Origin of the sequence: Streptomyces sp. BK79, from assembly GCF_044142145.1 — a bacterium.
GTDB lineage: Bacteria > Actinomycetota > Actinomycetes > Streptomycetales > Streptomycetaceae > Streptomyces.
The window spans coordinates 56,874-113,210 of record NZ_JBHVOC010000011.1 but is presented as its reverse complement, the minus strand read 5'-3'; the positions used below and the strand labels follow the sequence as shown (position 1 = coordinate 113,210).

The window sequence follows — 56,337 nt, the reverse complement described above, 5'->3', positions numbered from 1 at the left end:
GCAGCTGGGCGAGCGTTCCGGGCTCCGTCAGGGGCCCCTCGACACCGGCGGCCTCGGTGTCCAGCAGCCGCGCCGCCACGGCGACCCCGGCGGCGGCCGGGCCGTCGGCCGACCCGTCGCCGTGCAGTCCCAGGACGTACGCGGGCGCGTCCTGCGGGTCGCCGGCCACGTCGACGAGCCGTACGACGAGGTCGTCGCGGTGGAACACCGTGACGGCCAGGACCGGGTTGTCCGGGGCGCCGGCCGCGGCGGCGTCCTGGCGGGCCAGGAGCCGGGCCAGCTCCGGCCCGGCACCGCCGCGCACCGGGTAGAGCAGCGCGACACGCCGCCCGGCCGCGTCCCCGCGGCCGGGGGACGCGACGTGGTGGACGGCCGGCATGGCGGCCCGGGTGAAGAACCGCCGGGCGTCCCGGGGGTCGCCGAGGTCCCGCTCCCGTTCCAGATACGGGTTGAGGGCCTCCTCGACGGCCCGCACCGCGGGCTGCCGGGCGACATGACGCAACGCGGTCTGCAGGTCGCCCTGCACCTCCACGGCGCGCACCACCCGGTTGCCGTGCAGGAAGACCGAGGTGCGCAGCAGCCGCCCGGACTCGTCGACCCGGGCGTCGGGCGGCGCGTAGCCGGCCAGCAGCCGCGCCACCTCCTCCTCGCTGCCGGACCGCACGGTGAAGGTCAGGGCGTGCCGTACGACGTTGCTCCCGATCCGGGGAGCGGCCGCCGGCGGCTCGGCGGCCGCGGCCGGCCCGGACCGCTCGCCCGCCGTCTCCCGCAGCACGCTGTAGCGCAGGGAGTGGGTGTCGCGCACGTAGTCCTGCAGGGGCTCGACGGTGTCCAGGTGCTCTTCGCTGTTGACCCAGGTCAGGAAGGGCTCCGCGCTCTCCCACTCACTGGTGAGGAGCCACTGGGTGGGATTGTCCAGGGACTGGCAGAGCTGGTCGCTGAGGTGTCCCGGAACGGCGGCGACCCGGTCCCGGATGCCGTCGTAGGCGTTCAGGAACTCCAGCTGCTTTCCGTCGTGGATGTCCAGCATCAGGACGACCCGCACGCGGGATCCGTCGAACGCGGATACCGACACGCCGCCCGCGTCCGCGGCCACGGCGGATGCCGCCGCGGCGTCTGTGGTCAGGGCATCCGCCGACGCGGCATCCGTCGCTACGACGGGAGAGACCGTCATCCGGCCCACCTCTTCTCCGGGGAACTTGGGGACTTCCTCGTGGACTGGGGGCGATCGTCGCGGCGTGCGCCATTGCTCCGGCGTGGTGCGGCGGTCGCAGTAAGCACGATCGTGGGCCGTGCCCGCGGGGACCGCGATCCAGGAGGGTTAAGCGGGTGAAGCCTGCGTCGTCGCGGGCCTCATCGGGCCGCAGGGGGCATGCATGAAGACCCCCGGCGCACTCCTGTCGCGGGGCGAGTCACACGACGACGGTCCGAGGACGGGGCGCGACGCGTCTGCCAACCGGAGCACGACGTCCGCCACGGCGAAGGACCGCGTCCGTCACCAACGGAAGACGACGTCCGTCACGACACGGGACGCACGTCCGTCACAACGGAGGACGAACCATGAACGAAAGAGCCGACCGGCCCGGCGGGGCCGCCCCCGGGGGCGGAGTCCACCGGGTCCCGGTCCTCATCGTCGGCGGATCCCTGGTGGGTCTGTCGACCTCGGTCTTCCTGGGGCGGCTGGGTATCCGGCACACCCTGGTGGAGCGCCACGCCGGCACCTCCATCCACCCCCGCGGGCGCGGCAACAACGTCCGCACGATGGAGATCTTCCGCGTGTCCGGCACCGAGCCGGACATCAGGAAGGCCGCCGCCACCCTGTCCGAGAACCACGGCATCTTCCAGACGCCCACCCTGGTAGGCGACGCGGGGGAGTGGCTGTTCAAGGAGATGGACGCGGGGGGCGGACTGGCCCGCTTCAGCCCCAGCGCCTGGTGCCTGTGCTCCCAGAACGACCTGGAGCCGGAACTCCTCACCCACGCCACCGACCTCGGCGGCGACCTGCGCTTCGGCACCGAACTGCTCTCCTTCGACGCCGACGCCGAGGGCGTCACCGCGATCGTGAAGAGCCGGGAGACCGGCGAGCACACCACCATCCGCGCGGACTACCTGGTCGCCGCCGACGGCCCCCGCAGCCCCGTGCGCGAGCAGCTCGGCATCGGCCAGAGCGGCCCCGGCGACCTCTTCCACAACGTCAGCATCACCTTCCGCTCCCGGCGCCTCGCCGGCGTCGTGGGCGACCGCCGCTTCATCGTCTGCTACCTGACGAGCGAGGACGCCGACGGCGCCCTGCTGCCCGTCGACAACCGCGAGAACTGGGTCTTCCACGCCCCCTGGCACCCCGAACAGGGCGAAACCGTCGAGGACTTCACCGACGAGCGCTGCGCCGACCACATCCGCCGCGCCATCGGCGACCCCGACCTCGACGTCGAGATCACCGGCAAGGCCCCCTGGCACGCCGCCCAGCGCGTGGCCCGCAGCTACCGCTCCGGCCGCGTCCTGCTGGCCGGCGACTCGGCCCACGAGATGTCCCCCACGGGCGCCTTCGGCTCCAACACCGGCATCCAGGACGCCCACAACCTCGCCTGGAAGCTGGCCGCGGTCCTGGAGGGCTGGGCGGGCGAGGGCCTCCTCGACACCTACGACGCGGAACGCCGCCCGGTCGCCGAGGCCACCAGCGCCCGCGCCGCGGGCCGCTCGGTCGAACACAGCCACCCGGGCTTCGCCCCGCCACCCGGAATGACGGCGGACGGCCCCGCCGGGGGCCCGGGCGGAGCTCCCGGCGGAAGCCCGCGCGGCGGCCCTGCCGGTGCTGCCGGCGGTGGCCCTGCGGGCGGTCCTCCCGGGGGCCTCGCAGGCGGACCGGCCGGCGGCCCCGCGGGCGGTCCTCCCTCAGGCCCCGGCGGCGCTCCCGGCGGACCTCCCTCGGGCCCCGGCGGCCCCGGCGGCGGCCCGCAGCGCGGCATCCTCAACGTCGCCCTCGGCTACCGCTATCCCCAGGGCGCGGTGGTCGGAGCCGACCCCGCGACCCCGGTGGTCCCGGAGAACCTCGACCTCACCGGCGCCCCCGGCAGCCGGGCCCCCCACCTCTGGCTCCACAGGAGCGAGGACGGGGACGCCCGCATCTCCACGCTGGACCTCTACGAGGACTCCCTGGTCCTGCTCAGCGACGCGGCCCAGCCCACCGGCTGGCACGAGGCGGCGACCCACCTGGCGTCCGACCTCCGGGTCCCGCTGAAGTCGTACCGCCTGGGCGCCACCCCGGAGGCCGACCTCACCCCGGCCGACGAGGACACCGACTGGGCGAGAGCCCACGGGGTGACCCGCGGCGGCGCCGTCCTGGTCCGCCCCGACGGCTTCGTGGCCTGGCGCTCCCCGGGCCCGGCCCCGGACCCGGAGTCGATGCTGCGCCAGGTAGTCAAAACGGTCCTGTCCCTGACCTGACCTGACCGCAGCTTCCCCTCCTCCCCCCAAACGTGGACCACTCCCCGCTTACCTGCTAGCGTCTCGCTCGCAACCAAACCGGGGAGTGGTCCCCGTTACGGGCGAAGGGATGGGGCGGGCATGGCGGACACGGCACTGGTGCTGGGCGGCGGCGGCCTGACGGCCTACGCGTGGGAGGTCGGCGTACTGGCGGGCCTGGCCCGCGCCGGCCTCGACCTCGCCGAAGCCGACGTCCTCGCGGGCACGTCGGCCGGCGCCCTCCTCGCCCTGGACCTGGCCAGAGGATCGGCCCCGGCCGACCTCTACACGGAGCAGGTCAACCGCGAACGGCCGATGCTGGAGGTGGACTTCACCTTCGCCATGACGCTCAAGTACCTGTGGGCGGCCATGGGTACACGCGACCCGAAGACGATGACCAGGCGCATCGGCCGCCTCGCCCTCTCCGTCCGCGACGTCCCGGAGTCGGAGGTCCTCGCGACCATCGGCGCCCAACTGCCCGTACGGGACTGGCCGGAACGGCACGTCCGCATGTTCGCGGTCGACACCCGTACCGGCGAGCCGACCGCCTTCACCGCCGACAGCGGCGTGGACCTGCCGCACGCCATGTCGGCCACCTGCGCGCTGCCGCCCCTGTTCCCGCCCGTCACCATCGGCGAGGCCCGCTGGATGGACGGAGGCGTACGCAGCACAACCAACGCGGACCTGGTCGACGACTGCGCCCGGGTGGTCGTCCTCGCCCCCGTCCCGAAGGGCGCGGGCCCGGCCCCCACCGCGGCGGCCCAGGTGGCCGCCCTCACCGCGAACGGCACCCGAGCCACTCTCCTGAGCCCCGACCGAGCCGCCCGCCGCGCCTTCGGGCGCAACCCCCTCGACGCCGCCCGCATCCCGCCCGCGGCCCGCGAGGGCCTACGCCAGGGCACGGAAGAGGCAGCCCGGGTCCGCACCGCCTGGCACGCCTGACCGCCCGCCCCTGCTGTAGGTGCTCGAACTGCCTCAGACCGCCGGTTCCACGGTGCCCTCGGTCGGCGACTGCTGAGCTTGCGTGCCGAAGGGATTGTCGATGACATACCGCCAACGGCCGTCCGGACCCCGCCGGGCGATGTCCGTGGCAGTCCCCTCGACGTGCACGGTCTCTCCCTCCCGGCCGGTTCCGTCAATGACCCAGTCGACGATCAGCAGCGCCAGATCTCCGCTGCGGTACACATGCCGGGGACGGACCGCGATGGGAACTCCCAGTCCCTGCAGCCGGCCGTTCGCGGCATGGAGGTCCGGACCGGTCGCCGGTGTTCCCGGCTGCGGGACCAGCACTGCCGCGTCCTCGTAGACCTGCGCCAACGCGGCGGCGTCACCACTGTTGAACCGCTCGGCGAACACCGCGGGCACCTCTTCGGGCCGATCGGCCAAGGTTCGCATGATCGACGGACGTCCTTCCGGGCCGGGAGAATCGAAGTGCCCCACACGCTAGGAGGCGATCCCGTGACTCACCGAACGGTTGGTCACCCGGCAGGGCTCCCCGACGACCCGCGCGCGCAGGTCACCGCACCCACCCCCGAGTGCCCGGTGGAGATCACGCTGGCGGCCCTGCACGGCCGCTGGACGACGCTGGTGGTACGCGAACTGCTACGCGGCGACCGTTCCTACAGCGAACTGCGCGCGGCCCTGCCCATGCTGTCGGACAAGGTGCTGTCCGACCGCTTGGCACAACTGAGCGAGGCCGGAGTCACCGAACGAGACCGCCGCCCGGCCTGGCCGCCCCGAGTGCGCTACACCCTCACCCCGAGCGGCCACCGCCTCGGCCCCGTCCTCCAGGCCCTGTGGGACTGGGGAGCAGAGCCCTGAGACCGGCCACCCTCCAACCCACAAACCCCCGCACACAAGCAAAGACCCCGTCCCCAGCGAACTCGCTGATGGCGGGGTCTTCGGACACCTCATACAAGGTGCCCCCGGCAGGATTCGAACCTGCGCACACGGCTCCGGAGGCCGGAGGAGCTGACGGCGCCGCAAGCATCTGACCTGCACCGGAAGCGCGTCCCCTGCCGCCGACACCAAGATCATTACGCCCCCATTACGCAGGTGCCCTGTCAGCCCCGGGTGGCGCCCCGTAAGGTCGGACCCATGATCTCGGGCAGCGACGGCGTACCGGAAGACGGCGACGAGACGGCCTTCACGGCAGAGGCCACGTCCTCCATCCTCCGCGACGCCTGCCACGCCGCCGGCCTCGACCCGACGGGCGCCGAACTCCTCCGCCTTGGCTCGAACGCCGTGTACCGACTGTCCTCGGACCCGATCATCGTCCGCATCGCCCAGGACCGTACCGCCCTCCCCGAGATGAAACGCGCGGTCAGCGTCGCCCGCTGGCTGGAGGCGTCGGACTTTCCGGCCAACCGAGTGCCGCGAGGCGTCACCCAACCCACGACTGTCGGAGAGCGGATCGTCACCTTCTGGGAGAGCGTCCAGGAGCAGGTGGAGTACGCCACACTGGGCGAACTCGCCGACTTGCTGAAACGCCTGCACTGGCTGGAGGAGCCCGAACACCTCGGTCTGCCGTACTTCGACCCACACGCCAAGCTGGCCGCGTCCCTGACGGCCCTGGACGGCATCGCTGACCGAGACAGGGAGTTCCTGGAGGAGCGTGCGACCGAGGTGGGCAAGGCGTACGACCGCTTGGACTTCGTCCTCCCCTTCGGCCTGATTCACGGTGACGCGAACATCGGGAACGTCCTCCGCCACCGCGACGGACACGCCGTACTGATCGACCTCGACGGCTTCGCCCTGGCCCCGCGAGAGTGGGACCTGATCCTCACCGCGATGTACTACGACCACTACGGCTGGCACTCGCAGGAGGAGTACCGAACCTTCGTCCACCGCTACGGCTTCGACCTCATGAACTGGCCCGGCTACGACACCCTCGCCGACTTCCGCGAGCTCATGATGGTGGCCTGGGTCGGCCACCAGGCCGCGACAAGCGAGCGCTTCGCCGCCGAGTTCGAGAAGCGCATGCGGTCCCTGAGAACAGGCGAAGGACGCGACACATGGGGCGCCTTCTGAGCGCGCGGGCTGCGCACCCGATGAACGACTCAGCGAGCGGCCGACCGACGGGCCTCCGCAGCCACCCATAGCCGATGCTCGCGAGCCTGCTCCGCGAAGACCCGAGAGGCCGCGTTGTCCCCGGCGGCGAAGAGGTTCGAGCGGAACTCAGCCAGGTAGCTCACGCACCGCGCGGATTTCAGGTGCTCGCCGAGATCCAACGCGTCCAGGGCAACCCTGCACGCCTCCTCGACGTCGCCGGCACGGAGATGCGCGTCGGCCAGCACCATCGTGGCGAAGAAGTCACTCCGTACGTGGCTGCCGCTCATCGCGTTCTCCGCGTGGGCAACGGCCCGTCGGGCGCTGTTGACATCACGGAAGCAGTGCGCGGCCTCAGCCGCCAACTCCGCCTCATCGAAGTAGGTGATCCATTCCGGCTCCTCCTCGTCGTTCCGGCTCGCCAATGCACGCATGGCGGCCGTCAACGCGGCTTCACAGGCGCGTACGTCTCCGGTACGAGCGAGCGCGCGCGCTTCCATCGCGTGGAACTGAGCGCGGAGGGTCGGGGTCGCCACCTGAGCAATGCCCATCAGAGCAGCGCGGGCGAGCGTGGCCGCTTCGGTGTACCGACCGAGGAACGTCGCCTGGTGGCTCATGGCAGAGAGGATGCTTCCGGCAAGCCGCCGGTCGTTGGCGTCCTGGGCGAGCCGGAGGGCCTGGAGGAAGTAGCGCTGCGCGAGACCGTGATGGCAGGCGTCGTACGACATCCAACCGGCCAGGAGAATGGCCTCGGCGACGGTCGAATACAGGGCCCGTCCGACGGCGTCGCTGTAGCTGCCGCGCAGCAGCGGGACGACATCGTTGCTGAGGTACTGGATCACGGACCGCCGAGCATGGTCCCCGCCGAACCGGTCATCGAGCTGGGCGAACATGTCGGCAGTGGTCTTCACTGCGGCCACGTCCCCCAGCCCCACGCGCAACGCCCCCGGCCGCCCGGACCGGGGAGCCGGCTCCGGGGCCACCAGCCACCGCAGGGAAGCTTCGTTCCACGCTGGTTCGGCGGCCTCCGACTGAATCAGGGGCTCATAACGGTTGAGGTCCGCGCTCCACAGCCGCTCCACCGTGCTGATAGCCGCGTCCGGACTGTCCGGGTAGCCGGCGTCCAGGAGCGCAGCGTCTTCGGTGCCGCCACTGGCCAACCCGATCTCCTGGGCGGAGACGCCGTACACGTCGCCGATCAGCGCCCCATAGAACCCGTCCGGCGTGCTGTGCCCGTTCTCCCAGCTGGCGATACGCCGCTTGACGCTCTCGTCCGACGGCAACTGATGCCCGCGCTTCGTCGCTGCCCGACGTAGCTCACGCACCAGACGCGGCTGACTCCAGCCGCGTTCCGCTCGGAACTGTCGTAACCGCTCGTGGACGGGCTCCATGGGAGACGTGGCCCTTCCCTCCTCGTACCGTGCAAGGGGAGTGGTGCGAAGTTCTCTCTCATCCGAACTTACGCGTTTTGCTGCTCCCGTTGGCAGTGGTGAACACAAATCACCATCGCCATCGGAGCTGACAGGGGATGACGCGACACGCGAATGACCGTCATCCCCCGTCACCTCTCGTCATCTGCCCAGGTGAGCGCCGTGCCCGGGAGTCTGTTGGCACTGCGGCAGAGGGGCCGCGGGCTAGCTGAACCGAGGTGAGATGACGTGCAGACGATGACCAGGAGAGGCATCGAATGGCTGTCGGCGGCAGCCAGTGACCCGGTGATGTGCCGAGCACGGTGGGCGGATGACCCGCGTCACCCGGTCATGCTTCCCACGGGGCGCCTCTTCGACGTGGTGTCAGTCGAACAACGCCTCGGTTTGGAAACCTTCGACCAACTCTCCCGTCATGACCTGCCCCACGGCCCGGTCATGATCGACCACAAGGCACGGAGGGTGGGCTTCTTCCTGACCTCCAACAGTTGGTACTGGTTCGCCTACTTCATCAGGCGCGAAGCCAAGAGGCCGGTCGACTACAGGTACCTGAGCGGCGACTCGGTGGTCGTGGTGCCCGGCCCGATGCCCCTGAGCGGCGACCGCTACGAGTGGCTCCGAGCACCGATCCGACGCCCGGAAGCGAACCCGTGCCGCCCGATCGCCCTCGCGACCGTGCTGGGGGCCTCGGCCGAACTGCTGGCCCGTGTCGACCGCTACGGAGAGAAGTTCGGATCCCCGGCCGACGCGGTGGCCGCCTACCCGGAGGAGCCGGTCCCCGGTGCCTGACCCTTCCCACCACCTCGACGCCGCGCACTGGTCGCCACTGGACACGGACGACTGGTACGCGGCACGGAACGCGACCACAGCCCTCCGAGACGCTCTCGTCCGGGCAGGCATGGAACGCGACTTCCCTTACCTGCGCGCCGACCTGAACGCCTTCGGCCACGGCCTGGTCGAGCTGGGCCGCGTCTCGCCGGCCACGGCGGAGCACCTGGCCGAGTTGTTGAGACTGGCCCTGGCAAGCGCGGCCGTGCCGCACCCGTCCACTGAAGCTGACCACGAACCGGGGGAGTGACCTGATGACGGACCGGCATGGAGTCATCGCCCCTCGCGCCGAGAACCTGACAGTTGGCGTGAACTATGTCCGGGGCTGGGCAGAGGCCCGACGCGGCGCCGAAAGCCTTGCCGAGCAGCTTGCAGCGTTCGACCTGGAGACCGACTTTCCGGGCCTCGCCGCAGACGTGAACGTGTGGGGCGACGGCCTGGTACGACTGGGCGCGGTTCGCCCTGATGCGGCGCTACTGCTGGCACAGCTCATTGACGCCGGCACGGCGGTACAGGAGCGTGAGACGCGCCCGCATCTCAGCGTCCGGAACTGATCGTCTCGGAGCCTTCTTCTCTGTGACTGAGCGGCCTGTGGTCTGCTGCCCGTCCGGGACCGGCGCCCCAGCGCCGCAGCCCGGACGGGCAGCAGACCACAACGCCGTTGCAGCCATCAGCTTGGGAAGCTGCGGGCATTTGGTGCCGTTCCGGGCCCTGAGCTGGGCGAAGAGTGAGGGAGCGGCCTCGTCGGGTGTGGCTGCTTTCACCGTGGTTCCCCGCTGTTCCCCGTTCGTTCTGGTGCGCTAGTGGTGCGCACCGGGATCATCCGTAGGCCGGCCCGCTCTGTCAGGGGGCGATTGTCCCAGCGGACAGGACGGCTCATCGCTGAATCAGCCAGATCAGCCAACCGATGATCGCCGCCCCTACTGCCGAGGAGGCACCGCCGACGGCGTTTCGAAAGATGAGCCGGAGCAGGGGGCTCAACCGTCGAGACTGCCGCTTCGGCGGCTGAGAGGTGGTGCGCTGCTCGGTGGCAGGCTTAGGGTCGTTGCGGTCGGCGCTCATCGTTCTCTCCTGAATGTGGCGTCGCGTGATCAGGGACCTGCCCGCGGCGGTGCCGGCAAGCTCAGGCCGCTGGTGAGTCCCTGATTTCACTGTTGAGCCTACGAATTGGAGCTCTCGAGAAGTACAGGTAAGCCGCTCGGATCCGATGTAATTTCCAGAGGTGATTAGCGAACCGGGCACGATCGACGATCTGGTCGCCGATGCTGCGGCGGCAGGTCACCAAGTGACCAAGCGCCTCGTCCATGACTGGGTGGCCAGGGGGCTGCTGGCTCAACCCCAGCGTCGGCGGACGGGACAACGCGGCTCAGAGAAGGCGCTGCATACCGGTGCTCAACGGACGCTGTTCCTTGACCTGTTGCGCAGGAGGCAGCCGTCATCCGTCCGGCCGCTGGCTGAATTCGTCCTTGTGTGTTGGCTGTTCCTCGGTGATGACGATGTGGTGAGTACGCGACAGGCTCTACGTGCTCTCCGCACGTACGTCGGTGACCCTCGCGGTAGCCGAGCGTGGGCGAAGAGTAGGGCTAGTCAGTTCGTGCATCCGCTGTGCGACCCGAGACTCGGAACCGCTTGTAGCCGCCGCGAACTCCTGAAGGCTTTCACCGCAGCCTTCTACACGGGCACCTACAACCGAGAAGACCTAATTGCGAAGTGCGCCCCTCAGTTCGAAGACAAGAGCGCATTCCGGGACGTGCTCCGGTCAATCAAGCGCGGACCAATCCCAGGGCAGCCTGAATCGCTCCTGATGCACCTTGATGTCGTCCTCCAGGCAGGGAGGGCAGTTCAGGACGGGGTCGTCGATCAAGATGTGCTGGAGGAAGTCAGGGTCCAGTACATGAAGATTCGCAGGGCCGATGCGGAGTGGCCGAGGCGGAGCGACCTGGAAAGCGCCATGTCCGAGCTGCTCGTGGGCCTTGGTGTTGTCGTCCTCGCCCGATCAGGCGGGCTGTCGCCTGTCCCCATCACCGACGGCATCCCGGCACCTCCACCGAAGAGACAAAACGACCCCTCATCCCTGCTGCCGAAATGCCATTCCGATGTCTGACCAGCGAATACGTACCCGCCATTCCCGGGAGAGACAAGGGCTTCTGACTCTCCCAGCGCAGAGCACTATTGTGGCGTCGTGCTCCGTGAGATCTTTTTGGGGGCGGCCCTGAGTAACGGCACGCGATGATCCTGTGCATCTGAGAGCGCTGGCTTACTGATTGAAGAGCAACTTGTACTGGTCAATTGCTCGCGCGTGGTCGTCGGCTTGATAGTAGCTCTGGGCTCTTGAGGCCCGGCTGACTGCGGAGTCGAGTTTGGAGATGGCGTCGGTCTTCTTGGACTCGGACGAGTAGGCGTTGAAGCGGGAACCCAATCCCGTCGGATCATTCATCGCTGCGAGCTCGATGTCGCGGAGGTGCTTTAGGTATCGATGGATGTCGATGGGTAGTACCCAATTCGTCTCACCGTCCGCATACTTTGCTGCTCGCATTTCGAGGTAGCAGGATGATACGGGAACGTTGCGCTTATACTTCCACGTCTTCGCGAGGCGAGCTAGTTTCTTGGCTCCGCCAGAGTGCTTCTTGTTGGCCTCATTGACGTATGTATTGTGATCTTTAGGGTGAGATTTCATCCAATCGCCAGTCTTGGGGTCAGGGATCCAGTAGCCGCCTCCAATCGCGTCGAAAGCTGGGACAACCTCTACCGTCTCTTTCCCTTTGGCGAACTCGCAGACAACCGCGGGCCGACTGACGCGCACTGTGGTGTCGGGGTATCTGTCCTTGAGGGCGTCGCGGACATTGTTAAGTGCTGTTGTTGAAGTCGGGCGCGTCCCTTTGAGGCTGACGATGTAGTCCACGTCGCTGTAGAACCAAACGCCAGTGCCATGCTTTAGGGAGCCGGTTTCGAACATCTCTTTCACGCCGAGTCGTAGGTCCAGTCGAGTCTGGATGCTCCAGCGGTGAGCGCGAGCTGCATCAAAATAGGTACTGGAAGGAGTGTACTTTGAAATCAAACCATTAAGGTAGGAAAGCGTGGTCTCTGGCATTCGTCTGTCTTTTCTGTGATTCGTGGGTGCATTCTTTCAATTTTTGGCAGTGCTCGCCGTGATCCTACGTGTCTAATCTGCATGGCCGTGCCGTGCGGCTTGTGCGACCTTGTCGGCGACACTGGATCGCATTGCAGCCTCGTTCTTCTCATGGAGAGCATCGTCGAGCCAGTCTGGAACGTATGGATTGCTCTGTCGCAGGAGTAGAATCTTGTCCTGCACTGCACGCAATTCTTCCTCTGTGACGATGTGTGAACCGTCCATGCCGCTTGCCCACATGTCGTTCACCTTGCGCTCAACTGATTCCTTGGTCTTCGCTGCTTCGAAGTTGGCTCTAATCTGCTCCCCGACTTCTTTGAATGGGGCCAGGGAGGGGATGACGAGGGAGACGAAGATTTCTCCGGCGGATAGGTCGACGAGTTTCCCGATTATTAGGATGCTCGCCGCCATGACTACGCACGCTCCCACGAGCACCCATCCCCAAATGAGGTGCATCGTGGCTCCCCAACCGAAACTGGACCCCTGGCAGATAAGAACATCAAACGGGCGATGGGTCATTCCTGTATCGGTGTACCAGTCCTTATCGCGGCTTCCCTTGTAGCGTGCTGCGGCCTTTGAGATGACGTGTTGGGGAGGCCGATCGGCGTGTAGGCCGTTCCACGGCAGCTGAAAAATCTCAGTGTCGAACTTCTCTTGGGTGGCCGATGCGCGCGTTCGATACCACTTTTCGACGCTCCCAACGACGAACGAGAGGACAAGTAGAAAAATTCCGCCGCCGCCTCCGATCAGGGTCCTTAAACCGGGCTGGCTGAGCGCTACGACAGCGCTGGCGACCGCCAGTACGAAGACTGTGGCGACGCGGAGGGCGAACACAACTTTGGCATCGGTGTAGAGGCGAGCGAACGCGGAAACCATGCGTCGTCTGTCTGTTGTGTTCTGGGCGTCCCAGATCTTAGGGGAGGTCGGCGTCGCCGTCACTGTGAGTCTCCGCTTGTGTGGGCAACAGACACTGCGATTGAGCAGTGCTAGATAGCTCTGTTGTCGCAGGTGCGTGGATACGACGGCTACGCCGACCACATGTTGTGCTTGCCATGGAGCGAGGTTACGCAGGATCGCGAAGAGTGTCGCCTGAGTTGAACGGGTTTTCCGAGGGATTTTCAGGCCCTGTGAGACCACAGTGACGCATGAGGTTGGTGAGGTGCTTGCTGGACGGATCCGGGGTCGTTGAACCAGGTCGGGGATGCTGCAGATGGTCATCCCGGCCCCCACCGTCACGACCGAGGTTGTCTCCGTCGACGGCAAGTCCTTCGGTGTGGTCAAGGTGGAGCCACTGCCTGGCGGCCTCGTCAAGCCGACGGGGCGCCGCCCATCGATTGAGAGCGGCGCCCCACGTGGGACAGGTTCGAGCCTCATCCCTATCAGGTCGATCACTGCGGCTCAGCATCCTGGATCAGTCGGCTTTTTCCTGGAGCGTTCAGTCGCCACGGTCCGGTGTCGGCTGCCGTTGTTCGCCCCTGTTGATGTCAGTCGCTGATGTCAGACATCAGTGCCTCTCTAGACAGGGTCCCGGTTGCCTAGGCCCATGCCTTCGGGGCTCGCTAATCCTTCGTGACCACAAGCGACTGGTGCTCCCCGTGGCCGAACCGGGCGGTGATCGTTACGGCAGTAGCCGTGTCCTCCACGGCTGACGCATCAATCTCCCAGTGTTGCTGGGAGTGGCCAGCGATGCGGTACGGCAGTGGGGGCCCTCCATCAGGGAAACGATTGTTGGCGCCGACGAGAAGCGCTCGCTCTGAGGTGATGAAGAGAGAGGCAAGCTCTGTCTCCTCTCGTCCCGTATTACTGACGGAGATTAGAACGGCTCGCGCCGTCTCATGGGCGCTGCCCCTCGCGAGGTGCTCGGTGAAGATCGCGCTCAACTTCACGTTGGGTCTGGATCTATCGATTTCACGCTTGGCAAGGCGCGCTTGAGACATGCTGATCGCGACCGCCGCGATCGAGACAATGAGACTGGCAATGGATAAAACGAGGGAAGTCATCCCCGGCCCCCTCCGACAAGGTCATCCCACATCGTCGCAGGCCAGGTAGGCCGATGAAGGTGGTTTGTCGAAGTTCTCAACTCTCTCCGATCGCCCACCTCAACACACCATTCGCCCCAGCTCCCATCCCGTCCGCCGTCGACCCGCACACCGTGGAGCGGGCGTGGTTCATGGCGTCCAGGTGGAGCGCGCCACTGTACGAACGACCTGGACGCCATGGGCCGCGTCTGCTCGGCTCTGCCTGGGGCGACGGCGGACGGGATGGGAGCCCACCACGCACGTCCCTACGGACCCGCGGTCGGCGACGGCGCCCCCCTCCCACCCGGTGCCGGCCGATCCCCCGCCGGAGGCATCGTCATTGACGGGTGGCCGCGTGCTCGTTGGGTGCTCGACCGCTTGGCCCTGGCCCTATCCATATGTGGGCGGGCGGAGCGCAGCCGGGTGCTTGATGAAGTAGAGAAAGTCTGAACCCAACGCTGCTCCTGGGGCTGCCGTTACAGCCGGAACGCAAGCTCCAAGTCATGCCCCGGAAGGTGGAACTCCTCCAGGGCAAGCGGCTTGTCAGCGGCCGTGAGCGTCACCCGCAAGACATGCAGCAGGGGTACTCCGTCGGCAAGTCGGAGCGCCTGGGCCTGGTCCGGCAGGGGCATGCGTGTGCGGACGTACTCCGTGAAGTGCAGCTCGTGGCCCAGCTCGGCCAAGGTGTTGTAGAGCTGCGGAGCCGGCGGCGGGGGCGTCTCCTCGTACTTGGTGCCGAGGAGTACCGAGAACGGCACGTAGGTGCGGTGAAGTTGGCGTAGGCGTCCCTGGTCCGCGGTCTGCAACGCGTCGTACGTGAACAGTGGCTCCCCCGGCGGGATGCGCAGCAGGTCGGCGAGCGCGAGTGGGGCGTCAGTGCGGGTTGCCGTGGGCTGCTCGGCGTCGGTCCAGCGGATGCCGTCGGCCTCGGTGTACTGACCGTCGGGCGAGCGGCGAACGCCCCGGGGGTAGGTGAAGCTGGGGCGGTTGTGGGGGGAGCGGGCGAACGTGCCCCGGCCCATGATGGCCTCGACCAGGCCGGATGCCCGTAGCTCGGTGAGTCCTTGACGGACTGTGGGGCGTGTCACGCCGAACTGCTTGGCCAACGCCTCCTCCGACGGGAGCGGCTGGCCGGCGGGGAAGGTGCCGTCAAGGATGCCTTCGCGCAGGTAGTCGGCAATCTGCCGGTACTTCGGCTGCGTGTTCTTCGGCGGCATGCCCTGTCCTCCGTGGCCTCGGCCTCTGTGGCGTGTGCGTTGTCGTGAACGCCCTGCCCACGAACGTGGACAGCTTCTCCCATCCCCAACCCGGTTGACAACCCGTACTACGGGTCGCCAATCTGGACCCACGCCGCCCGTACTACGGGTGGTCTAGCAGTCCGTAGGGCCGTCCTGCGGCTGCTCGTCATCCAGATGTGAGGAGTCCAGAACTGTGGCAACCCTTCCGATCGACACCGCGAAGTACACGGGGATCATCTGCGCCGTGCCCCCGGCTCCGCGGCTCGTGAACCGTGAGTCCGGGCAGGTGCGGGTCGACCGCGACACCGGCAAGACGCTGTACCAGGTGGGTCTGTGCCTGATGGCCGGCACCTCGGCGGACGTGGTGAACGTGAGCGTCCCCGGTGAGCCGTCCGGCGTGCAGGTCGGCACCCCCGTCACCGTGCGGGACCTGGTCGCCGTTCCCTGGGAGAACGAGGGACGGCACGGCATCGCCTACCGCGCCGCCGAGATCCGTCCCCTCCACGCGGCTTCCGCCGCCAAGGGGGCCGGGCAGTGATGATCCTGGCGTCCTCCGACCCGTCGGCCGGGGCTGCCTGGCCGGGACGGGTCCTCGTGGTCGCCGCCGTCGTCGCGTCGGGCCTGCTGATCGTGGGCTCGACGCTGCGCCGGAGGTCCCCGGCGGCCTGGTGGCTGTTACTCGGTTACCCGGCGTCCGCCTTCCGCGTCGCCCGCACCTGGCGGGCGCTGATGGCCGGGTGCGGACTGGCCGTGAGCCGTCGCCCCGCGCTGACCGTGGTGTCCGGGCTCGTCGGAAACGGCGCTCCGCCGCCCCAACCGCGCGTCCCCCGGCACGGTTTCATCCGGCCCACGGCGGCCGGCTTCGAACTCGTGGCGCGGCTGCTGCCGGGGCAACTGCCCGACGACTTCGTGAAGGCGGCCCCCGCCATGGCGGAGGACTGGCAGGTCCACGCGGTCCGCGTTGCCTCCCTACGGCCCGGCGTCGTACGGATCGCCGCCCTGTACGCCGATCCACTCGCCGCACCTCGGGCGCCCCGTACCCGGGGGCCGGGGCGACTGCTGCGGGTCGTCGTCGGGACGCTGGAAACCGGGGCGTCCTGGGTCATCGACCTACGCCGTATCCCGCACTGGCTGATCGTCGGCGCCACGCGCTCCGGCAAGTCCACGCTGATCCACGCCCTCGTCGCCGGACTCGCCCCGCAACCGGTCGCCCTCGTCGGCATCGACTGCAAGGGCGGCATGGAACTGTCCCTCTACGGCCCCCGCCTCTCCGCCCTCGCGACTGACCGGGCACAGGCGGTACGGCTGCTGTCCGCGCTGGTGGACCTCACCCTTGCCCGCATGACGGTCTGCCGCACCGCCGGGGTCCGCAACATATGGGGCCTCGCCGAGAGGGAACGGCCAGTCCCGGTCGTCGTCATCGTGGACGAGATCGCGGAACTCTTCCTCGTCGCCGGACGCCATGAGAAGGACGAAGCCCATGCGGCCGGCACCGCCCTGATCCGGCTCGCCCAACTCGGCGCGGCCCTCGGCGTCTTCCTCGTCGTCGCCGGGCAGCGCGTCGGCTCCGACCTGGGGCCCGGCGTCACCGCGCTCCGAGCCCAACTCGGCGGCCGGGTCTGCCACCGCGTCGCCGACCCCGGCACTGCGGAAATGACCCTCGGTGACCTCAATCCGGACGCCCTCAAGGCCGCTCAAGCCATCACCCCCGAACAGGCCGGCACCGCCGTGCTCGCCTCTGGCGACGGTTGGGAGCGCGGCCGGTCCCACCTGGTCACCGAGGCGGACGCCGAAGCCGTCGCCACCGCCCACGCGCACCTGACCCCCGCACTGCCGGAACTGTCCGCCGCCCTGGTCTGACAAGGAGCGTCACCGTGCTGGTCACCACCTCGGCCGTGCTGCTGCTCGGCCTCGCGATCTGGTTCCTCCTGCGCATCCGCTACCTGCGCTGGCTGGACGTGCTGCTCTGCGGCGCCTTCGGCTTCCTGCTCTCCCGCACCGTCGCCGCGCCGCTGGTCTCGCTCCTGCTCTCCGGGGTGAACGGCCTGCTCGGACAGATGCGCTTCTGAGCCCTCCACAGCGCGCCGCGACGTGCCCCGACGAACGACCCGAACGAAAGGCATCCGGCCGTGTCCGACTACACCATCCGCTCCGGTGACCGTGCCGCCTTCCTGGCCGGCCTGCGGGAGCTGACCGACTTCCTGACCGCCAACCCGACCGTCCTCGTGCCGCGCCGCCCGTCCTTCGCCGTCCTGGTCGACGCGGACGACTCCGACGCCCGCCGGGCCGGGGTGGAGTCCGCTGCCTCCGCGCTCGGCGTCCCGGTCGCCGACCTCGGCATGGGCTACTTCGACGCCCGCCGGGAGTTCGGCCCCATCTCGTACCTGGTCATCGGCGTTCCGCCCCAGGGCCGGCAGTGACCACCCGTTCCGCGGGCTCCCGACGGGGCGCGAAGTCGCCAAACCCGACCCCGCCAGGAGCCCACTCCCTCGCCACATGAGCAGTGAAAGGAGCACTCACACTGTGTCCACCGCCCACCGTCCGCGCAAATCCCACGCGCCGGACTGCGACCTCCGGGCGCCCGACGACCACCCGGCCACCTGCGCCGGCCACGAACAGGTCGTCCTGGTCGCCCTCGACGCCGCCGAACGCCGCCTCTGCCCCGGCCACGCCGCAGCGGTCTGGCTGACGGACCCGACGTACCGGTTCAGCGCCAAGACCCGACCGGAGACCATCGCCGCCGTCATGGGGTACGCCTTCGGCCCCGGGAACGGAGGGCGCCGATGAACGCGCCGCCGCCGCTCCCGCCCGCCGTGGCCGCGCTGCTGGACCGTGCGGCCCGGCCTGACTTCCCCGACTGGCGCCGTACCGTCATCCGCCTCGGCGGCTGCACCAACCCGGTCCACCTCGTCGGCTCCGCCGTCCTGGTCGATACGGCGACAGGGGAAGCCCTGACCGATGTCGACGGCTCCGACCCGAACGGCAGGCGTCTGCTGACCGCCTGCGGCAACCGCCGTGCCTCGGTCTGCCCCGCCTGCTCCCGCGTCTACCAGGCGGACACCTACCAACTCGTACGCGCCGGCCTCGTCGGCGGCAAGGCGGTACCGGATGCGGTGAGCGAGCACCCCCGAGTGTTCGCCACCCTCACCGCTCCCGGCTTCGGGCCGGTCCACACCCGCCGGGAGCAGTCGGGCCGCGTACGCCCGTGCCGTCCCCGCCGGGATGCGAAGAACTGCCCGCATGGCGTGCCCCTCGGCTGCTCCGAGCGGCACGCGCCGGATGACCCCCGCCTCGGCGAACCACTCTGCCCCCGCTGCTACGACTACGCCGGGGCCGTGCTCTGGCAGTCCTGCGCCGGCCTGCTCTGGCACCGCTTCGGCATCGAGCTACGGCGGGAGATCGCCCGCAGGGCCGGGCTGTCCCGTGCCGAGCTGGCGGACGTTGCCCGGCTCTCGTACGCGAAGGTCGCCGAGTACCAGCGGCGCGGCCTGGTCCACTTCCATGCCGTGGTCCGCCTCGACGGCCCGGACGGGCCGGACTCGCCACCGCCCTCCTGGGCGAGCGCCGCCCTGCTCGCCGATGCCGTCCCCGCGGCCGTCGCACGGGTCCACTTCCAGGCGCCCGGCTCGGCGGTCGTCGGGACGCGTGTGCTGCGCTTCGGCACTCAGGTCGACGTACGCCCGGTCGCCGCCTCACCTGCGGGGGAGCGGCCTGCGTCGGGCGCGGTGGCCGGGTACATCGCCAAGTACGCCACCAAGGGCGCCGAGACGGCCGGCGCGGTCGACGGACGTATCCGGTCCGCACGGGAAATGGTCCTTCTGCCGGTGCGGGCGCACGTGCTGCGCATGATCGGTACGTGCTGGTGGCTCGGCGGCCTCCCCGCCTTCGCGGGCCTCGGCCTGCGCCGCTGGGCGCACATGCTCGGCTACGGCGGCCACTTCTCCACCAAGTCCCGCCGCTACTCGACCACCCTCGGCGAACTCCGCCGTGCCCGCGCCGAGCACCGCGCCCAGGAGCAACGCGCCGCCTTGGGCCTGGCGGGCCATCCCGTGGCCTACGTCGGCCAGTGGCGGTACGCCGGACGCGGCTACTCCCCGGAAGCCGCCCTCCTCGCGGCCTCGGTACGGGAGGACGGTGTTCCCCATGGCGCGTGACCGGACCGGCATCGAGCTGCTCACCGTGCGCCAAGTGCTGGAGGAACTGGGCGGCGTCTCCCGCCGCACCTTCTACCGCTGGCGTGAACTCCACCTTGCCCCCGCCTGCATCCGGCTCCCGAACGGTGAACTCCGGGTCCGGCGTGACGCCCTCGACGCGTGGGTGGAGGAGCGGACGGAGCACACGGGCGGTGGTGTCCGGTGAAGTCGTACAAGGTCGTCATCTGGAAGCTGAGCGTCAACCGGTCCGCCAAGAAGCCGACCCACCTCGTGCGCTGGTCGGTCGACGGCCAGCCCTTCCACGAGTCGCACAGGACCAAGGCTCTCGCCGACCGCTTCCGCGCAAAGCTCCTGCGCGCCACCGACAAGGGCGAAGCCTTCGACACCGTGACCGGACTGCCCGACTCCCTCCGGGGCGGCAAGGTCGCGCTCAGCTTCGCAGAGCTGGCGGTGAAGTACGTGGATGCCCGGTGGGCGGAGGCGTCGGCGAAGCAGCGCGACAGCATGACCGATGCGCTCTCCACCGTCCTGGCGGTCCCCGTCAAGGCCGTGCGCGGACGGCCGGCGCCCACGGTCCTGCGCCGCGCGGCGCGGTCGTACCTGCTGCCTCCTCCTCGCCGGGAGAGGGAGCGGCCCAAGGAGATCGCCGCCGCACTGACGTGGCTGTCCAAGGCGTCCCTCCCCGTGGCCGAACTGTCGGAGGGGAGCCGCGCCCAGGACCTGGTGGACGCCCTGACCCGTCGCCTCGACGGCAAGCCGGCCGCGACACAGACCTACCGGCGTCGTCGGGCGGTGGTCTTCAACGTGTTGCAGTACGCGGTCGAGCTGGGTGCCCTGAATGCCAACCCGCTCTCCCAGGTGCGCAGGAAGCGGGGCAAGCGGGCTGTGCAGGAAGTCGACCGGCGGGTGGTGGTCAACCCCCGGCAGGCACGGGAGCTGCTGACCGCGCTCACCTACGTCGGCGGCTACGACAGGGCGAGCGGACGACGGCTGCGGGCGTTCTTCGGATGCCTGTACTACGCGGCCATGCGGCCCGGTGAAGCGCTGGGTCTGCGCCGGTCGGACTGCACGCTCCCGGAGAAGGGGTGGGGTCGTATCGAGCTGGCCGAGACCCGGCCCACGGCTGGCAAGGCGTGGACGGACTCCGGGGAGGCTCACGACCGTCGGGGCCTCAAGCAACGGGAAGCGGGCGAAGTACGGATGGTCCCCATCCCGCCCCCACTCGTCCGCCTGCTCCTCGACCACGTCAAGGAGTTCGGCACGGCGGAAGACGGCCGTCTGTTCTCCAGTGAGCGGGGCAACGTCATCGCCGCGTCCTCGTACTCCCGCGTGTGGAAGCAAGCGCGGGAACTGGCTCTCCTGCCGCATCAGGTCACGTCAGTCATGGCGGCCCGGCCCTACGACCTCCGGCACGCCGGAGTGTCCCAGTGGCTCAACTCCGGTGTCCCCGCACCGGAGGTGGCAGCGCGGGCCGGGCACTCGGTGGACGTGCTCCTCAAGATCTACGCCAAGTGCATCGACGGTCAGGAGGCGGAGATGAACGACCGGATCATGCAAGGGCTGGGGGAGGACGACGGCATGCCGTGAGAGGCGTACACGCCTCGCTCGGAGGCCCTGGGGCGGACGCGCTCCGGGGCCTTCTTCGTGTCCATGTGAGCAGTCCGGAAACGGCGCCCCACCTGCGCGAACGACGCTCAAGATCATTACGTCGTCATTACGTGATCACTGGCAAACGGCTGCTTTCGGTGGCACCCGCCTGCACATACGCGAAGACCCCGACTCCAGCGAACTAGCTGGTGGCGGGGTCTTTAGGCACTTCCTGCGAAGTGCCCCCGGCAGGATTCGAACCTGCGCACACGGCTCCGGAGGCCGTTGCTCTATCCCCTGAGCTACGGGGGCGTGTCGGTCGCGGTGGGTGTTGCTCGCGGCGACGGGTAGAACACTACCAGCTCCCCCGGGGTGGTCATGAACGGGTTTTCGCGGGTCGGGCCCCCTCCCCGGCGTCAGTCGTGACGGTGTTGTCCCCCGCGCGGGGTGGAAGTGGGGAAAACCCGGACGCGGTGGCCGGCCCGGACCTACTCTCGAGTGGTGCCTAGGGCGTCTGGCCGAGTTCTTGTTGTGGACGACAACAAGGTCATCCGGCAGTTGATCAGGGTCAATCTCGAGCTGGAGGGCTTCGAGGTCGTGACCGCGGCCGATGGTGCCGAGTGTCTGGAAGTCGTCCATCAGGTGCGGCCCGACGCGGTCACGCTGGACGTGGTCATGCCTCGGCTGGACGGGCTGAGGACGGCTGCCCGGCTGCGTGCCGATCCGCTGACGCGGGACCTTCCGATCGCCATCGTCAGCGCCTCCACGCAGTACGAGGTCGATGCCGGGGCGGATGCCGATGTCGACGCGTTCCTCTCGAAGCCGTTCGAGCCGGCTGAGCTGGTGGGCCTCGTGCGGCGGTTGGTCGAGGGGAGGAGCGCCGGCGCCGGGGTGGGGGCCGGTTCCGGTTGTTCTGGTTCCGTGGTGTCGCCTTCGCCTTCGCCGCCGGCTTCGCGTTCGGGTTCCGGTGTCGGCGGGGAGAGTGAGTCGTCGGCTCAGGCCTGACGCCCCCGGCCGCGCGCCCCGTCCACATCCCGGGACTGCCGTAAACCGGGTCGCCTACCCGCCCCCTTCCTCCCCTACGCTTGACCCGTGACCCCCGTAGAGCTCTCCCGTACCGTGCTGCACGCGGTGCGTCGTGCCGTCGACGCGGGGGAGCTGCGCGTGAGCGTCCCGGCGCGGGCCGTGGTCACGCCGCCGGGGCCCGGCGGGTGCGGGGACTACGCCACCAACATCGCCCTCCAGCTCGCCCGGCCGGCCGGGCAGCCGCCGTACCGGGTCGCCGAGGTGCTGCGGCCGTACCTCGCCGGTGCCGACGGCATCACCGACGTCGTGCTCACCGGGCCCGGGTTCCTGAACATCAGCCTCGATGAAGGTGCCGCACGCGACGGCGTCGTCGCCGAGATTCTGCGGCGGGGGGAGCGGTACGGGCACGCCGACGGGTCCTACGTGCCCGGCGGGCCCGGCGGGTCCGACAGCCGTGCCGTGCGGCTGCACACGCCGCGCGACGTCCGTGCCGTCGTCGTCGCCGACGCCGTCGCCCGTGTGCTGCGCTCGCAGGGCGCCGTCGTGCGGGTGACCGCCGAGGGGCTCGACCCCGCGTGGGCCAGCCTCCTCGGCGTGCGTGTCGACGCCGTCGGTCCGGCCCCCGCCGAGCCGGTCGTCGACGTACGGCCCGTTCCCGCGCCCGCGGACCCGCTGCCGCTCGGCCGGGACGCCGGGCGCTGGGCGCTGCTGCACCCCGCCGCGCACGACCGGCCCCGGATCGGCGAGGAGCACCTCGTCCAGCGCGAGAGCAACCCCCTCTTCCGCGTGCGGTACGCCCACGCCCGTACGCGCGCCCTCACCCGCAACGCCGCGGACCTCGGGTTCGGCGCCCACCCCGGCCCCGTCGCCCGCCAGGACCTCCTCGCCGTGCTCGCCGACCATCCCCGCGTGCTCGCCGCCACCGCGGCCCACCGGGCCCCCGACCGGCTCGCCCGGCATCTCGTCACCGTCGCCGACGCCGCGCTGCCCTTCCTGCCCGCCGTGCTGCCCCGCGGTGGGGAGAAACCCTCGGCCGCCCACCGCGCCCGGCTCGCGCTCGCCGAAGCCGCCGGGACGGTGCTGGCCGGCGGCCTGTCCCTGCTCGGTATCGACGCACCCGACCACCTCTGAGAGAGCACCGAAGACGCCATGAGCCGTTCCGCACACCCCGCCGGGCCCCGTCACGCCGACGTCCTCCCCGAGGGGCACTACTCCGCGCCGCCCGCCGACCTCAACGCCCTCGACCCCAAGGTGTGGGCCCAGACCGTCGAGCGGGACGAGGACGGTGTGGTCACCGTCGGCGGGATCACCGTCACGCGGCTCGCCGAGGAGTACGGCACCCCCGCCTATGTCCTCGACGAGGCCGACTTCCGCAGCCGGGCGCGCGCCTGGCGCACCGCCTTCGGAGCCGACGCCGACGTCTTCTACGCGGGCAAGGCATTCCTGTCGCGGGCCGTCGTGCGGTGGCTGGACGAGGAGGGGCTGAACCTCGACGTGTGCTCGGGGGGCGAACTGGCCACCGCGCTGTCCGCCGGGATGCCCGCCGACCGCATCGCCTTCCACGGCAACAACAAGTCGCCCGAGGAGATCGAGCGGGCCGTGCGGGCCGGGGTCGGGCGGATCGTGCTCGACTCGTTCCAGGAGATCGCGCGGGTCGCCCACATCGCGCAGTCCCTCGGGGTCCGGCAGCGGGTGCAGATCCGTATCACCGTCGGCGTCGAGGCGCACACGCACGAGTTCATCGCCACCGCCCACGAGGACCAGAAGTTCGGGATCCCGCTGGCCGGGGGACAGGCGGCGGAGGCCGTGCGGCGGGCGCTGCGGCTCGACGGGCTGGAACTGATCGGGATCCACTCGCACATCGGGTCGCAGATCTTCGACATGTCCGGGTTCGAGGTCGCCGCGCACCGGGTGGTCGGGCTGCTCAAGGACATCCGGGACGAGCACGGGGTCGAGCTGCCCGAGATCGACCTCGGGGGCGGGCTCGGGATCGCGTACACGAGTGACGACGACCCCCGGGAGCCGCACGAGATCGCCAAGGCGCTCACCGAGATCGTCACGCGGGAGTGCGAGGGCGCGAAGCTGCGCACGCCGCGCATCTCCGTCGAGCCGGGACGCGCCGTCGTCGGGCCGACCGCCTTCACGCTCTACGAGGTCGGCACGGTCAAGCCCCTCGACGGGCTGCGGACGTACGTCTCCGTGGACGGCGGCATGTCGGACAACATCCGCACCGCGCTGTACGACGCCGAGTACAGCGTCGCCCTCGTCTCCCGCGCCTCCGACGCGGAGTCGATGCTGGTGCGGGTCGTCGGCAAGCACTGCGAGAGCGGTGACATCGTGGTCAAGGACGCCTTCCTGCCGGGGGACCTGGCACCCGGTGACCTCATCGCCGTCCCCGCGACCGGGGCGTACTGCCGGTCCATGGCCAGCAACTACAACCACGTGCTGCGTCCGCCCGTCGTCGCCGTGCGGGACGGCGAGGCACGGGTCATCGTGCGCAGGGAGACCGAGGAGGACCTGCTGCGTCTCGACGTGGGGTGAGTGGTCCAGGTCACGCTTGTACCGCCGGGGCGGAAGATCTTCCGTCGACCGCCCCTGCGAAAATGAAATAAACGTCTCATGATGCGGACGAATGGCAGGAAATCCCGTCCGGTGCGTGAGACTGGTCGAACCGTAGACGGTAAGAGGAAACGAGGTCGGATGATGCGTACGCGTCCGCTGAAGGTGGCGCTGCTGGGCTGTGGAGTGGTCGGCTCAGAGGTGGCGCGCATCATGACGACGCACGCCGACGACCTCGCCGCCCGGATCGGAGCCCCCGTGGAGCTGGCGGGCGTCGCCGTACGGCGGCCCGGCAAGGTGCGCGAGGGCATCGACCCCGACCTCGTCACCACCGACGCCACCGCCCTCGTCAAGCGCGGGGACATCGACGTCGTCGTCGAGGTCATCGGCGGCATCGAGCCCGCCCGGACCCTCATCACCACCGCCTTCGAGCACGGCGCCTCCGTCGTCTCCGCCAACAAGGCGCTCCTCGCGCAGGACGGCGCCGCCCTGCACGCCGCCGCCGACGCCAACGGCAAGGACCTCTACTACGAGGCCGCCGTCGCCGGCGCCATCCCGCTGATCCGGCCGCTGCGCGAGTCCCTCGCCGGCGACAAGGTCAACCGCGTGCTCGGCATCGTCAACGGCACGACCAACTTCATCCTCGACGCCATGGACACCACCGGCGCCGGGTACCAGGAAGCGCTCGACGAGGCCACCGCCCTCGGATACGCCGAGGCCGACCCGACCGCCGACGTCGAGGGCTTCGACGCCGCCGCCAAGGCCGCCATCCTCGCCGGGATCGCCTTCCACACCCGCGTGCGTCTCGACGACGTCTACCGCGAGGGCATGACCGAGGTCACCGCCGCCGACTTCGCCTCTGCGAAGGAGATGGGCTGCACCATCAAACTCCTCGCGATCTGCGAGCGGGCCGCGGACGGGGCGTCGGTCACCGCGCGGGTGCATCCCGCGATGATCCCGCTCAGCCACCCGCTGGCGAACGTGCGCGGTGCCTACAACGCCGTCTTCGTGGAGTCGGACGCCGCCGGGCAGCTCATGTTCTACGGCCCCGGCGCCGGCGGTTCGCCGACCGCGTCCGCCGTCCTCGGCGACCTGGTCGCCGTCTGCCGCAACCGGCTGGGCGGGGCCACCGGGCCCGGCGAGTCCGCCTACGCCGCGCTGCCCGTCTCGCCGATGGGCGACGTCGTCACCCGCTACCACATCAGCCTCGACGTGGCCGACAAACCGGGCGTCCTCGCCCAGGTCGCGACCGTGTTCGCGGAGCACGGGGTCTCCATCGACACCGTGCGCCAGTCCGGCAAGGACGGCGAGGCCTCCCTCGTCGTCGTCACCCACCGCGCGTCCGACGCCGCCCTCGGCGGTACGGTCGAGGCGCTGCGCAAGCTCGACACCGTGCGGGGTGTCGCCAGCATCATGCGGGTTGAAGGAGAGTAACCAGCAATGACCCACCAGTGGCGCGGAATCATCGAGGAGTACCGGGACCGGCTGCCCGTCTCCGACAGCACGCCCGTCGTGACGCTCCGCGAGGGCGGCACGCCGCTCGTGCCCGCGCAGGTGCTCTCCGAGCGCACGGGCTGCGAGGTCCACCTCAAGGTGGAGGGCGCGAACCCGACCGGGTCCTTCAAGGACCGCGGCATGACCATGGCCATCAGCAAGGCCAAGGAGGAGGGCGCGCAGGCCGTCATCTGCGCCTCCACGGGCAACACGTCCGCCTCCGCCGCCGCCTACGGCGTCCGGGCCGGGATGGTCTCCGCCGTCCTCGTGCCGCAGGGCAAGATCGCGCTCGGCAAGATGGGCCAGGCCCTCGTGCACGGCGCGAAGATCCTCCAGGTCGACGGCAACTTCGACGACTGCCTCACCCTGGCCCGCGCGCTCAGCGACAACTACCCCGTGGCGCTGGTCAATTCGGTCAACCCGGTGCGCATCGAGGGGCAGAAGACCGCCGCCTTCGAGATCGTGGACATGCTCGGCGACGCGCCGGACATCCACGTCCTGCCGGTGGGCAACGCGGGCAACATCACCGCGTACTGGAAGGGCTACAAGGAGTACGCCGCCGACTCGGTCAGCACGAGGACGCCGCGCATGTGGGGCTTCCAGGCCTCCGGCAGCGCCCCGATCGTGCGCGGCGAGGTCGTCAAGGACCCGTCGACCATCGCCACCGCCATCCGCATCGGCAACCCCGCCTCGTGGGACTTCGCGCTCGCCGCGCGGGACGAGTCGGGCGGCGCCATCGACGAGGTGACGGACCGTGAGATCCTGCGCGCCTACCGGCTGTTGGCCTCCCAGGAGGGCGTCTTCGTGGAGCCCGCGTCCGCCGCGTCGGTGGCCGGTCTGCTGAAGGCCGCCGAGCAGGGCAAGGTCGACCCGGGCCAGCGGATCGTGTGCACCGTCACCGGCAACGGCCTCAAGGACCCCGACTGGGCCGTCGCCGGCGCCCCGCAGCCGGTCACCGTGCCGGTCGACGCGGCGACGGCGGCCGAGCGGCTCGGGCTGGTCTGAGCGCCGCCGCCCGAACGCGACCGGCGTAAGAGGGCGTAAGCGACGCCCGTCCGGGAAAGTCACTTACGGGGGGTGCACAGGGGGCTTACGACACGCATCGTGCGCCTCCTGTGCGCCCTATGTCGCCACGGAACCTTCCTTCGATAGGCTGTACCGAACCCGCCCGCCGCATATGCCGCGGCGCCGCGCCGTCCCCGCGGCCGGCGGTGGCCGGCCGTTCGGCAGGCAGCGGCGAAGCCCCGGGGTTCCGGCTTCACCCCGTACGTCATCGAATGTCATTCGACAGTCACGCAGCTCAAGGAGAGTCATCGAGCGATGGCCGGTCCAGCGTTCCGCGCCGCCGCCGTCAGGGTGCGCGTCCCCGCCACCAGCGCCAACCTCGGCCCGGGCTTCGACGCCCTCGGCCTCGCGCTGGGCTTGTACGACGACGTCGTCGTCCGGGTGGCCGACTCCGGGCTGCACATCGACATCGCGGGTGAGGGCAGCGAGACCCTGCCGCGCGACGAGAAGCACCTCCTCGTGCGCTCCCTGCGCACCGCGTTCGACCTGCTGGGCGGGCAGCCGCGCGGCCTGGAGATCGTCTGCGCCAACCGCATCCCGCACGGCCGCGGACTCGGCTCCTCCTCCGCCGCCATCTGCGCCGGCATCGTCGCCGCGCGCGCGGTGACCATAGGCGGCGAGGCCCGCCTCGACGACGAGGCGCTGCTCGACCTCGCCACCGAGATCGAGGGCCACCCCGACAACGTGGCGGCCTGTCTGCTGGGCGGCTTCACCCTGTCCTGGATGGAGTCCGGCGCCGCCCGGGCGATCAGGATGGAGCCCGCCGATTCCATCGTTCCGGTGGTTTTCGTGCCCGGGAAGCCGGTACTGACCCAGACCGCGCGCGGACTGCTCCCGCGCTCCGTCCCGCATGTCGACGCCGCCGCCAACGCCGGCCGTGCCGCGCTGCTCGTCGAGGCCCTGACCCGGCGCCCCGAGCTGCTGCTGCCGGCCACCGAGGACCGACTGCACCAGGAGTACCGCGCGCCGGCCATGCCGGAGAGCGCCGCCCTGGTGGAGCGGCTGCGCGCCGACGGCATTCCCGCGGTGATCTCCGGCGCGGGGCCCACGGTGATGGCACTGGCCGACGCCGGCACGGCCGACAAGGTCGAGGCGCTGGCCGGCACGGACTGGGCGGCCAACCGGCTGAGCCTGGACGAGCAGGGCGCGAGCGTGCTGCCTCTGGCGACCGTCGGCGACATCTAGACGCACGGTTGCCGGATTTCGAGAGGGGGAATGTTTGTTGGATCCGGTAGTGTTAATCTCAAGTCTGCACCCGACCCCACCATGGCGAGGTGCCTCGTGTCCCCGTCCGGGACAGACATTCTTCCGGGAGCCCCCCAAGTCGCATTGTGTGGTGGACGTCGTACGTGATCAGTACGGCCGACACGGACACTGAGCGGCCCGCCGGGCACGCTTCGGAACCGGTGCGACCACGCCGCGTGACACAGACACTGGGTGCCACGGCCAGGGGGCGCGCCATCACCAGATATCTCTTCCGCCGTTCAGGCGGACCACCGCCCCGGCACGGTTCACACAGCAAGGACCGAAGCCGGACAGCACAACCGGTCGCCGAGCCAGACAGGCCGACGTCCGCTCCAGGGAAGGACCCTTCGTGAGCGACACCACCGATCTGATGGGCGCACGTGTCGAGGAGACCGCTGCCGCGCCCTCCACGGACGCCTCCGCGCCTGCCACCGGTGCCGGCTCCCGGCGGCGCCGCGGTACCGGCCTCGAGGGCATGGTGCTGGCCGAGCTGCAGCAGGTCGCGTCCGGCCTCGGCATCAGGGGCACCGCGCGGATGCGCAAGAGCCAGCTGATCGAGGTCATCAAGGAAGCGCAGGCCGCGGGCGGAGCCCCCGCCAAGGCCGCGCCCGCCGCCGCGGACACCGCCGGCGAGACCAAGCCGAAGCGCCGCAGCACCTCCCGCGCCCGTACGGGCGACGAGGCCCCCGCCGAGAAGGCGGAGAAGGCCGGAGGCAAGGCCGGCAAGAAGGCCGACAAGGCCGCCGACCAGCAGCAGATCGAGATCCCCGGACAGCCGTCTCCCAAGGTCTCGCCCACGGCCGACCAGGCCGGTGCCGCCGGTGACGAGGCCCCCGCCGAGCGTCGTCGCCGCCGGGCCACCGCCGACGCGGGCAGCCCGTCCGCCGCCGCCACCGAGACGGTGGCCGTCGAGACGAGGAGCGAGCCGAAGGACGGGTCCTCGGCCCAGCAGCAGTCGCAGGGCCACCAGGGCGACGCCCGTTCCGACGGCGAGGGCGGCGAGGGCCGCCGTCGCGACCGCCGGGAGCGCGGCGACCGCGACCGCGACCGCGACCGCGACCGCGGCGGCGACCGGGACCGCGGCGACCGCGGACGCGACCGCGACCGCCGGGGCAAGGGCGACGACCAGCAGCAGGGCGGCCAGCGCCAGCAGCAGGGCGGCGGACGCCAGGACCGTCAGCAGCAGCAACAGCAGGACGACGACGACTTCGAGGGCGGCCGTCGCGGCCGTCGCGGCCGCTACCGTGACCGCCGGGGCCGCCGCGGGCGCGACGAGATCCAGCAGGAGCCGCAGATCAACGAGGACGACGTCCTCATCCCGGTCGCCGGCATCCTCGACATCCTCGACAACTACGCGTTCATCCGCACCTCCGGCTACCTGCCGGGCCCGAACGACGTGTACGTCTCCCTCGCCCAGGTCCGCAAGAACGGCCTGCGCAAGGGCGACCACCTCACCGGTGCCGTGCGCCAGCCCAAGGAGGGCGAGCGCCGCGAGAAGTTCAACGCGCTGGTCCGCCTGGACTCCGTCAACGGCATGGCGCCCGAACACGGCCGCGGACGCCCGGAGTTCAACAAGCTGACGCCGCTGTACCCGCAGGACCGACTGCGTCTGGAGACGGACCCCGGCGTCCTCACCACCCGCATCATCGACCTCGTCGCGCCGATCGGTAAGGGCCAGCGCGGTCTGATCGTGGCCCCGCCGAAGACCGGCAAGACCATGATCATGCAGGCGATCGCCAACGCGATCACGCACAACAACCCCGAGTGCCACCTGATGGTCGTCCTGGTCGACGAGCGTCCGGAAGAGGTCACCGACATGCAGCGGTCGGTGAAGGGCGAGGTCATCTCCTCGACCTTCGACCGCCCGGCCGAGGACCACACCACGGTCGCGGAGCTGGCCATCGAGCGCGCCAAGCGCCTGGTGGAGCTGGGTCACGACGTGGTCGTGCTGCTCGACTCGATCACGCGTCTGGGCCGTGCGTACAACCTCGCCGCCCCGGCCTCCGGCCGCATCCTGTCCGGTGGTGTCGACTCGACCGCCCTGTACCCGCCGAAGCGCTTCTTCGGTGCGGCCCGCAACATCGAGGACGGCGGCTCGCTGACCATCCTCGCCACCGCCCTGGTGGACACCGGGTCCCGCATGGACGAGGTCATCTTCGAGGAGTTCAAGGGCACCGGCAACGCCGAGCTGAAGCTCGACCGGAAGCTCGCCGACAAGCGCATCTTCCCGGCGGTGGACGTCGACGCGTCCGGCACCCGTAAGGAAGAGATCCTGCTCGGCAGCGACGAGCTGGCCATCACCTGGAAGCTGCGCCGCGTGCTGCACGCGCTCGACCAGCAGCAGGCGATCGAGCTGCTTCTCGACAAGATGAAGCAGACGAAGTCGAACGCCGAGTTCCTGATGCAGATCCAGAAGACGACCCCCACCCCGGGCAACGGCGACTGAGTCGTCGCGGGCCGTCCAAGGCGCAGTCCGAAGTCCCGTTCCGTCACACAGGTGACGGGGCGGGACTTCTGGCTTGTAGGATCAGCGCACCGCAGTGGGGGGGAACGTATTTTCGGATACGCCCACGGGGCGATCTGTGCTGCCTTCACGGGCCCGCGCCCGCCGTGCTCTTCTCTCCTGCTCGCGTTCACATCGACAGGAGACGTGAGTGACATCCACCCCTCGAAGAGCCCGGCTGGCTCTTCCCGCGGCCACCGCCGCACTCGCCCTGTCGGGCGCGGTCCTCGCGGCCGCCCCCGCCCAGGCGTCGGACACGACCCCGGTCCCGCCCCGGCCGACGGTCACCGAGCAGCCCGCCGCCGCCTCCCAGGCCGAGCTGCTGGAGCGCGTCAAGGGCTCCGGGGCCGCGGCCAAGGGCGACACCGCCGGCGCGCCCGCGCAGCCGAAGCCCACGCCGAGCGCCGAGGCCCCGTCCACCACCGTCGACCCGAAGATCATCGGCGGCAAGGACGCGACCATCTCCGAGGCGCCGTGGATGGTGCAGCTGCACTACCGCGACCGCAAGGGCACCGAGACCACCGAGGACGACGAGGGCTACTTCTGCGGCGGCACCCTGGTCGCCCCGGCGAAGGTCCTGACCGCCGCGCACTGCGTGTACGGCCTGGACTGGGCGAAGAACGGCGCCGTCGTCGCCGGCACGGCCAAGCTCCCGGAGGACGGCGACCTGCACGGCGGCCGGGTCGCCGGCGTGTGGCGCCAGTGGGTCAACCCCACCTACCGGCCCAGCAGCATCTCGGGCGGCGACCTCGCGGTGCTGACGCTGACCGAGGCGCTGCCGTACAAGACGCTCCAGCCGACGTCGAGCAGCGACACCGTCTCGTACGCCAACGGCACCCCGGCGACGGTCTACGGCTGGGGCCGCACCAGCTCCACCAGCGAGGACATCTCGCCGACGCTGAAGAAGGCGACCGTGCCGATGCGCTCGGACGCCGCCTGCACCTCGTACTGGGGCTCCGACTTCGTGGCCGGCCAGATGGCCTGCGCCGGCAATCCGGCCTCCGGCCAGGACGCCGGCACGGTCTCCCCGTGCAACGGCGACTCCGGCGGCCCGCTCGTGGTCAACGGCCGCATCGCCGGTGTCGTGTCCTGGGGCGTCAACGACTGCGTCGCCTCCGGTGCCTACGCCGTGTACGCCAAGACCCGCACCTACGCCGGTGACATCAACGCCCGCGTCGACGACACCGACCTCGACTTCGACGGTCTGGCGGACCTCTTCGCCCGCACGCCCGGCGGCACGGCCTACGAGTACTACTCGTTCGGCAACCGGGCGCCCTACCTGGGCGACCGCCTGGAACTGGGCGACTGGGGCGGGGTGAACCTGGTGCGCCAGGCCGACCTGGACCGCGACTTCTACCAGGACTACCTGTTCCGCACCACGGACGGTGTGCTGTACACCTTCGCCTTCAACGGTTCCGACCGCTACGAGGAGATCCGCGTCGGCGGCGGCTGGAACGCGATGAAGGACCTCCGCGTGCCGGGCGACCTGTCCGGCGACGCCCTGCCCGACCTGGTCGCCAAGGACAAGTACGGCGTCCTGTGGCTCTACCCCGGCAAGGGCAACGGCCTGTTCGGCACCCGCGCCCGGATCGGCGGCGGCTGGTCCGCGTACACGATCACGGGCAAGGGCGACTACAACCGCGACGGCAAGTCCGACCTGCTGGCGCGGGACGGCTCCGGCGTGCTGTGGCTGTACCCGGGCACCGGGAAGGCCGCGCCGGCGTTCGGCACCCGCGGCAAGGTCGGCGGCGGCTGGTCGGCGTACAACGCCCTCGCCACCGCCGGTGACCTCACCGGCGACGGCCGGACCGACCTGCTGGCCCGGGACACCTCCGGGGTGCTGTGGCTCTACAAGGGCACCGGCAAGACGGGCTCGGCGACGTTCCAGGCCCGGACCAGGGTCGGCGGCGGCTGGGGGGCGTTCAACCTCTTCGGCTGATCCCACCGGAACCGCCGGCCGACCGCGTGCCAGGGCCGCCTCCCTCGGGGGGCGGCCCTTCGCGTTGCGATCCTCACCACACGCACCGGTCATGCCACCGCCGCCGGGTACCCGGGCGGGTCCTCGCATACTTCCAGGTCAGCGAGGTGCGCCTGGCCGTGCCGGGCACGGTGCGTGACCATTTCCCCACCCGGTCGCCACAGACCGTTGTGCAACCCTGTCCCGAGTTCCGCCGTCCCCGTAACGGAGGGACGATGGGGAGGTACCGGTGGAGAACCGCCGGAGCCGACACCGACCCGACCCTGAGCGCAGGGGGTAAGCGACCGGACGACCGACCGAGGAGCACATGTCCGCCCAGAGCACGCCGGAACCCGCGATACCCGGTCCCGGGGAGTCCCGCACCGCCGGCTCCCGCCGGGGCAAAGGGCGCCGCCGCAAGCCCCGCGCCGGACGGCGCAAGGCACTGCTCGTCGCGGCCTGGAGCGCCGCGGGCATCGTGGTCCTGGGCGGCACCGGGGCGGGCGTCCTCTACTTCAAGCTCAACGGCAACCTCACGAGCCTCGACATCGACCAGGCCCTCGGCACCGACCGGCCCGACAAGGCCGACGACGGCTCCCAGAACATCCTGGTCCTCGGCTCGGACACCCGCTCGGGCGGCAACCAGGACCTCGGCGGCGGCACCGACGACGGCACCGCCCGCTCCGACACCGCGATGGTCGTGCACGTCCACAAGGGCCACAAGAAGGCCAGCGTGGTCTCCATCCCGCGCGACACCCTCATCGACCGCCCCGAGTGCACCGACACCGATGGCGCCGAGCACCCCGCCGCCGACGACGTGATGTTCAACTCCGCCTACTCCACCGGCGGCGCCGCCTGCGCCGTCAAGACCGTCGAGTCCCTCAGCGGCCTGCGCATGGACCACTACCTGGAGGTCGACTTCAGCGGCTTCCAGAAGCTCATCGACGACCTCGGCGGCGTGGACATCACCACCACCGAGGCCATCAAGGACCCGGACAGCCACCTGGACCTCCCGGCCGGCACCCACACCCTCGACGGCGAGCAGGCCCTCGGCCTGGTCCGCACCCGCCACGGCGTCGGCGACGGCTCCGACCTCGGCCGCATCCAGCTCCAGCAGGCCTTCGTCAAGGCCCTGGTCGAGCAGGTCAAGGACATCGGCCTGCTCGGCAACCCCAAGAAGCTGTACGACGTCGCCGACACCGCCACCCGGACCGTGACCACCGACTCCGGCCTGGGCTCGGTGAACTCGCTGATGTCGTTCGCCGGCGGCCTGAAGAACATCGGCCCGGCCGGCCTGGACATGGTCACCATGCCGGTCGTCTACGACCCGGCGGACCCCAACCGGGTCCTGCTGGAGGAGGCCAAGGCCGAGCAGGTGTGGACGGCGCTGAAGCAGGACCGGGCGATCCCGGCGAACGCCACCGAGGGGACGGCCGCGGGCGGCGCCGGCGGCGTCGTGAACGCCTCGGAATAGATGACGGCAACCCCCGGTTTGGGGAGAGGACGCCAGTCCTGGCAGACTGGTACGTCGGCCCCGGTTCACGCTCCCGCATCCCGCGGCGGCGACCCGGCGCCCTCCCGAACCTAGGAGACACCTTGAAGCGCGACATCCACCCCGAGTACGTCGAGACGCAGGTCAGCTGCACCTGTGGCGCGTCGTTCACCACCCGCAGCACCATCGACAGCGGCACCATCCGCGCCGAGGTCTGCTCCGAGTGCCACCCGTTCTACACGGGCAAGCAGAAGATCCTCGACACCGGTGGCCGTGTGGCCCGCTTCGAGGCCCGCTTCGGCAAGGCTGCCGCCGGCTCCAAGAAGTAGCGAGCCACCGATCGCCGGTCCACGGCCGCTCCCCCCAGCCGGGGAGCGCCGGGACCGGCGTTTTTGGTCGCCCGCCTTCCCTTTCCCACGCAGTAGCAGGAGCCCAAGATGTTCGAGGCCGTCGAGGAACTCGTCGCCGAGCACGCCGACCTGGAGAAGAAGCTCGCCGACCCGTCGGTCCACTCCGACCAGGCCAACGCGCGCAAGCTGAACAAGCGCTACGCCGAGCTCACCCCGATCGTCGCCACGTTCCGCTCCTGGAAGCAGACGGGCGACGACATGGAGACGGCGCGCGAGTTCGCCGCCGACGACCCGGACTTCGCCGCCGAGGTCAAGGAGCTGGACAAGCAGCGCGAGCAGCTCACCGAGAAGCTCCGCCTCCTGCTCGTCCCGCGCGACCCCAGCGACGACAAGGACGTCATCCTCGAGATCAAGGCGGGCGCGGGCGGCGACGAGTCGGCCCTGTTCGCCGGCGACCTGCTGCGCATGTACCTGCGCTACGCCGAGCGGGTCGGCTGGAAGACCGAGATCATCGACGCCACCGAGTCCGAGCTGGGCGGCTACAAGGACGTCCAGGTCGCCGTGAAGACCAAGGGCGGCCAGGGCGCCACCGAGCCCGGACAGGGCGTCTGGGCCCGGCTGAAGTACGAGGGCGGTGTGCACCGCGTGCAGCGCGTGCCCGCGACCGAGTCCCAGGGCCGGATCCACACCTCCGCGGCCGGCGTGCTGGTCACGCCCGAGGCCGAGGAGGTCGACGTCGAGATCAACATGAACGATCTGCGGATCGACGTGTACCGCTCCTCCGGCCCCGGCGGCCAGTCCGTCAACACCACCGACTCCGCCGTGCGCATCACGCACATCCCGACCGGAGTCGTCGCCTCCTGCCAGAACGAGAAGAGCCAGCTGCAGAACAAGGAGCAGGCGATGCGTATCCTGCGCTCCAGGCTGCTCGCGGCGGCGCAGGAGGAGGCGGAGAGGGAGGCCGCGGACGCCCGGCGCAGCCAGGTCCGCACCGTCGACCGCTCCGAGAAGATCCGTACGTACAACTTCCCGGAGAACCGCATCTCGGACCACCGCGTCGGCTTCAAGGCGTACAACCTGGACCAGGTCCTGGACGGCGACCTCGACTCGGTGATCCAGGCCTGCGTCGACGCGGACTCGGCGGCCAAGCTCGCCGCCGCGTAGACCCCGCCGCCGCGCAAGCACCGCCGCACCACCCGCACCGGACCACAGCTCAGCCCCGGAGGACCAGCGTGAACCTGCTGCTCATGGAGGTGGCCCAGGCCACCCAGCGGCTGGCCGACGCCGGCGTGCCCTCGCCGCGCACCGACGCGGAGGAACTCGCCGCGTACCTGCACGGCGTGAAGCGGGGCGAGTTGCACACCGTGCCGGACGCGGACTTCGACGCCCGGTACTGGGAGGTCGTCGCCCGCCGGGAGGCGCGCGAACCGCTCCAGCACATCACCGGACGCGCCTACTTCCGCTACCTGGAGCTCCAGGTCGGCCCGGGCGTCTTCGTGCCCCGCCCCGAGACCGAGTCGGTCGTCGGGTGGGCCATAGACGCGGTACGCGCCATGGACGTCGTCGAGCCCTGCATCGTCGACCTGTGCACCGGCTCGGGCGCCATCGCGCTCGCGCTCGCGCAGGAGGTGCCGCGCTCGCGCGTGTACGCCGTGGAGCTGTCCGAGGACGCCCTCAAGTGGACCCGCAAGAACATGGAGGGGTCCAGGGTCGAGCTGCGCCAGGGCGACGCCCTGACGGCCTTCCCGGACCTCGACGGCCAGGTCGACCTGGTCGTCTCCAACCCGCCGTACATCCCGCTCACCGAGTGGGAGTACGTCGCCCCCGAGGCCCGCGACCACGATCCGCAGATGGCCCTGTTCTCCGGCGAGGACGGCCTCGACCTGATCCGCGGCCTGGAACGCACCGCCCACCGCCTGCTGCGCCCCGGCGGGGTCGTCGTCGTGGAGCACGCCGACACCCAGGGCGGGCAGGTGCCGTGGATCTTCACCGAGGAGCGGGGGTGGGCCGACGCGGCCGACCACCCCGACCTCAACAACCGCCCGCGGTTCGCGACCGCCCGCAAGGCGATGCCGTGATGACCGCTTCGACTCCAACCCCGCAGTACGTGTACGAGGAGGCCCGCTAAATGGCACGGCGATACGACACCAACGACGCGACCGACCGAGTGACCGGTCTGCGCGAGGCCGCGTCCGCCGTCCGCCGTGGCGAGCTCGTGGTGCTGCCGACGGACACGGTGTACGGCATCGGCGCCGACGCGTTCTCCGCGGAGGCCGTCGCCGACCTGCTGGACGCCAAGGGCCGGGGCCGCAACATGCCCACGCCCGTCCTCATCGGCTCGCCGAACACCCTGCACGGCCTGGTCACCGACTTCTCCGAGCTGGCCTGGGAGCTGGTCGACGCCTTCTGGCCGGGCGCGCTGACGCTGGTCGCCAAGCACCAGCCGTCCCTCCAGTGGGACCTCGGCGACACCCGCGGCACGGTCGCCGTCCGCATGCCGCTGCACCCGGTCGCCATCGAGCTGCTCACCGAGTTCGGCCCGATGGCCGTCTCCTCCGCCAACCTCACCGGCCACCCGGCGCCCGAGGACTGCGACGCCGCCCAGCAGATGCTCGGCGACTCCGTTTCCGTCTACCTCGACGGCGGCCCCACCCCCGGCAACGTCCCGTCGTCCATCGTCGACGTCACCCGCGAGGTGCCCGTGCTGCTGCGCGCGGGCGCGCTGTCGGCCGAGGAACTGCGCAAGGTGGTACCCGACCTCGAGGTGGCGAATTGACGGCCCCTGGGACGGGGCGTGGCATAGGCGACGGGGAACGTGCCGCGGAGATCACGACCACGTTCGTCGGACTTCCGCGCGACAGCTTCCGCATCCTCCACGTCAGCACCGGCAACGTCTGCCGCTCGCCCATCACCGAGCGGCTGACCCGGCATTTCGTGAGGGAGCGCCTCGGCGTGCTCGGCGGCGGCCTCATCGTGGAGAGCGCGGGCACCTGGGGCCACGAGGGCGCGCCCATGGAGACCAACGCGGAGACGGTCCTCGCCGACTTCGGCGCGGACGCGGCCGGTTTCACCGGGCGCGAGCTGCTGGACGAGCACGTGATCCGCGCGGACCTGGTGCTGACGGCGACGCGGGACCACCGCGCGCAGGTCATCTCCATGGGCCACTCGGCCGGACTGCGCACCTTCACCCTCAAGGAGTTCACCCGCCTGGTGAACGCCATCGACCCCGCGACGCTGCCTCCCCTGGAGGACGGCGTGGTCACCCGTGCCCGCGCCCTGGTCCGCGCGGCCGCCGCTCTACGCGGGTGGCTCCTGGCGCCGACGGCGGAGGCGGACGAGGTCTACGACCCGTACGGGGCGCCGCTGCCGTTCTTCCGGTCGATCGGCGACGAGATACACCAGGCGCTGGATCCCGTGGTGACAGCACTGACGGGCGTGGCCGCGCGCGCCTGACGCGGAGGAGCGGCGGTCGGAGTACCGGTGGTGGGACAATTCGGGCGTCCTGGGCGTGCCGGGCCTACATTGGTCGTACGTCACCGTCGACGCACGCCCGGAGCGCCCCATGTCGGTCACCCACCCCGTCCTCGAGACCGATGACAGCCCGCTCGGGCCCCTGCTGCGCCAGGACCCCGAGCTGGCCGAGATCCTGCTCGCCGAGGGCCGTCGGCAGTCGACCACCCTCCAGCTGATCGCCGCCGAGAACTTCACGTCCCCCGCCGTGCTGGCCGCCCTCGGCTCCCCGCTGGCCAACAAGTACGCCGAGGGCTACCCCGGTGCCCGGCACCACGGCGGCTGCGAGATCGTCGACGTCGCCGAGCGGCTCGCCGTGGAGCGCGCCCGGGCCCTCTTCGGCGCCGAGCACGCCAACGTGCAGTCCCACTCCGGCTCCTCCGCCGTACTGGCCGCCTACGCCGCCCTGCTGCGCCCCGGCGACACCGTCCTCGCCCTCGGCCTGCCCCACGGCGGTCACCTCACGCACGGCTCGCCGGCGAACTTCTCCGGCCGCTGGTTCGACTTCGTCGGCTACGGGGTGGACGCGGAGACCGGGCTGGTCGACCACGACCAGGTGCGGACCCTGGCCCGCGCCCACCGGCCCAAGGCGATCGTGTGCGGCTCGATCGCCTACCCCCGCCACATCGACTACGCCGCCTTCCGCGAGGTCGCCGACGAGGTGGGCGCCTACCTCATCGCGGACGCCGCCCACCCGATCGGGCTGGTCGCCGGGGGAGTGGCGCCCAGTCCGGTGCCGTACGCCGACATCGTCTGCGCCACCACGCACAAGGTGCTGCGCGGGCCGCGCGGCGGGATGCTCCTGTGCGGGGGCGAGCTGGCCGAGCGGGTGGACCGGGCGGTGTTCCCCTTCACCCAGGGCGGCGCGCAGATGCACACCATCGCCGCCAAGGCGGTCGCCTTCGGTGAGGCGGCGACCCCCGCGTTCGCCGCGTACGCCCGTCAGGTGGTCGTCAACGCGCGCGTCCTCGCCGCCCAGCTGGCCGCCGAGGGCCTGGCCGTCACCACCGGCGGCACCGACACCCACCTGCTGACCGTCGACCCCGCCCCGCTCGGTGTCGACGGGAGGACCGCGCGGGGCAGGCTCGCGGCGGCCGGGATCGTCCTGGACTGCTGTGCGCTTCCCCACGCCGACGCCCGGGGACTGCGCCTGGGCACGGCGGCGCTGACCACGCAGGGCATGGGGGAGCGCGAGATGCGGGCGGTCGCGACCCTGCTCGCCGAGGTGCTCCGGGGCGGGACGGACCCCGCCGCGGCGCGGGACGACGTACGGGATCTGGTCGCCCAGTTCCCGCCGTATCCGGACTGAGCCGGGGCAGGCGCGCGCATGTGCACGGCCGCACGTGCAACCATCGTCGCTACCCGGAAGTCCTCAACCATATGCGCGCATCGCTAGGGTGGTGGGCTGGGAATGGCCAGCGAGACCTGTGGGGAAGCCCGTGCGTGAATACCTGCTGACGCTCTGCGTCACGGCCGCGGTGACGTATCTGCTGACAGGGCCGGTACGGAAGTTCGCGATCGTGGCGGGGGCGATGCCGGAGATCCGGGCACGTGACGTGCACCGGGAGCCCACTCCGCGCCTCGGCGGGATCGCCATGTTCTTCGGACTGTGCGCCGGCCTCCTGGTCGCCGACCACCTCACCAACCTGAGTGAGGTCTTCGAGAAGTCCAACGAACCGCGGGCCCTGCTCTCCGGGGCGGCCCTGATCTGGCTGATCGGCGTCCTGGACGACAAGTTCGAGATCGACGCCCTGATCAAGCTGGGCGGGCAGATGATCGCCGCCGGCGTGATGGTGGTGCAGGGTCTGACCATCCTGTGGATCCCGGTGCCCTGGGTGGGCACGGTGGCGCTCACGCAGTGGCAGGGCACCCTGCTGACCGTGGCGCTGGTCGTCATCACCATCAACGCGGTCAACTTCGTGGACGGCCTGGACGGGCTCGCGGCCGGCATGGTGTGCATCGCGGCGGCGGCGTTCTTCATGTACGCCTACCGCGTCTGGTACTCGTACGGCATCGAGGCGGCGGCGCCCGCCTCGCTGTTCGCGGTCATCCTGATGGGCATGTGCCTGGGCTTCCTGCCGCACAACATGCACCCCGCCCGGATCTTCATGGGCGACTCCGGCTCGATGCTGATCGGGCTCGTGCTGGCGGCCGGCGCGATCTCGGTCACCGGGCAGGTCGACCCGGACGTGATGAACCTCTTCTCCGGGTCCGAGCGCAACACCGTGCACCAGATGGTGCCCGTCTACATCCCGCTGCTGATGCCGCTGACCATCATCGCCATCCCGGCCGCCGACCTGATCCTCGCGATCGTGCGGCGCACCTGGCGCGGCCAGTCGCCGTTCGCCGCGGACCGGGGGCACCTGCACCACCGGTTGCTGGAGGTGGGCCACTCGCACAGCCGCGCGGTGCTGATCATGTACTTCTGGTCGGCCCTGATCGCCTTCGGCGCACTCGCCTACTCCGTCAACTCGGCGTCGATGTGGATCGTGCTGGGCGTCGTCTTCCTGAGCGCGGTCGGCCTGGTCCTGCTCCTGCTGCCGCGCTTCACCCCCCGCGCCCCGCGCTGGGCCGAGCGCTTCGTGCCGCCCCGCTACCGCCGCCGGACCGCGGCCGCCGAGGCGGGCGACGGGTCCGCCGAGAGCGCCGACGCGGCGGGCGAGGCCGGGGAAGCCGACGAGCGCGTGCCGGTCGCCGCGGGCGTCCCGGGTGTCAACGGGGCCACCGCCATCGGTCACCGCTCGCGCGCAAGGTAAGAATCTGACTAGAGCATTGCCAAGTCGTGGGGGAAGGAACTGCCCCATTACCAGACAAATGGGCGCAGTAATTGCACAAACGCGCAGTGTCACTCTCATGTGTGACAGTAAGCACACCCGCAGGTAAAGGTCTCATCAAATAGTTTGTGATACGGTTCACGAGAACCCCCGGGTAGAGCCTAAGGACCGTAGTGCGACGGTCTCTTGGCCGTCAGGACACCGTTCGGCCCGGGACTACGCTCGTCCATGACGACACCCTGCCCCCTGTGAAAAGCGGAGTTGCCGCCATGCCGTCCAATGACGTCCGGACCTTGCTTCAGGCTGCCGTGCCCACGGCTGCCGTCGGCGCAGTAGCCGCCGTCGTCAGCGCCGTGGTCGCCGGCGGCAAGGGGGCCCTCGGAGCCGTCGTCGCGACCGTGCTGGCGATGCTCTTCATGGGGATCGGTCTCTACGTCCTGCAGCGCACCGCCAAGACGCTTCCGCACCTTTTCCAGGCGATGGGCCTGATGCTCTACGCGGCCCAGATCCTGCTGCTGTTCGTCTTCCTGGCCACGTTCAAGAACACGACGCTGTTCAACCCCCGGTCCTTCGCCATCACTCTGGTCGTCGCCACGCTCACGTGGATCGCCGCGCAGACGCGGGCGCACATGAAGGCCAAGATTCTCTACGTGGAGCCCGAGTCGAGCGACAAGTCCGAAAAGACGGGCCGCTCGTCGTGAGGGGTAGGGCCGGGATAAAGAGGCATGTGAAGTCCTGCTATCGTCCGGTGCCAACTGCGGCATCGCGGGCGCGGGCATTCGAGCTGACGCCTGCTCATTCGCGAGGCGAGATGCCCCACAGCCGCCCCCACACCCGTAACACCAGTCCCGTGCCGAACAGCGGCCCCGCGCCGCGCCGACACAACGAGGTTGCCGTACCCATGCGCCACGATGAAGGAGCCCGCGGTGAGTGCTGACCCGACGCAGGTGCTCGCCTTCGAGACCGACTGCCACATCTTCGACGGATGTGGTTTCCCGGCTCCCGGCCTGCACTCGTTCCTCTTCGAGCCGCTCTGGGGCAACGCAGACGGCAACGGCCTGTACTTCAACAAGCCGATGCTGCTGGCGCTGCTCGGGTCGATCGTCATCGTGGGCTTCTTCTGGGCGGCGTTCGGCAAGCCGAAGGTCGTCCCGGGCAAGCTCCAGATGGTCGCCGAGGCCGGGTACGACTTCATCCGCCGCGGCGTCGTCTACGAGACCCTCGGCAAGAAGGAAGGCGAGAAGTACGTCCCGCTCGTCGTCTCGCTCTTCTTCTTCATCTGGATGATGAACCTCTGGTCGATCATCCCGGTCGCCCAGTTCCCGGTGACGTCGATCATCGCCTACCCCGCCGCCATGGCCGCGATCGTCTACATCCTGTGGGTGTCGCTCACCTTCAAGCGCCACGGCTTCGTCGGCTTCTTCAAGAACGTCACGGGCTACGACAAGTCGCTCGGCGCGGTGCTGCCGCTCGCGATGACCATCGAGTTCTTCTCGAACCTGATCGTCCGCCCCTTCACGCACGCCGTCCGGCTCTTCGCGAACATGTTCGCGGGCCACACGCTGCTGCTCCTCTTCACGATCGCCAGCTGGTACCTGCTGAACGGCATCGGCATCGCCTACGCCGGCGTCTCGTTCGTGATGACGATCGTCATGACGGCCTTCGAGCTCTTCATCCAGGCCGTGCAGGCGTACGTGTTCGTCTTGCTGACCTGCACCTACATCCAGGGCGCGCTCGCCGAGCACCACTGAGTCCGTCCCGCCTCGTACCCCCCCAGCCGTCCGGTGGCCAACCCCCACCGGTCCGTAAAGAGAAGGAAGAACTGGCATGTCCCAGACCCTTGCTGCCGTCGAAGGTTCGCTCAGCTCCGTCGGTTACGGCCTGGCCGCCATTGGCCCCGGCGTCGGCGTCGGCATCATCTTCGGCAACGGCACCCAGGCCCTCGCCCGCCAGCCCGAGGCGGCCGGTCTGATCCGCGCCAACCAGATCCTGGGCTTCGCGTTCTGTGAGGCGCTCGCCCTCATCGGTCTCGTCATGCCGTTCGTCTACTAAGACGAGCACTGACGACCGACCCTTTCGACGAAAGGCACTGATGTGAACTCCGCCCTGGTTTTCCTGGCGGCTGAGGGTGAGAAGGAGAATCCCCTCATTCCGCCGTGGCCGGAAGTTGTCATCGGCCTCCTCGCTTTCGTCATCGTCTTCGGCTTCCTCGCCAAGAAGCTGCTCCCGAACATCAACAAGGTTCTGGAAGAGCGTCGCGAGGCCATCGAGGGCGGTATCGAGAAGGCCGAGGCCGCGCAGACCGAGGCCCAGAGCGTCCTTGAGCAGTACAAGGCACAGCTCGCCGAGGCCCGGCACGAGGCCGCGCGCCTGCGTCAGGAGGCGCAGGAGCAGGGCGCCACGCTCATCGCCGAGATGCGCGCGGAAGGCCAGCGGCAGCGTGAGGAGATCATCGCCGCCGGTCACGCCCAGATCCAGGCCGACCGCAAGGCCGCGGCGTCCGCGCTGCGCCAGGACGTCGGCAAGCTGGCCACCGACCTGGCCGGCAAGCTCGTCGGCGAGTCCCTCGAGGACCACGCCCGCCAGAGCCGCGTCATCGACCGCTTCCTGGACGAGCTGGACGACAAGGCGACGAAGGCAGAGGCGACCCGATGAACGGAGCGAGCCGCGAGGCCCTGGCTGCCGCACGCGAGCGTCTCGACGCGCTGACGGACTCCACGTCCGTGGACGCCGGCTCGCTCGCCGACGAGCTGGCCGCCGTCACCGCGCTCCTCCACCGCGAGGTGTCGCTGCGTCGGGTCCTCACCGACCCGGCGCAGGACGGTCAGGCCAAGGCGGACCTCGCCCAGCGCCTCCTCGGCACCCAGGTCAGCGGTGCCACCGCCGACCTGGTCGCCGGCCTGGTGCGCTCCCGCTGGTCGCAGTCCCGCGACCTGGTGGACGCGCTGGAGGAGCTGGCGAACACCGCCGACCTCACCGCCGCCCAGAAGCGGGGCCGGCTCGACAACGTCGAGGACGAGCTGTTCCGGTTCGGCCGGATCGTCTCCTCGAACACCGAGCTGCGCGCCGCGCTGACCAACCGGTCGGCCACCACCTCGGCCAAGGGCGAGCTGCTGCGCGGCCTGCTCGGCGGCCGGGCGGAGCGGACCACCGAGCGTCTGGTGACGCGCCTTGTCACCGCGCCGCGGGGACGTAGCCTGGAGTCGGGACTCGAGTCCCTGTCCAAGCTCGCCGCCGACCGGCGGGACCGGATGGTCGCCGTCGTCACCTCGGCGGTGCCGCTGGACGACACGCAGAAGCAGCGCCTCGGCGCGGCCCTCGCGAAGATCTACGGCCGCCCGATGCACCTCAACCTCGACGTGGACCCCGAGGTCCTCGGCGGGATCCGGGTGCAGGTCGGCGACGAGGTCATCAACGGCTCCATCGCGGACCGCCTGGAGGACGCCGGCCGCCGACTGGCGAGCTGACGCTCCCGCGCGACAACAGCATCACAAGCAGTAGCAGTACGTACTTACGACGGCCCTGGTTGGGCCGTGCAGAGGATTCACCTCTTATTGGGGGGAGTCCCGACTCGTGGAATACCCCCCAAGTGAAACTTCGGGCCCAACAAGGAGAGCAGGGAACTCAGATGGCGGAGCTCACGATCCGGCCGGAGGAGATCCGGGACGCACTGGAGAACTTCGTCCAGTCGTACAAGCCGGACGCGGCCTCGCGCGAGGAGGTCGGTACGGTCACCCTTGCCGGCGACGGCATCGCGAAGGTCGAGGGCCTGCCCTCGGCCATGGCCAACGAACTGCTGAAGTTCGAGGACGGCACCCTCGGCCTCGCCCTCAACCTGGAGGAGCGCGAGATCGGTTGCGTCGTCCTCGGTGAGTTCAGCGGTATCGAGGAGGGCCAGCCGGTCACCCGCACCGGCGAGGTCCTGTCGGTCGCCGTGGGCGAGGGCTACCTCGGCCGCGTGGTCGACCCCCTCGGCAACCCGATCGACGGCCTCGGCGAGATCGAGACCGAGGGCCGCCGCGCCCTCGAGCTGCAGGCCCCCACGGTCATGCAGCGCAAGTCGGTGCACGAGCCGATGGAGACGGGCTACAAGGCCGTCGACGCCATGACCCCGATCGGCCGTGGTCAGCGTCAGCTGATCATCGGCGACCGCCAGACCGGCAAGACCGCCCTGGCCGTCGACACGATCATCAACCAGCGTGACAACTGGCGCACCGGCGACCCGAAGAAGCAGGTCCGCTGCATCTACGTCGCCATCGGCCAGAAGGGCTCCACCATCGCGTCGGTCCGCCGCGCGCTGGAGGAGAACGGCGCGCTGGAGTACACGACCATCGTGGCCGCCCCGGCGTCCGACCCGGCCGGCTTCAAGTACCTGGCGCCGTACACCGGCTCGGCCATCGGCCAGCAGTGGATGTACGAGGGCAAGCACGTCCTGATCATCTTCGACGACCTGTCGAAGCAGGCCGACGCCTACCGCGCCGTGTCGCTGCTGCTGCGCCGCCCGCCGGGCCGCGAGGCCTACCCGGGTGACGTCTTCTACCTGCACTCCCGTCTGCTGGAGCGCTGCGCCAAGCTCTCCGACGCCGAGGGTGCCGGCTCGATGACCGGTCTGCCGATCGTCGAGACCAAGGCCAACGACGTCTCGGCGTTCATCCCGACCAACGTCATCTCCATCACCGACGGCCAGTGCTTCCTGGAGTCCGACCTGTTCAACGCCGGTCAGCGCCCGGCCCTGAACGTCGGTATCTCGGTCTCCCGCGTCGGTGGCTCCGCCCAGCACAAGGCCATGAAGCAGGTCTCCGGCCGGCTCCGCGTGGACCTCGCCCAGTTCCGTGAGCTGGAGGCGTTCGCCGCCTTCGGTTCCGACCTGGACGCCGCGTCGAAGGCGCAGCTGGAGCGCGGTCAGCGCATGGTCGAGCTGCTGAAGCAGGACCAGTACCAGCCGATGGCCACCGAGGACCAGGTCGTCTCCGTCTGGGCCGGCACCACCGGCAAGATGGACGAGGTGCCGGTCGCCGACATCCGCCGCTTCGAGAAGGAGCTCCTGGAGTACCTGCACCGCAAGGAGCAGGGCCTCATGACCTCCATCCGCGAGGGCGGCAAGATGTCCGACGACACCCTCCAGGCCGTCGCCGAGGCGATCACCGCGTTCAAGAAGCAGTTCGAGACCTCGGACGGCAAGCTGCTCGGCGAGGACGCCCCGTCCGTCGCCAAGTGACGTAAGGAAGGGACCTGACTCATGGGAGCCCAGCTCCGGGTCTACAAGCGTCGCATCCGATCCGTCACCGCGACCAAGAAGATCACCAAGGCGATGGAGATGATCGCCGCCTCGCGCGTCGTCAAGGCGCAGCGCAAGGTGGCGGCCTCCACGCCGTACGCGCAGGAACTGACCCGCGCGGTCACGGCGGTCGGAACCGGGTCGAACACGAAGCACCCGCTCACCACGGAGGCGGACAACCCGGCCCGTGCCGCGGTCCTGCTCCTCACGAGCGACCGCGGTCTGGCCGGCGCCTTCAACTCCAACGCCATCAAGGCGGCGGAGCAGCTGACCGAGCGCCTCGAGCGCGAGGGCAAGCAGGTCGACACGTTCATCGTCGGCCGGCGCGGTCTGGCCCACTACAACTTCCGTGAGCGCAAGGTCGCGGAGTCGTTCACGGGCTTCACCGACGAGCCCTCGTACGCGGACGCCAAGAAGGTCGCGGCGCCGCTGATCGAGGCCATCGAGAAGGAGACGGCGGACGGCGGCGTGGACGAGCTCCACATCGTCTACACCGAGTTCGTCTCGATGATGACGCAGACGGCGGTCGACTCCCGGCTGCTCCCGCTGCGCCTCGAAGAGGTGGCTCAGGAGTCGACGGCGAAGGACGAGATCCTTCCGCTGTACGACTTCGAGCCGTCGGCGGAGGACGTCCTCGACGCCCTGCTGCCCCGCTACGTGGAGAGCCGCATCTACAACGCGCTGCTCCAGTCGGCCGCCTCGAAGCACGCCGCCACGCGGCGCGCGATGAAGTCGGCCACCGACAACGCGGGCGAGCTGATCAACACGCTCTCCCGTCTTGCCAACGCGGCCCGCCAGGCCGAAATCACCCAGGAAATCAGCGAGATCGTCGGTGGCGCCAGCGCCCTGGCCGACGCGACCGCGGGGAGTGACAACTAATGACCACCACTGTTGAGCCGACCGCTGCGGCGGGCGTGGCCACCGGCCGCGTCGCGCGGGTCATCGGCCCGGTCGTCGACGTGGAGTTCCCCGTCGACGCCATGCCGGAGATCTACAACGCCCTCCACGTCGAGGTCGCCGACCCGGCGAAGGCGGGCGAGCTGAAGAAGCTGACCCTGGAGGTCGCCCAGCACCTGGGTGACGGCCTGGTCCGCACCATCTCCATGCAGCCCACCGACGGCCTGGTCCGCCAGGCCCCGGTGACCGACACGGGCTCCGCCATCTCCGTGCCCGTCGGCGACTTCACCAAGGGCAAGGTGTTCAACACCCTCGGCGAGGTGCTGAACGTCGACGAGACCTACACCGGCGAGCGCTGGCCGATCCACCGCAAGGCGCCCAACTTCGACGAGCTCGAGTCGAAGACCGAGATGTTCGAGACCGGCGTCAAGGTCATCGACCTGCTGACCCCGTACGTCAAGGGCGGCAAGATCGGTCTGTTCGGCGGCGCCGGCGTGGGCAAGACGGTGCTCATCCAGGAGATGATCTACCGCGTCGCCAACAACCACGACGGTGTCTCCGTGTTCGCCGGTGTCGGTGAGCGCACCCGTGAGGGCAACGACCTCATCGACGAGATGAGCGAGTCCGGCGTCATCGACAAGACCGCGCTGGTCTTCGGTCAGATGGACGAGCCGCCGGGCACCCGTCTGCGCGTCGCGCTGGCCGGCCTGACCATGGCCGAGTACTTCCGTGACGTCCAGAAGCAGGACGTGCTGTTCTTCATCGACAACATCTTCCGCTTCACGCAGGCCGGTTCCGAGGTCTCGACCCTGCTCGGCCGCATGCCCTCCGCGGTGGGCTACCAGCCGAACCTGGCCGACGAGATGGGTCTCCTCCAGGAGCGCATCACCTCGACCCGCGGTCACTCGATCACCTCGATGCAGGCGATCTACGTCCCCGCGGACGACCTGACCGACCCGGCCCCGGCCACCACCTTCGCCCACCTCGACGCGACGACGGTGCTCTCCCGTCCGATCTCCGAGAAGGGCATCTACCCGGCCGTGGACCCGCTGGACTCGACGTCCCGCATCCTCGACCCGCGGTACATCGCGGCGGACCACTACCAGGCCGCGATGCGCGTGAAGAGCATCCTGCAGAAGTACAAGGACCTGCAGGACATCATCGCGATCCTCGGTATCGACGAGCTGGGCGAGGAGGACAAGCTCGTCGTCCACCGTGCCCGTCGCGTGGAGCGCTTCCTGTCCCAGAACACCCACGTCGCCAAGCAGTTCACCGGCGTCGACGGGTCGGACGTCCCGCTGGACGAGTCGATCGCGGCCTTCAACGCGATCTGCGACGGCGAGTACGACCACTTCCCGGAGCAGGCGTTCTTCATGTGCGGTGGTATCGAGGACCTGAAGAAGAACGCGAAGGAGCTCGGCGTCTCCTGAGCCTCGTGCTCACCGTGAGCCCCCGGGCTCACACCGGAGGGGGCGGGCGCGTCCCGCCCCCTCCGTCACGCCCCTTAGACTTGTAACCAACACCCGGCTCTCCCGCCGGGTGGTGACCCGAGGAGCCACCTTGGCTGCTGAGCTGCACGTCGCGCTGGTCGCGGCCGACCGAGAGGTCTGGTCCGGCGAGGCCACCCTGGTCGTCGCGCGCACCACGTCCGGCGACATCGGCGTCATGCCCGGTCACCAGCCGCTGCTCGGTGTGCTGGAGTCGGGCCCGGTGACCATCCGTACGAGTGAGGGTGGGACGGTCGTCGCCGCGGTGCACGGCGGTTTCATCTCGTTCGCGGACAACAAGCTGTCCCTGCTGGCCGAGATCGCCGAGCTGTCGGACGAGATCGATGTCCAGCGCGCGGAGCGGGAGCTCGAGCGCGCGAAGGCGGAGGGCGACGCCCACGCCGAGCGTCGCGCGGACGTCCGACTGCGCGCGGCGGCGGGGCGCTGAACCACGGCGCTGTGCTATGACGTCACTCAGCCGCGGCTGGGACCGGAGCGATCCGGACCCGGCCGCGGCTGAGGCAGATCCGGGTGTTTTTTCCGTTCCGTTACCTAGGAGACGAGGAGGTCGGTGCCGATGGTCCTCGCTCTGACTGTGTGCGGAATCGCCGTCGCCCTGGTGGTGATCGGGCTCTTCGTCTTCGGTCTGCGCCGCCGGCTGATCCAGCGTTCGGGCGGCACCTTCGACTGTTCCCTGCGCTGGGACGCGCCCAAGGAGGGTGACGCCGGCGGCAAGGGCTGGGCCTACGGGGTGGCCCGCTACAACGGCGACCGGGTCGAGTGGTACCGCGTCTTCTCGTACTCCCCGCGCCCGCGCCGCGTCTTGGAGCGCTCCGCGATCGAGGTGGCCGGCCGCCGGCTCCCGGACGGCGAGGAGGAGCTGGCGCTGCTCTCCGACGCCGTGGTCCTCGCGTGTCTCCATCGGGGGACGCGGCTCGAACTGGCGATGAGCGAAGACGCGCTGACCGGATTCCTCGCGTGGCTGGAGGCAGCCCCGCCCGGTCAGCGCGTCAATGTGGCTTAGGGAAAGTGTTCTACTTCAGGTTCCTTACTTCAGGCCGCTGCTGATGGCGCCCACCAGCTCGCCGTTCGCGGTGTCGCCGCTGAACTCCCAGAAGAAGGCGCCGCCCAGGCCCTGGTTCTTGGCCCAGGTCATCTTGCCCGCGATGGTCGACGGCGTGTCGTACGACCACCACTGGCTGCCGCAGTGGGCGTACGCCGTGCCGGCGACGGTGCCGGTGACGGGGCAGGCGTTCTTGAGGACCTTGTAGTCCTCGATGCCCGCCTCGTAGGTGCCGGGCGCCGGTCCGGTCGCCGTGCCGCCGGGGGCGGACTGGGTGACGCCGGTCCAGCCGCGGCCGTAGAAGCCGATGCCGAGCAGGAGCTTGGCGGCCGGCACGCCCTTGGCCTTGAGCTTGGCGATCGCGTCGGCGGAGTTGAAGCCCGCGGTCGGGATGCCGTCGTACGCGGTCAGCGGGGAGTGCGGGGCGGTCGGGCCGGTCTTGGCCCACGCGCCGAAGTAGTCGTAGGTCATCACGTTGTACCAGTCGAGGTACTGGGCGGCGCCGCCGTAGTCGGCGGCGTCGATCTTGCCGCCGGCGGAGCCGTCCGCGGTGATGGCGGCGGTGACGAGGTAGTCGGAGCCGAACTCGGCGCGCAGTGCCTGGGACAGGTTCTTGAAGGCCGCGGGGCCGGAGGTGTCACAGGTCAGGCCGCAGGCGTTCGGGTACTCCCAGTCGATGTCGATGCCGTCGAAGACGTCGGCCCAGCGCGGGTCCTCCACGACGGCCTTGCAGGACTTGGCGAACGCGGCCGGGTTCTGCGCGGCCTGGCCGAAGCCGCCGGAGTAGGTCCAGCCGCCGAAGGAGTACAGGACCTTGATGTGGGGGTACTTGGCCTTGAGCTGGCGCAGCTGGTTGAAGTTGCCGCGCAGCGGCTGGTCCCAGGTGTCGGCGGAGCCGCTGACGGACTGGTCGGCGGTGTAGGACTTCTCGTACGCGGCGAAGGTGTCGTCGACGGTGCACTGACCGTTCTTGACGTTGCCGAACGCGTAGTTGATGTGGGTGATCTTGGAGGCGGAGCCCGAGGTCACCAGGTTCTTGACGTGGTAGTTGCGGCCGTAGACGCCCCACTCGGTGAAGTAGCCGAGGTTGACCTTGCCGCCCGGGCCGGGCTCGTTGCCCCCGCCGCCGGTGGTGCGGACCTTGACCGCGCCGCTGACCGGGCCGGTCTGGTCGGCGGTGTCGCGGGCCTGGACGGTGTAGGAGTAGTCGGTGCCGGCGGTCAGCCCGGTGTTGGTGTAGGTGGTGCCGGTGACCGTGGCGACCTTGGCGCCGTCGCGCAGGACGTCGTAGTTCTTGACGCCCTTGTCGTCGGTCGCCGCCGACCAGGTCAGTTTCACCGAGGTGTCGGTGACGGCCGAGGCGGTGGGCGTGCCGGGCGCGGAGGGCGCCGCGTCGCCGGGGACGGAGCCGCCGTCGCAGTTGCCGCCGTTGAGCTTGCAGTTGGCGGGGGAGCCGGGGCCGCTGCCGTTGAAGCCGAAGGAGACGGAGGCGCCGGGGGCGAGCGTCCCGTTCCAGCCGACGTTCTTGGCGGTCCAGTGGTCACCGGAGTTGGTGACCGTGGCGTCCCAGGCGGAGGTGACCTTGGTGCCGGAGGGGAAGTCCCACTCGACGGTCCAGGAGTTGAGCGTCGTGGTGCCGGTGTTCTTCACCGTCCAGTTGCCGCCGAAGCCGGAGCCCCAGTCCGAGGTCTTGGTGAAGGTCGCCGTCGCACTCGTCGCCGCCTGGGCCGGACTCGCCAGGCCCACCAGACCGACCAGCGGGAGCGACAGCGACGCGACCAGTGCCGCGACTCTGTGTCTGAAGCGCATGCCGCGCCTCCTTATGTGGGGTTGTCGGGGGCATGACTGAGCCTCATGCCCGCAGTGCCGCGAGGATAGAAAGGTCTGGACCATAGGTCAATAGGTCTGGACCAGTGATCAGTGGCGCCGCGGCGGGGCGGTCTGGATCCCCAACTCCTGCGCCAGCACCGCCGCTTGCACCCGGCTGCGCAGTCCCAGCTTGCCCAGCAGACGGCTGACGTGCGTCTTCACCGTCGCCTCGGCCATGTCCAGCCGCTCGGCGATCGCGGCGTTGGACATCCCCTCGCCGAGGCAGGACAGCACCTCGCGCTCGCGCCGGGTCAGGTCCCCGAGCGCCTCCGGAGCGGCCGCCGGTTCCCGGGCCGGCTTCGCGGCGAACTCGGCGATCAGCCGCCGGGTGACGGCCGGGGCGACGATCCCCTCGCCGCCCGCCACCGTGCGCACGGCCGTGAGCAGGTCCTGCGCCTCGGTGTTCTTCAGCAGGAACCCGGCGGCACCCGCCCGCAGCGCCCCGAAGACGTACTCGTCCAGGTCGAAGGTGGTCAGCACCAGGACGTCGGCGAGCTGCTCGCCGACCACCAGCCGGGTCGCCGACACCCCGTCGAGGCGGGGCATCTGCACGTCCATCAGCACCAGGTCGGGCCGCAGTTCGCGGGCGAGGGCAACCGCCTGCTCGCCGTCCGCTGCCTCCCCGACCACCTCGATGTCCGGTGCGCTGCCCAGGATCAGCACCAGCCCGGCCCGGACGGCCGACTGGTCCTCGGCGACGAGGACGCGGATCATGCGAGGTCTCCTTCGTTCAGGGGCAGGGTGGCACGCACGGTCCAGAGCTTGCCGCCCGCCGAGTCAGGGTCCGCGACCGGCCCCGCCTCGAAGGTGCCGTGCAGCAGCCCAGCCCGCTCCCGCATGCCGACCAGGCCGGCCCCCGAGCCGGGGGCGCGCGGGGTGTCCCGGTCGCCGTACGGGCTGCTCACCTCGACGTGCAGGACGTCGTCGTGCCGGTGGAGCCGGACGCGTACCGTGCCCGGCGCCGCGTGCTTGAGCGCGTTGGTGAGCGACTCCTGCACGATCCGGTAGGCGGCCAGCTCCACCGGCGCGGGCAGTCCCTCGCCGGGCGTGGCGTCCAGGGTGACGTCGAGTCCGTTGGCGCGGGCGCCGGCGACGAGGGCGCCCAGGCCGTCGAGGGTGGGCGCGGCGGCCGGCTCGGTGTCCCCGCCGGTGTCCCGCAGGATGCCGATCAGCCGGCGCATCTCGGCCAGCCCCTCGACGCTGTTCTCACGGATCACGCCGAGTGCCTGCCGGGTGGTGGCCGGGTCGTCCAGGGAGAGGGCGGCCGTGGAGTGGATGGCGATCGCGGAGAGGTGGTTGGCGACCATGTCGTGCAGTTCGCGGGCCATCCGGGAGCGCTCCGCGGTCACCGCCTGGACCCGGTCCATCTCGGCCAGCAGCGCGGTCTGCTCGGCCCGCAGCAGGGCGGCGTCGGCGGCCTCACGGTGGTTGCGCACGATCAGCCCCGTGGAGGCGGGCGCGAACGACACGATGCCGACGGCGACCCCGATGAGCAGCGCCTCGGGCACCCGCCACACCGCGAACGGCACCAGCGTCGCCGCCACGGTGAGCAGCCCGGTGATCCACGGGATGCGGCGGGCCGAGCCGGGCGGGCCGTACAGGACGGCGGCGTACATCAGGTCGGTGTACATGATCACCGTGACCAGGCTGCCCTGCGTGACCGTGTCCACGATCAGCGCGGCCGTGCCGATCAGCAGACCCGTGCGCGGGGCCGCCCGGCGCAGCAGCTCGCAGCCCGCCATGACGGCGAGCGGCACCAGCAGCGGCCAGCGGCCGTCGAACAGCACGATCGGCTCGCCGGCGGGCCGCACGCCCAGGCCGATGCCCCACAGCAGCAGTCCGCCCAGCAGGCCGGCCGACGCGGCGTACACGTCGAAGCGGCGCGGGCGGGGGAGTCGTAGGGCCATGCCACCATCCAACACGGCCCGCGCCCCGCCCGCCTGATGCCGGGGAACGGTCATGTCCTGCATCTTTCGATGTACCGGAGGTTCGTCACCGGCGACGACGAACGACGCGGATTCCGACGGGAGCCTGGAAGGGTGAACGAAGGGAGCACATCATGGTCGTCGCGTTGATCATCGCCTGTGAGGTCGGCTTCTGGGTGCTGCTGGCGCTCGGACTCGGCGCCCGCTACCTGCTGAAGTGGCGGCGCACCAGCGTGGTCCTGCTGCTGTGCGAGCCGGTGCTGGAACTGGTGCTGTTCGCCGTGACGGCGTACGACCTCAAGAACGGCGCCGAACCGGGCTGGGAGCACGGCCTGGCGGCGCTCTACATCGGCTACACGGTCGCGTACGGCCACTACACGATCCGCTGGCTCGACGGCCACGCCGCCCACCGCCTGGGCGGCGGCCCGCCCCCGGTCAAGCCCCCGCGCTACGGCAGGGCGCGGGCCGCCCACGAGGGCCGGCTGTGGCTGCGCACCCTGCTGGGCGCGGCCGTGGCGTGCGCGCTGCTCCAGGGCGCGGTCTGGTACGTCGGCGACGGAGACGTGTCGTCGCTGCGGGCCTTCCAGTGGGTGGCCGTCAGGGTCGCCGCCATCCACGGCCTGGTGGCGCTCGGGTACCTGATCTGGCCGAAGAAGGACCCTGCGGGAACGCCGGAGGTCACGGCCGGGCGCCGGCCGGAGAAGGAAGGCGCGCGCCGGTGAGGCACCTGCCGGAGCGGAACCTGTGGGAGGGCGGCGCCACCCTCGTGGCCGGCCTCGCCCTCTGGCTGTTCGCCGGGGACGTGCGGGTCCCCGTCGTCGACCTGCCGAAGGCCGGGATCGTGATGATGTGCGTCGGCGGCGCGCAGACCGCGTGGGGCCTGTTCCGGTCGGCGCGCCGACCGGCCTAGCGCTCCCCGCCCGGTACCCACAGCACGTCCCCGACCTCCTTGTTGGCCACCCGGGCCAGGATGAAGAGGAGGTCGGAGAGGCGGTTGAGGTAGGTGGCGGTGAGCGGGTTCATCGTCTCGCCGTGCACCTCCAGCGCCGCCCACGTGGAGCGCTCGGCCCGGCGGACCACCGTGCACGCCTGGTGCAGCAGGGCCGCGCCGGGCGTGCCGCCGGGCAGGATGAACGAGCGGAGCTTCTCCACCTCCGCCAGGAAGCGGTCGCAGTCGGCCTCCAGCTTGTCGACGTAGAACTGCTCGACCCGCAGCGGCGGGTACTCCGGGTTCTCCACCACCGGCGTGGACAGGTCCGCGCCCACGTCGAACAGGTCGTTCTGGACGCGGACGAGGACCTTGACGACCTCCTCGCGCAGACCGCCGAGGGCGATCGCCGTGCCGATCACCGCGTTCGCCTCGTTGGCGTCGGCGTACGCGGAGATGCGGAGGTCGGTCTTGGGGACCCGGCTCATGTCGCCGAGGGCGGTGGTGCCCTGGTCGCCGGTCCGGGTGTAGATGCGCGTCAGGTTGACCATGGGGCCAGCGTAGTGAGGGGCCGGCCGTCCGGAACACGCGTGTGCCCACCGTCACGGCCGGCGCGGTGAAGCCGCCGAGAAGGCCGTCCGGGAGACCGGCAGCGCGGACGACGACGCCACGCTGCTCCTGATGGTGAGTCAGGTCGACCGGACGAGCGAGAAGGTGCTCAACTACGCCGTACGGGGCGCGGGCTGACACCCGGCCGCCACCCCTCGGTGTGACGTCCGTCATTTGAGACGTGACGCGCGTTACTAACCGGTCACACAGCCTCTCACGCCCGCTAATCTCCGGCCGAGAGAAGAGAAACAGCGCGTATCAGGGGAGTCGCACAGTGGCACGGAAGCTCGCCGTCATCGGAGCCGGTCTCATGGGTTCCGGCATCGCCCAGGTCTCCGCCCAGGCGGGCTGGGACGTCGTCCTGCGCGACGTCACCGACGAGGCGCTGCGGCGCGGCACCGACGGCATCAAGGCGTCGTACGACAAGTTCGTCGCCAAGGGGAAGCTCGCCGCCGACGACACCGAGGCCGCCCTCGCCCGGATCACCGCGACCACCGACCTGGACGCCGTCGCCGACGCGGACGTCGTCGTCGAGGCCGTCTTCGAGAAGCTGGAAGTCAAGCACGAGATCTTCCGCGCCCTCGACAAGCTGGTGAAGGACGAGGCGATCCTCGCGTCCAACACCTCCGCCATCCCGATCACCAAGATCGCGGCCGTGACGGAGCGCCCCGAGCGGGTCGTCGGCACCCACTTCTTCTCGCCGGTGCCGATGATGCAGCTGTGCGAGCTGGTGCGCGGCTACAAGACCAGCGACGAAACCCTCGCCACCGCACGGGAGTTCGCCGAGTCCACCGGCAAGACCTGCATCGTCGTCAACCGCGACGTGGCCGGCTTCGTCACCACCCGCCTCATCTCCGCCCTCGTCGTCGAGGCCGCGAAGCTGTACGAGTCGGGCGTCGCCACCGCCGAGGACATCGACCTCGCCTGCAAGCTGGGCTTCGGCCACGCCATGGGGCCGCTGGCCACCGCCGACCTGACGGGCGTCGACATCCTGCTGCACGCCACCGGGAACATCTACACCGAGTCCCAGGACGAGAAGTTCGCCCCGCCGGAGCTGATGCGCCGGATGGTGGACGCCGGTGACATCGGCCGCAAGAGCGGGCAGGGCTTCTACAAGCACTGAGGTCGCATCACCCCCGGGAGACGTCACACGCCGGGGTGAATTCGGTATCGGTTCGCTTACAGGCGGCAACCTCCGATCGTTTCGGCCAGTCAGAGGTTGCAACACCTGATATCGCCGAGAGATCACCAGAAGAATCGACGAGACGAAACAGAGACCCACGCCGGGGAGCGCATATGCACATCAGGGGCGACCACGTCGAGCTGGTCGTCGGGGGCCGCCTCGACGTCCGCAGCGCGGCGGACGCCCGTACGGTCCTGCACTCGGCCGTCGACGACGGAGTCGGCGACCTGG

The 56,337-nt window shown here is 70.2% G+C and carries 58 protein-coding genes and 1 tRNA gene (2 of these 59 running past the window's edge); 46 read left to right on the top strand and 13 right to left on the bottom strand.

Annotated features, from left to right (window positions below):
• Positions 1-1,174, bottom strand: the 5' portion of a protein-coding gene (locus ACFIF2_RS15840; RefSeq protein ID WP_395573273.1) for a SchA/CurD-like domain-containing protein. It extends 53 nt beyond the left edge of the window; only the first 1,174 of its 1,227 coding nucleotides appear in the window; it begins with the start codon at positions 1,172-1,174; the stop codon falls past the left edge of the window.
• 386 nt (positions 1,175-1,560) lie between these two features.
• Here ACFIF2_RS15840 and ACFIF2_RS15835 point away from each other — a divergent pair, with 386 nt between their 5' ends.
• Both ACFIF2_RS15835 and ACFIF2_RS15830 read left to right on the top strand, forming a co-directional pair.
• A complete protein-coding gene (locus ACFIF2_RS15835; RefSeq protein ID WP_395573272.1) occupies positions 1,561-3,444 on the top strand; it encodes an FAD-dependent oxidoreductase in 1,884 nt (627 codons plus the stop codon).
• Between the two features lie 120 nt (positions 3,445-3,564).
• Complete coding sequence (locus ACFIF2_RS15830) at positions 3,565-4,404, top strand: patatin-like phospholipase family protein (protein ID WP_395573271.1); 840 nt, start codon at positions 3,565-3,567, stop codon at positions 4,402-4,404.
• 33 nt (positions 4,405-4,437) lie between these two features.
• On the opposite strand, the gene ACFIF2_RS15825 is transcribed toward ACFIF2_RS15830, so the two are convergent.
• Positions 4,438-4,857: a YybH family protein gene (locus ACFIF2_RS15825; protein ID WP_395573384.1), complete on the bottom strand. Its 420-nt coding sequence runs from the start codon at positions 4,855-4,857 to the stop codon at positions 4,438-4,440.
• A gap of 63 nt (positions 4,858-4,920) precedes the next feature.
• Here ACFIF2_RS15825 and ACFIF2_RS15820 point away from each other — a divergent pair, with 63 nt between their 5' ends.
• Together ACFIF2_RS15820 and ACFIF2_RS15815 are read left to right on the top strand one after the other, a co-directional pair.
• Positions 4,921-5,283 (top strand): winged helix-turn-helix transcriptional regulator, encoded by a 363-nt coding sequence (locus ACFIF2_RS15820; protein ID WP_395573270.1) that lies wholly within the window; start codon positions 4,921-4,923, stop codon positions 5,281-5,283.
• 276 nt (positions 5,284-5,559) lie between these two features.
• Entirely contained in the window at positions 5,560-6,492 is a 933-nt protein-coding gene (locus tag ACFIF2_RS15815; RefSeq protein WP_395573269.1) for a phosphotransferase, read from the top strand.
• Positions 6,493-6,521: 29 nt separating this feature from the next.
• Here ACFIF2_RS15815 and ACFIF2_RS15810 read toward each other — a convergent pair whose 3' ends face one another.
• Positions 6,522-7,901: a hypothetical protein gene (locus ACFIF2_RS15810; RefSeq protein WP_395573268.1), complete on the bottom strand. Its 1,380-nt coding sequence runs from the start codon at positions 7,899-7,901 to the stop codon at positions 6,522-6,524.
• Between the two features lie 276 nt (positions 7,902-8,177).
• Between ACFIF2_RS15810 and ACFIF2_RS15805 the strand changes: the two genes are divergently transcribed.
• The 3 genes from ACFIF2_RS15805 to ACFIF2_RS15795 are packed head-to-tail and all read left to right on the top strand — an operon-like array spanning position 8,178 to position 9,319.
• The gene (locus ACFIF2_RS15805; RefSeq protein ID WP_382143736.1) at positions 8,178-8,726 is read left to right on the top strand and encodes a bifunctional DNA primase/polymerase; all 549 of its coding nucleotides are present in this window, start codon (positions 8,178-8,180) and stop codon (positions 8,724-8,726) included.
• On the top strand, positions 8,719-9,015 hold the full coding sequence (locus tag ACFIF2_RS15800) for a hypothetical protein (RefSeq protein WP_269957691.1): 297 nt from the start codon (positions 8,719-8,721) through the stop codon (positions 9,013-9,015). Before ACFIF2_RS15805 ends, ACFIF2_RS15800 begins: the two co-directional genes overlap by 8 nt.
• 4 nt (positions 9,016-9,019) lie before the next feature.
• Positions 9,020-9,319, top strand: a complete 300-nt coding sequence (locus ACFIF2_RS15795; RefSeq protein ID WP_350890984.1) for a hypothetical protein — start codon at positions 9,020-9,022, stop codon at positions 9,317-9,319.
• A 322-nt stretch (positions 9,320-9,641) separates the two neighbouring features.
• Here ACFIF2_RS15795 and ACFIF2_RS15790 read toward each other — a convergent pair whose 3' ends face one another.
• Positions 9,642-9,827: a hypothetical protein gene (locus ACFIF2_RS15790; RefSeq protein ID WP_395573267.1), complete on the bottom strand. Its 186-nt coding sequence runs from the start codon at positions 9,825-9,827 to the stop codon at positions 9,642-9,644.
• A gap of 223 nt (positions 9,828-10,050) precedes the next feature.
• Here ACFIF2_RS15790 and ACFIF2_RS15785 point away from each other — a divergent pair, with 223 nt between their 5' ends.
• Positions 10,051-10,869, top strand: coding sequence for a hypothetical protein (locus tag ACFIF2_RS15785; protein ID WP_395573266.1), 819 nt, complete (start codon positions 10,051-10,053; stop codon positions 10,867-10,869).
• 153 nt (positions 10,870-11,022) lie between these two features.
• Here ACFIF2_RS15785 and ACFIF2_RS15780 read toward each other — a convergent pair whose 3' ends face one another.
• The 4 genes from ACFIF2_RS15780 to ACFIF2_RS15765 form a co-directional block, all read right to left on the bottom strand.
• Complete coding sequence (locus tag ACFIF2_RS15780; protein ID WP_395573265.1) at positions 11,023-11,856, bottom strand: nucleotidyltransferase; 834 nt, start codon at positions 11,854-11,856, stop codon at positions 11,023-11,025.
• A 72-nt stretch (positions 11,857-11,928) separates the two neighbouring features.
• Complete coding sequence (locus ACFIF2_RS15775; protein ID WP_395573383.1) at positions 11,929-13,113, bottom strand: S-4TM family putative pore-forming effector; 1,185 nt, start codon at positions 13,111-13,113, stop codon at positions 11,929-11,931.
• A 341-nt stretch (positions 13,114-13,454) separates the two neighbouring features.
• Positions 13,455-13,895 (bottom strand): hypothetical protein, encoded by a 441-nt coding sequence (locus ACFIF2_RS15770; RefSeq protein ID WP_395573264.1) that lies wholly within the window; start codon positions 13,893-13,895, stop codon positions 13,455-13,457.
• Between the two features lie 494 nt (positions 13,896-14,389).
• Positions 14,390-15,130, bottom strand: a complete 741-nt coding sequence (locus ACFIF2_RS15765) for a GntR family transcriptional regulator (protein ID WP_382146668.1) — start codon at positions 15,128-15,130, stop codon at positions 14,390-14,392.
• Positions 15,131-15,344: 214 nt separating this feature from the next.
• On the opposite strand from ACFIF2_RS15765, the gene ACFIF2_RS15760 reads away from it, so the two are divergent.
• The 8 genes from ACFIF2_RS15760 (at position 15,345) to ACFIF2_RS15725 (ending at position 20,892) form a co-directional block, all read left to right on the top strand.
• Entirely contained in the window at positions 15,345-15,689 is a 345-nt protein-coding gene (locus ACFIF2_RS15760; protein ID WP_215165647.1) for a hypothetical protein, read from the top strand.
• Positions 15,689-17,011, top strand: a complete 1,323-nt coding sequence (locus tag ACFIF2_RS15755) for an FtsK/SpoIIIE domain-containing protein (protein ID WP_386286886.1) — start codon at positions 15,689-15,691, stop codon at positions 17,009-17,011. The genes ACFIF2_RS15760 and ACFIF2_RS15755 overlap by 1 nt, the downstream gene beginning before the upstream one ends.
• A gap of 14 nt (positions 17,012-17,025) precedes the next feature.
• The gene (locus tag ACFIF2_RS15750; protein WP_215165653.1) at positions 17,026-17,220 is read left to right on the top strand and encodes a hypothetical protein; all 195 of its coding nucleotides are present in this window, start codon (positions 17,026-17,028) and stop codon (positions 17,218-17,220) included.
• Positions 17,221-17,280: 60 nt separating this feature from the next.
• Positions 17,281-17,571, top strand: a complete 291-nt coding sequence (locus tag ACFIF2_RS15745) for a hypothetical protein (protein ID WP_350890990.1) — start codon at positions 17,281-17,283, stop codon at positions 17,569-17,571.
• A gap of 103 nt (positions 17,572-17,674) precedes the next feature.
• Positions 17,675-17,938 carry a hypothetical protein gene (locus ACFIF2_RS15740; protein ID WP_350890991.1) on the top strand — a complete coding sequence of 88 codons (264 nt, stop codon included), beginning with the start codon at positions 17,675-17,677 and terminating at the stop codon, positions 17,936-17,938.
• A complete protein-coding gene (locus tag ACFIF2_RS15735) occupies positions 17,935-19,305 on the top strand; it encodes a replication initiator (protein ID WP_395573263.1) in 1,371 nt (456 codons plus the stop codon). The genes ACFIF2_RS15740 and ACFIF2_RS15735 overlap by 4 nt, the downstream gene beginning before the upstream one ends.
• Positions 19,295-19,510, top strand: coding sequence for a helix-turn-helix domain-containing protein (locus tag ACFIF2_RS15730; RefSeq protein WP_350890993.1), 216 nt, complete (start codon positions 19,295-19,297; stop codon positions 19,508-19,510). The genes ACFIF2_RS15735 and ACFIF2_RS15730 overlap by 11 nt, the downstream gene beginning before the upstream one ends.
• Positions 19,507-20,892: a tyrosine-type recombinase/integrase gene (locus ACFIF2_RS15725; RefSeq protein WP_395573262.1), complete on the top strand. Its 1,386-nt coding sequence runs from the start codon at positions 19,507-19,509 to the stop codon at positions 20,890-20,892. The genes ACFIF2_RS15730 and ACFIF2_RS15725 overlap by 4 nt, the downstream gene beginning before the upstream one ends.
• Before the next feature lie 240 nt (positions 20,893-21,132).
• Here ACFIF2_RS15725 and ACFIF2_RS15720 read toward each other — a convergent pair.
• Positions 21,133-21,204: transfer RNA gene (locus ACFIF2_RS15720), tRNA-Arg, on the bottom strand.
• A 189-nt stretch (positions 21,205-21,393) separates the two neighbouring features.
• On the opposite strand from ACFIF2_RS15720, the gene ACFIF2_RS15715 reads away from it, so the two are divergent.
• The 26 genes from ACFIF2_RS15715 to ACFIF2_RS15590 all read left to right on the top strand — a co-directional run bounded on the left by ACFIF2_RS15715 (position 21,394) and on the right by ACFIF2_RS15590 (position 49,553).
• Positions 21,394-21,897 (top strand): response regulator, encoded by a 504-nt coding sequence (locus tag ACFIF2_RS15715; protein ID WP_395573261.1) that lies wholly within the window; start codon positions 21,394-21,396, stop codon positions 21,895-21,897.
• 87 nt (positions 21,898-21,984) lie between these two features.
• A complete protein-coding gene (nrtL, locus tag ACFIF2_RS15710) occupies positions 21,985-23,049 on the top strand; it encodes an ArgS-related anticodon-binding protein NrtL (RefSeq protein ID WP_395573260.1) in 1,065 nt (354 codons plus the stop codon).
• Positions 23,050-23,067: 18 nt separating this feature from the next.
• On the top strand, positions 23,068-24,459 hold the full coding sequence (lysA, locus tag ACFIF2_RS15705; RefSeq protein WP_395573259.1) for a diaminopimelate decarboxylase: 1,392 nt from the start codon (positions 23,068-23,070) through the stop codon (positions 24,457-24,459).
• A 159-nt stretch (positions 24,460-24,618) separates the two neighbouring features.
• Positions 24,619-25,911 (top strand): homoserine dehydrogenase, encoded by a 1,293-nt coding sequence (locus ACFIF2_RS15700; RefSeq protein WP_395573258.1) that lies wholly within the window; start codon positions 24,619-24,621, stop codon positions 25,909-25,911.
• 6 nt (positions 25,912-25,917) lie between these two features.
• Entirely contained in the window at positions 25,918-26,976 is a 1,059-nt protein-coding gene (thrC, locus tag ACFIF2_RS15695) for a threonine synthase (protein ID WP_395573257.1), read from the top strand.
• A 315-nt stretch (positions 26,977-27,291) separates the two neighbouring features.
• The gene (gene thrB / locus ACFIF2_RS15690; protein WP_395573256.1) at positions 27,292-28,221 is read left to right on the top strand and encodes a homoserine kinase; all 930 of its coding nucleotides are present in this window, start codon (positions 27,292-27,294) and stop codon (positions 28,219-28,221) included.
• 409 nt (positions 28,222-28,630) lie between these two features.
• Complete coding sequence (rho, locus tag ACFIF2_RS15685; protein ID WP_395573255.1) at positions 28,631-30,727, top strand: transcription termination factor Rho; 2,097 nt, start codon at positions 28,631-28,633, stop codon at positions 30,725-30,727.
• A 208-nt stretch (positions 30,728-30,935) separates the two neighbouring features.
• Positions 30,936-32,723, top strand: coding sequence for a trypsin-like serine protease (locus ACFIF2_RS15680; RefSeq protein WP_395573254.1), 1,788 nt, complete (start codon positions 30,936-30,938; stop codon positions 32,721-32,723).
• 346 nt (positions 32,724-33,069) lie between these two features.
• Positions 33,070-34,215, top strand: coding sequence for an LCP family protein (locus ACFIF2_RS15675; RefSeq protein ID WP_395573253.1), 1,146 nt, complete (start codon positions 33,070-33,072; stop codon positions 34,213-34,215).
• A 122-nt stretch (positions 34,216-34,337) separates the two neighbouring features.
• Positions 34,338-34,562, top strand: coding sequence for a 50S ribosomal protein L31 (gene rpmE, locus ACFIF2_RS15670; RefSeq protein ID WP_018571447.1), 225 nt, complete (start codon positions 34,338-34,340; stop codon positions 34,560-34,562).
• Between the two features lie 108 nt (positions 34,563-34,670).
• On the top strand, positions 34,671-35,747 hold the full coding sequence (prfA, locus tag ACFIF2_RS15665; RefSeq protein ID WP_395573252.1) for a peptide chain release factor 1: 1,077 nt from the start codon (positions 34,671-34,673) through the stop codon (positions 35,745-35,747).
• 68 nt (positions 35,748-35,815) lie between these two features.
• Complete coding sequence (gene prmC / locus ACFIF2_RS15660) at positions 35,816-36,661, top strand: peptide chain release factor N(5)-glutamine methyltransferase (protein WP_395573251.1); 846 nt, start codon at positions 35,816-35,818, stop codon at positions 36,659-36,661.
• Between the two features lie 50 nt (positions 36,662-36,711).
• Positions 36,712-37,359 carry an L-threonylcarbamoyladenylate synthase gene (locus ACFIF2_RS15655; RefSeq protein WP_395573250.1) on the top strand — a complete coding sequence of 216 codons (648 nt, stop codon included), beginning with the start codon at positions 36,712-36,714 and terminating at the stop codon, positions 37,357-37,359.
• On the top strand, positions 37,356-38,036 hold the full coding sequence (locus ACFIF2_RS15650) for a protein-tyrosine-phosphatase (protein WP_395573249.1): 681 nt from the start codon (positions 37,356-37,358) through the stop codon (positions 38,034-38,036). The genes ACFIF2_RS15655 and ACFIF2_RS15650 overlap by 4 nt, the downstream gene beginning before the upstream one ends.
• Positions 38,037-38,145: 109 nt before the next feature.
• A complete protein-coding gene (gene glyA, locus ACFIF2_RS15645) occupies positions 38,146-39,402 on the top strand; it encodes a serine hydroxymethyltransferase (RefSeq protein WP_395573248.1) in 1,257 nt (418 codons plus the stop codon).
• A gap of 130 nt (positions 39,403-39,532) precedes the next feature.
• The gene (locus ACFIF2_RS15640; protein ID WP_395573247.1) at positions 39,533-40,849 is read left to right on the top strand and encodes an MraY family glycosyltransferase; all 1,317 of its coding nucleotides are present in this window, start codon (positions 39,533-39,535) and stop codon (positions 40,847-40,849) included.
• Between the two features lie 287 nt (positions 40,850-41,136).
• Positions 41,137-41,568, top strand: coding sequence for a hypothetical protein (locus ACFIF2_RS15635; RefSeq protein WP_395573246.1), 432 nt, complete (start codon positions 41,137-41,139; stop codon positions 41,566-41,568).
• 210 nt (positions 41,569-41,778) lie between these two features.
• The gene (gene atpB / locus ACFIF2_RS15630) at positions 41,779-42,618 is read left to right on the top strand and encodes a F0F1 ATP synthase subunit A (RefSeq protein WP_395573245.1); all 840 of its coding nucleotides are present in this window, start codon (positions 41,779-41,781) and stop codon (positions 42,616-42,618) included.
• A gap of 76 nt (positions 42,619-42,694) precedes the next feature.
• Entirely contained in the window at positions 42,695-42,919 is a 225-nt protein-coding gene (gene atpE / locus ACFIF2_RS15625) for an ATP synthase F0 subunit C (RefSeq protein WP_030545783.1), read from the top strand.
• A 42-nt stretch (positions 42,920-42,961) separates the two neighbouring features.
• Positions 42,962-43,522, top strand: coding sequence for a F0F1 ATP synthase subunit B (locus tag ACFIF2_RS15620; protein WP_395573244.1), 561 nt, complete (start codon positions 42,962-42,964; stop codon positions 43,520-43,522).
• Positions 43,519-44,334, top strand: a complete 816-nt coding sequence (locus ACFIF2_RS15615; RefSeq protein ID WP_395573243.1) for a F0F1 ATP synthase subunit delta — start codon at positions 43,519-43,521, stop codon at positions 44,332-44,334. Before ACFIF2_RS15620 ends, ACFIF2_RS15615 begins: the two co-directional genes overlap by 4 nt.
• Before the next feature lie 161 nt (positions 44,335-44,495).
• Positions 44,496-46,085, top strand: coding sequence for a F0F1 ATP synthase subunit alpha (gene atpA / locus ACFIF2_RS15610; RefSeq protein ID WP_395573242.1), 1,590 nt, complete (start codon positions 44,496-44,498; stop codon positions 46,083-46,085).
• A 21-nt stretch (positions 46,086-46,106) separates the two neighbouring features.
• Positions 46,107-47,024 carry a F0F1 ATP synthase subunit gamma gene (locus ACFIF2_RS15605; RefSeq protein WP_395573241.1) on the top strand — a complete coding sequence of 306 codons (918 nt, stop codon included), beginning with the start codon at positions 46,107-46,109 and terminating at the stop codon, positions 47,022-47,024.
• On the top strand, positions 47,024-48,472 hold the full coding sequence (gene atpD, locus ACFIF2_RS15600) for a F0F1 ATP synthase subunit beta (RefSeq protein ID WP_395573240.1): 1,449 nt from the start codon (positions 47,024-47,026) through the stop codon (positions 48,470-48,472). Before ACFIF2_RS15605 ends, atpD begins: the two co-directional genes overlap by 1 nt.
• A gap of 130 nt (positions 48,473-48,602) precedes the next feature.
• Positions 48,603-48,977 (top strand): F0F1 ATP synthase subunit epsilon, encoded by a 375-nt coding sequence (locus ACFIF2_RS15595; protein ID WP_395573239.1) that lies wholly within the window; start codon positions 48,603-48,605, stop codon positions 48,975-48,977.
• A 129-nt stretch (positions 48,978-49,106) separates the two neighbouring features.
• On the top strand, positions 49,107-49,553 hold the full coding sequence (locus ACFIF2_RS15590) for a DUF2550 domain-containing protein (RefSeq protein ID WP_395573238.1): 447 nt from the start codon (positions 49,107-49,109) through the stop codon (positions 49,551-49,553).
• Positions 49,554-49,577: 24 nt separating this feature from the next.
• Here ACFIF2_RS15590 and ACFIF2_RS15585 read toward each other — a convergent pair whose 3' ends face one another.
• The 3 genes from ACFIF2_RS15585 to ACFIF2_RS15575 form a co-directional block, all read right to left on the bottom strand.
• Positions 49,578-51,401, bottom strand: coding sequence for a glycosyl hydrolase family 18 protein (locus ACFIF2_RS15585; RefSeq protein WP_395573237.1), 1,824 nt, complete (start codon positions 51,399-51,401; stop codon positions 49,578-49,580).
• A gap of 108 nt (positions 51,402-51,509) precedes the next feature.
• On the bottom strand, positions 51,510-52,175 hold the full coding sequence (locus tag ACFIF2_RS15580; RefSeq protein WP_395573236.1) for a response regulator: 666 nt from the start codon (positions 52,173-52,175) through the stop codon (positions 51,510-51,512).
• Positions 52,172-53,368 (bottom strand): sensor histidine kinase, encoded by a 1,197-nt coding sequence (locus ACFIF2_RS15575; protein WP_395573235.1) that lies wholly within the window; start codon positions 53,366-53,368, stop codon positions 52,172-52,174. Before ACFIF2_RS15575 ends, ACFIF2_RS15580 begins: the two co-directional genes overlap by 4 nt.
• Before the next feature lie 152 nt (positions 53,369-53,520).
• Between ACFIF2_RS15575 and ACFIF2_RS15570 the strand changes: the two genes are divergently transcribed.
• Positions 53,521-54,108 (top strand): hypothetical protein, encoded by a 588-nt coding sequence (locus tag ACFIF2_RS15570; RefSeq protein ID WP_395573234.1) that lies wholly within the window; start codon positions 53,521-53,523, stop codon positions 54,106-54,108.
• Positions 54,105-54,296 (top strand): DUF5708 family protein, encoded by a 192-nt coding sequence (locus tag ACFIF2_RS15565; RefSeq protein WP_395573233.1) that lies wholly within the window; start codon positions 54,105-54,107, stop codon positions 54,294-54,296. The genes ACFIF2_RS15570 and ACFIF2_RS15565 overlap by 4 nt, the downstream gene beginning before the upstream one ends.
• Here ACFIF2_RS15565 and ACFIF2_RS15560 read toward each other — a convergent pair.
• Positions 54,293-54,865, bottom strand: coding sequence for a cob(I)yrinic acid a,c-diamide adenosyltransferase (locus ACFIF2_RS15560; protein WP_395573232.1), 573 nt, complete (start codon positions 54,863-54,865; stop codon positions 54,293-54,295). The two genes, ACFIF2_RS15565 and ACFIF2_RS15560, sit on opposite strands and share 4 nt — an antisense overlap.
• Positions 54,866-55,197: 332 nt before the next feature.
• On the opposite strand from ACFIF2_RS15560, the gene ACFIF2_RS15555 reads away from it, so the two are divergent.
• On the top strand, positions 55,198-56,046 hold the full coding sequence (locus ACFIF2_RS15555; protein ID WP_395573231.1) for a 3-hydroxyacyl-CoA dehydrogenase family protein: 849 nt from the start codon (positions 55,198-55,200) through the stop codon (positions 56,044-56,046).
• A gap of 173 nt (positions 56,047-56,219) precedes the next feature.
• Positions 56,220-56,337, top strand: partial view of an STAS domain-containing protein gene (locus tag ACFIF2_RS15550; RefSeq protein ID WP_003973611.1) — the 5' portion only. 206 nt of this gene lie beyond the right edge of the window; only the first 118 of its 324 coding nucleotides appear in the window; its start codon is at positions 56,220-56,222; the stop codon falls past the right edge of the window.

Coding starts and splice junctions, on each gene's coding strand:
- ACFIF2_RS15835 (WP_395573272.1), top strand. CDS start 1,561: ATGAACGAAAGAGCCGACCGGCCCGGCGGGGCCGCCCCCGGGGGCGGA.
- ACFIF2_RS15830 (WP_395573271.1), top strand. CDS start 3,565: ATGGCGGACACGGCACTGGTGCTGGGCGGCGGCGGCCTGACGGCCTAC.
- ACFIF2_RS15825 (WP_395573384.1), bottom strand. CDS start 4,857: ATGCGAACCTTGGCCGATCGGCCCGAAGAGGTGCCCGCGGTGTTCGCC.
- ACFIF2_RS15815 (WP_395573269.1), top strand. CDS start 5,560: ATGATCTCGGGCAGCGACGGCGTACCGGAAGACGGCGACGAGACGGCC.
- ACFIF2_RS15810 (WP_395573268.1), bottom strand. CDS start 7,901: ATGGAGCCCGTCCACGAGCGGTTACGACAGTTCCGAGCGGAACGCGGC.
- ACFIF2_RS15805 (WP_382143736.1), top strand. CDS start 8,178: ATGACCAGGAGAGGCATCGAATGGCTGTCGGCGGCAGCCAGTGACCCG.
- ACFIF2_RS15795 (WP_350890984.1), top strand. CDS start 9,020: ATGACGGACCGGCATGGAGTCATCGCCCCTCGCGCCGAGAACCTGACA.
- ACFIF2_RS15790 (WP_395573267.1), bottom strand. CDS start 9,827: ATGAGCGCCGACCGCAACGACCCTAAGCCTGCCACCGAGCAGCGCACC.
- ACFIF2_RS15780 (WP_395573265.1), bottom strand. CDS start 11,856: ATGCCAGAGACCACGCTTTCCTACCTTAATGGTTTGATTTCAAAGTAC.
- ACFIF2_RS15775 (WP_395573383.1), bottom strand. CDS start 13,113: ATGACCATCTGCAGCATCCCCGACCTGGTTCAACGACCCCGGATCCGT.
- ACFIF2_RS15770 (WP_395573264.1), bottom strand. CDS start 13,895: ATGACTTCCCTCGTTTTATCCATTGCCAGTCTCATTGTCTCGATCGCG.
- ACFIF2_RS15765 (WP_382146668.1), bottom strand. CDS start 15,130: ATGCCGCCGAAGAACACGCAGCCGAAGTACCGGCAGATTGCCGACTAC.
- ACFIF2_RS15755 (WP_386286886.1), top strand. CDS start 15,689: ATGATCCTGGCGTCCTCCGACCCGTCGGCCGGGGCTGCCTGGCCGGGA.
- ACFIF2_RS15735 (WP_395573263.1), top strand. CDS start 17,935: ATGAACGCGCCGCCGCCGCTCCCGCCCGCCGTGGCCGCGCTGCTGGAC.
- ACFIF2_RS15730 (WP_350890993.1), top strand. CDS start 19,295: ATGGCGCGTGACCGGACCGGCATCGAGCTGCTCACCGTGCGCCAAGTG.
- lysA (WP_395573259.1), top strand. CDS start 23,068: ATGAGCCGTTCCGCACACCCCGCCGGGCCCCGTCACGCCGACGTCCTC.
- ACFIF2_RS15700 (WP_395573258.1), top strand. CDS start 24,619: ATGATGCGTACGCGTCCGCTGAAGGTGGCGCTGCTGGGCTGTGGAGTG.
- thrC (WP_395573257.1), top strand. CDS start 25,918: ATGACCCACCAGTGGCGCGGAATCATCGAGGAGTACCGGGACCGGCTG.
- thrB (WP_395573256.1), top strand. CDS start 27,292: ATGGCCGGTCCAGCGTTCCGCGCCGCCGCCGTCAGGGTGCGCGTCCCC.
- ACFIF2_RS15675 (WP_395573253.1), top strand. CDS start 33,070: ATGTCCGCCCAGAGCACGCCGGAACCCGCGATACCCGGTCCCGGGGAG.
- prfA (WP_395573252.1), top strand. CDS start 34,671: ATGTTCGAGGCCGTCGAGGAACTCGTCGCCGAGCACGCCGACCTGGAG.
- ACFIF2_RS15655 (WP_395573250.1), top strand. CDS start 36,712: ATGGCACGGCGATACGACACCAACGACGCGACCGACCGAGTGACCGGT.
- glyA (WP_395573248.1), top strand. CDS start 38,146: ATGTCGGTCACCCACCCCGTCCTCGAGACCGATGACAGCCCGCTCGGG.
- ACFIF2_RS15635 (WP_395573246.1), top strand. CDS start 41,137: ATGCCGTCCAATGACGTCCGGACCTTGCTTCAGGCTGCCGTGCCCACG.
- atpB (WP_395573245.1), top strand. CDS start 41,779: ATGAAGGAGCCCGCGGTGAGTGCTGACCCGACGCAGGTGCTCGCCTTC.
- atpE (WP_030545783.1), top strand. CDS start 42,695: ATGTCCCAGACCCTTGCTGCCGTCGAAGGTTCGCTCAGCTCCGTCGGT.
- ACFIF2_RS15615 (WP_395573243.1), top strand. CDS start 43,519: ATGAACGGAGCGAGCCGCGAGGCCCTGGCTGCCGCACGCGAGCGTCTC.
- atpA (WP_395573242.1), top strand. CDS start 44,496: ATGGCGGAGCTCACGATCCGGCCGGAGGAGATCCGGGACGCACTGGAG.
- ACFIF2_RS15605 (WP_395573241.1), top strand. CDS start 46,107: ATGGGAGCCCAGCTCCGGGTCTACAAGCGTCGCATCCGATCCGTCACC.
- atpD (WP_395573240.1), top strand. CDS start 47,024: ATGACCACCACTGTTGAGCCGACCGCTGCGGCGGGCGTGGCCACCGGC.
- ACFIF2_RS15590 (WP_395573238.1), top strand. CDS start 49,107: ATGGTCCTCGCTCTGACTGTGTGCGGAATCGCCGTCGCCCTGGTGGTG.
- ACFIF2_RS15585 (WP_395573237.1), bottom strand. CDS start 51,401: ATGCGCTTCAGACACAGAGTCGCGGCACTGGTCGCGTCGCTGTCGCTC.
- ACFIF2_RS15580 (WP_395573236.1), bottom strand. CDS start 52,175: ATGATCCGCGTCCTCGTCGCCGAGGACCAGTCGGCCGTCCGGGCCGGG.
- ACFIF2_RS15575 (WP_395573235.1), bottom strand. CDS start 53,368: ATGGCCCTACGACTCCCCCGCCCGCGCCGCTTCGACGTGTACGCCGCG.
- ACFIF2_RS15570 (WP_395573234.1), top strand. CDS start 53,521: ATGGTCGTCGCGTTGATCATCGCCTGTGAGGTCGGCTTCTGGGTGCTG.
- ACFIF2_RS15560 (WP_395573232.1), bottom strand. CDS start 54,865: ATGGTCAACCTGACGCGCATCTACACCCGGACCGGCGACCAGGGCACC.